This is a genomic window from Shewanella sairae (genome assembly GCF_023283535.1).
Classification (GTDB): domain Bacteria; phylum Pseudomonadota; class Gammaproteobacteria; order Enterobacterales; family Shewanellaceae; genus Shewanella; species Shewanella sairae.
Genome location: NZ_JAKILT010000046.1, coordinates 1 through 44,566, shown reverse-complemented (window position 1 = coordinate 44,566; position 44,566 = coordinate 1). Strand labels below are relative to the sequence as shown.

42 protein-coding genes and 1 pseudogene are annotated in these 44,566 nt (G+C 41.7%); 39 read left to right on the top strand and 4 right to left on the bottom strand.

Going from position 1 to position 44,566, the window contains the following annotated elements; genetic code table 11:
- On the bottom strand, window positions 1-298 hold a 298-nt coding region (locus tag L2748_RS17270; RefSeq protein ID WP_248957721.1), incomplete at its 3' end, for a helix-turn-helix domain-containing protein.
- A gap of 106 nt (window positions 299-404) precedes the next feature.
- Between L2748_RS17270 and fliN the strand changes: the two are divergent.
- The 19 genes and pseudogenes from fliN to L2748_RS17175 all read left to right on the top strand — a co-directional run.
- A pseudogene (gene fliN, locus L2748_RS17265) lies at window positions 405-647 on the top strand (flagellar motor switch protein FliN); the annotation flags it as partial.
- A gap of 12 nt (window positions 648-659) precedes the next feature.
- Entirely contained in the window at window positions 660-1,058 is a 399-nt protein-coding gene (gene fliO, locus L2748_RS17260) for a flagellar biosynthetic protein FliO (RefSeq protein ID WP_220782730.1), read from the top strand.
- Window positions 1,055-1,801 (top strand): flagellar type III secretion system pore protein FliP, encoded by a 747-nt coding sequence (gene fliP, locus L2748_RS17255; protein WP_220782731.1) that lies wholly within the window; start codon window positions 1,055-1,057, stop codon window positions 1,799-1,801. Before fliO ends, fliP begins: the two co-directional genes overlap by 4 nt.
- A 7-nt stretch (window positions 1,802-1,808) precedes the next feature.
- Entirely contained in the window at window positions 1,809-2,078 is a 270-nt protein-coding gene (gene fliQ, locus L2748_RS17250; RefSeq protein WP_028768696.1) for a flagellar biosynthesis protein FliQ, read from the top strand.
- A 23-nt stretch (window positions 2,079-2,101) separates the two neighbouring features.
- Window positions 2,102-2,902 (top strand): flagellar biosynthetic protein FliR, encoded by an 801-nt coding sequence (gene fliR, locus L2748_RS17245; RefSeq protein WP_220782732.1) that lies wholly within the window; start codon window positions 2,102-2,104, stop codon window positions 2,900-2,902.
- A gap of 74 nt (window positions 2,903-2,976) precedes the next feature.
- The gene (gene flhB, locus L2748_RS17240; protein ID WP_220782733.1) at window positions 2,977-4,110 is read left to right on the top strand and encodes a flagellar biosynthesis protein FlhB; all 1,134 of its coding nucleotides are present in this window, start codon (window positions 2,977-2,979) and stop codon (window positions 4,108-4,110) included.
- 153 nt (window positions 4,111-4,263) lie between these two features.
- Window positions 4,264-6,363, top strand: coding sequence for a flagellar biosynthesis protein FlhA (flhA, locus tag L2748_RS17235; RefSeq protein ID WP_220782734.1), 2,100 nt, complete (start codon window positions 4,264-4,266; stop codon window positions 6,361-6,363).
- Between the two features lie 11 nt (window positions 6,364-6,374).
- Complete coding sequence (gene flhF, locus L2748_RS17230) at window positions 6,375-7,775, top strand: flagellar biosynthesis GTPase FlhF (RefSeq protein ID WP_220782735.1); 1,401 nt, start codon at window positions 6,375-6,377, stop codon at window positions 7,773-7,775.
- A 4-nt stretch (window positions 7,776-7,779) separates the two neighbouring features.
- Window positions 7,780-8,661 (top strand): MinD/ParA family protein, encoded by an 882-nt coding sequence (locus L2748_RS17225; protein WP_246616246.1) that lies wholly within the window; start codon window positions 7,780-7,782, stop codon window positions 8,659-8,661.
- Entirely contained in the window at window positions 8,654-9,373 is a 720-nt protein-coding gene (locus L2748_RS17220) for an RNA polymerase sigma factor FliA (RefSeq protein WP_220782736.1), read from the top strand. The genes L2748_RS17225 and L2748_RS17220 overlap by 8 nt, the downstream gene beginning before the upstream one ends.
- Before the next feature lie 62 nt (window positions 9,374-9,435).
- On the top strand, window positions 9,436-9,819 hold the full coding sequence (gene cheY, locus L2748_RS17215) for a chemotaxis response regulator CheY (RefSeq protein WP_012276572.1): 384 nt from the start codon (window positions 9,436-9,438) through the stop codon (window positions 9,817-9,819).
- A 13-nt stretch (window positions 9,820-9,832) separates the two neighbouring features.
- Window positions 9,833-10,570 (top strand): protein phosphatase CheZ, encoded by a 738-nt coding sequence (locus L2748_RS17210; RefSeq protein WP_220782737.1) that lies wholly within the window; start codon window positions 9,833-9,835, stop codon window positions 10,568-10,570.
- 12 nt (window positions 10,571-10,582) lie between these two features.
- Window positions 10,583-12,826 carry a chemotaxis protein CheA gene (locus L2748_RS17205; RefSeq protein ID WP_220782738.1) on the top strand — a complete coding sequence of 748 codons (2,244 nt, stop codon included), beginning with the start codon at window positions 10,583-10,585 and terminating at the stop codon, window positions 12,824-12,826.
- Between the two features lie 90 nt (window positions 12,827-12,916).
- Window positions 12,917-14,062 carry a protein-glutamate methylesterase/protein-glutamine glutaminase gene (locus tag L2748_RS17200; protein WP_220782739.1) on the top strand — a complete coding sequence of 382 codons (1,146 nt, stop codon included), beginning with the start codon at window positions 12,917-12,919 and terminating at the stop codon, window positions 14,060-14,062.
- Window positions 14,055-14,627, top strand: a complete 573-nt coding sequence (locus L2748_RS17195) for a hypothetical protein (protein WP_220782740.1) — start codon at window positions 14,055-14,057, stop codon at window positions 14,625-14,627. Before L2748_RS17200 ends, L2748_RS17195 begins: the two co-directional genes overlap by 8 nt.
- Window positions 14,628-14,685: 58 nt before the next feature.
- A complete protein-coding gene (locus tag L2748_RS17190; protein WP_220782741.1) occupies window positions 14,686-15,477 on the top strand; it encodes a ParA family protein in 792 nt (263 codons plus the stop codon).
- Window positions 15,461-16,360, top strand: coding sequence for a chemotaxis protein CheW (locus tag L2748_RS17185; protein ID WP_220782742.1), 900 nt, complete (start codon window positions 15,461-15,463; stop codon window positions 16,358-16,360). The genes L2748_RS17190 and L2748_RS17185 overlap by 17 nt, the downstream gene beginning before the upstream one ends.
- Before the next feature lie 220 nt (window positions 16,361-16,580).
- Window positions 16,581-17,075: a chemotaxis protein CheW gene (locus L2748_RS17180; RefSeq protein WP_220782743.1), complete on the top strand. Its 495-nt coding sequence runs from the start codon at window positions 16,581-16,583 to the stop codon at window positions 17,073-17,075.
- 149 nt (window positions 17,076-17,224) lie between these two features.
- On the top strand, window positions 17,225-17,632 hold the full coding sequence (locus L2748_RS17175) for a DUF2802 domain-containing protein (RefSeq protein ID WP_220782744.1): 408 nt from the start codon (window positions 17,225-17,227) through the stop codon (window positions 17,630-17,632).
- Between the two features lie 40 nt (window positions 17,633-17,672).
- On the opposite strand, the gene L2748_RS17170 is transcribed toward L2748_RS17175, so the two are convergent.
- Window positions 17,673-17,978: an EscU/YscU/HrcU family type III secretion system export apparatus switch protein gene (locus tag L2748_RS17170; protein WP_220782745.1), complete on the bottom strand. Its 306-nt coding sequence runs from the start codon at window positions 17,976-17,978 to the stop codon at window positions 17,673-17,675.
- A gap of 12 nt (window positions 17,979-17,990) precedes the next feature.
- Window positions 17,991-19,607, bottom strand: coding sequence for a hypothetical protein (locus L2748_RS17165; RefSeq protein ID WP_248957720.1), 1,617 nt, complete (start codon window positions 19,605-19,607; stop codon window positions 17,991-17,993).
- A 327-nt stretch (window positions 19,608-19,934) separates the two neighbouring features.
- Between L2748_RS17165 and L2748_RS17160 the strand changes: the two genes are divergently transcribed.
- Together L2748_RS17160 and L2748_RS17155 are read left to right on the top strand one after the other, a co-directional pair.
- Window positions 19,935-20,702: an MlaA family lipoprotein gene (locus L2748_RS17160; protein ID WP_220782428.1), complete on the top strand. Its 768-nt coding sequence runs from the start codon at window positions 19,935-19,937 to the stop codon at window positions 20,700-20,702.
- Window positions 20,703-20,793: 91 nt separating this feature from the next.
- The gene (locus L2748_RS17155; RefSeq protein ID WP_220782427.1) at window positions 20,794-21,906 is read left to right on the top strand and encodes a response regulator; all 1,113 of its coding nucleotides are present in this window, start codon (window positions 20,794-20,796) and stop codon (window positions 21,904-21,906) included.
- Between the two features lie 164 nt (window positions 21,907-22,070).
- On the opposite strand, the gene L2748_RS17150 is transcribed toward L2748_RS17155, so the two are convergent.
- Window positions 22,071-23,543 carry a peptide MFS transporter gene (locus L2748_RS17150; RefSeq protein ID WP_220782425.1) on the bottom strand — a complete coding sequence of 491 codons (1,473 nt, stop codon included), beginning with the start codon at window positions 23,541-23,543 and terminating at the stop codon, window positions 22,071-22,073.
- 786 nt (window positions 23,544-24,329) lie between these two features.
- Between L2748_RS17150 and L2748_RS17145 the strand changes: the two genes are divergently transcribed.
- From L2748_RS17145 to L2748_RS17060, 18 genes are all read left to right on the top strand, one after another.
- Window positions 24,330-27,095: an SLBB domain-containing protein gene (locus tag L2748_RS17145; RefSeq protein ID WP_220782424.1), complete on the top strand. Its 2,766-nt coding sequence runs from the start codon at window positions 24,330-24,332 to the stop codon at window positions 27,093-27,095.
- A gap of 136 nt (window positions 27,096-27,231) precedes the next feature.
- A complete protein-coding gene (locus L2748_RS17140; RefSeq protein WP_373317227.1) occupies window positions 27,232-28,215 on the top strand; it encodes an exopolysaccharide biosynthesis polyprenyl glycosylphosphotransferase in 984 nt (327 codons plus the stop codon).
- A gap of 118 nt (window positions 28,216-28,333) precedes the next feature.
- On the top strand, window positions 28,334-29,242 hold the full coding sequence (locus L2748_RS17135) for a Wzz/FepE/Etk N-terminal domain-containing protein (protein WP_220782422.1): 909 nt from the start codon (window positions 28,334-28,336) through the stop codon (window positions 29,240-29,242).
- Window positions 29,243-30,589 (top strand): hypothetical protein, encoded by a 1,347-nt coding sequence (locus L2748_RS17130; RefSeq protein ID WP_220782420.1) that lies wholly within the window; start codon window positions 29,243-29,245, stop codon window positions 30,587-30,589.
- Window positions 30,586-31,464, top strand: a complete 879-nt coding sequence (locus L2748_RS17125; protein WP_220782419.1) for a glycosyltransferase — start codon at window positions 30,586-30,588, stop codon at window positions 31,462-31,464. The genes L2748_RS17130 and L2748_RS17125 overlap by 4 nt, the downstream gene beginning before the upstream one ends.
- Window positions 31,465-31,466: 2 nt before the next feature.
- Window positions 31,467-32,291 (top strand): glycosyltransferase family A protein, encoded by an 825-nt coding sequence (locus tag L2748_RS17120; protein WP_220782418.1) that lies wholly within the window; start codon window positions 31,467-31,469, stop codon window positions 32,289-32,291.
- Between the two features lie 9 nt (window positions 32,292-32,300).
- On the top strand, window positions 32,301-33,050 hold the full coding sequence (locus L2748_RS17115; RefSeq protein ID WP_220782416.1) for a glycosyltransferase family 2 protein: 750 nt from the start codon (window positions 32,301-32,303) through the stop codon (window positions 33,048-33,050).
- A 158-nt stretch (window positions 33,051-33,208) separates the two neighbouring features.
- Window positions 33,209-33,610, top strand: a complete 402-nt coding sequence (gene gspG / locus L2748_RS17110; RefSeq protein WP_220782414.1) for a type II secretion system major pseudopilin GspG — start codon at window positions 33,209-33,211, stop codon at window positions 33,608-33,610.
- On the top strand, window positions 33,607-35,274 hold the full coding sequence (locus tag L2748_RS17105; protein ID WP_220782413.1) for a GspE/PulE family protein: 1,668 nt from the start codon (window positions 33,607-33,609) through the stop codon (window positions 35,272-35,274). The genes gspG and L2748_RS17105 overlap by 4 nt, the downstream gene beginning before the upstream one ends.
- The gene (locus L2748_RS17100) at window positions 35,274-36,470 is read left to right on the top strand and encodes a type II secretion system F family protein (protein ID WP_220782412.1); all 1,197 of its coding nucleotides are present in this window, start codon (window positions 35,274-35,276) and stop codon (window positions 36,468-36,470) included. The genes L2748_RS17105 and L2748_RS17100 overlap by 1 nt, the downstream gene beginning before the upstream one ends.
- Window positions 36,471-37,103, top strand: a complete 633-nt coding sequence (locus L2748_RS17095; RefSeq protein WP_373317226.1) for a type II secretion system protein — start codon at window positions 36,471-36,473, stop codon at window positions 37,101-37,103.
- Complete coding sequence (locus tag L2748_RS17090) at window positions 37,100-37,522, top strand: PulJ/GspJ family protein (RefSeq protein WP_220782409.1); 423 nt, start codon at window positions 37,100-37,102, stop codon at window positions 37,520-37,522. The genes L2748_RS17095 and L2748_RS17090 overlap by 4 nt, the downstream gene beginning before the upstream one ends.
- Window positions 37,507-38,208, top strand: coding sequence for a pilus assembly FimT family protein (locus L2748_RS17085; protein WP_248957719.1), 702 nt, complete (start codon window positions 37,507-37,509; stop codon window positions 38,206-38,208). The genes L2748_RS17090 and L2748_RS17085 overlap by 16 nt, the downstream gene beginning before the upstream one ends.
- Before the next feature lie 41 nt (window positions 38,209-38,249).
- On the top strand, window positions 38,250-39,110 hold the full coding sequence (locus L2748_RS17080; protein ID WP_220782407.1) for a type II secretion system minor pseudopilin: 861 nt from the start codon (window positions 38,250-38,252) through the stop codon (window positions 39,108-39,110).
- A 290-nt stretch (window positions 39,111-39,400) separates the two neighbouring features.
- On the top strand, window positions 39,401-40,633 hold the full coding sequence (locus L2748_RS17075) for a hypothetical protein (protein ID WP_220782406.1): 1,233 nt from the start codon (window positions 39,401-39,403) through the stop codon (window positions 40,631-40,633).
- Window positions 40,633-41,199: a hypothetical protein gene (locus L2748_RS17070; protein ID WP_220782404.1), complete on the top strand. Its 567-nt coding sequence runs from the start codon at window positions 40,633-40,635 to the stop codon at window positions 41,197-41,199. The genes L2748_RS17075 and L2748_RS17070 overlap by 1 nt, the downstream gene beginning before the upstream one ends.
- Entirely contained in the window at window positions 41,199-41,900 is a 702-nt protein-coding gene (locus L2748_RS17065; RefSeq protein ID WP_220782403.1) for a hypothetical protein, read from the top strand. The genes L2748_RS17070 and L2748_RS17065 overlap by 1 nt, the downstream gene beginning before the upstream one ends.
- 203 nt (window positions 41,901-42,103) lie before the next feature.
- Window positions 42,104-44,275, top strand: a complete 2,172-nt coding sequence (locus L2748_RS17060) for a type II secretion system protein GspD (protein WP_220782402.1) — start codon at window positions 42,104-42,106, stop codon at window positions 44,273-44,275.
- Window positions 44,276-44,566 lie beyond the last annotated feature (291 nt).

The window sequence follows — 44,566 nt, the reverse complement described above, 5'->3', positions numbered from 1 at the left end:
TGCCAAGCTTACGTAGCTCATTGCTTGTTCTGTGTTGGCCATGTGCTGGATAGTCTGTGGCATATTTTATGACTGATTGTTCCGTTGCTTCATCGACTCTATTTTTTAGATTGGGCGTTCTTCGGGTCTTTTCGATTAACCCATCGAGTCCACCGTCCTCAACCAGTTCTTGATAACGGTAAAATGTATCTCTTGATACACCCATGACTTTACAAGCTCTAGAAACGTTACCGAGTTCTTCAGCTAAATTAAGTAAACCAGCTTTGTGTTTAATGATTGGATTGTTAGTATGCAACATGAGAGTTACCTTTTTTGTTTTGATTAAAGATTCGACACCTTCTATCAAAACGGGTAACTCTCAACTAATCAAGTTGAAATGTCAGATCTAGTCGGGACTAATACAGATTATGGATATACCGGTCACCATTTCAATGGAAGTTGGCCGTAGTTTTATCAATATCCGAAATTTACTGCAACTAAATCAGGGCTCTGTCGTAGAGCTTGATCGTGTTGCTGGTGAGCCTTTAGATGTAATGGTTAATGGCACCTTGATTGCCCATGGTGAAGTGGTTGTGGTTAACGATAAATTTGGTATCCGTTTAACTGATGTCATTAGCCAAACTGAGCGAATTAAAAAGCTAAAATAATAGGGATTGTTGATGAGCGTTAATTGGGTTTTGGCCAGCATTGCTGGCACGCAGGCGCAAGTTGATACTGCGACCAATGTCACTAGTACTGCGGGAAGTTCGGCATCTAGCATAGCAACACTTTCTAGTATGGTCGGCGGACTTATTGTTGTTTTGGTGCTTATTTTTTTCCTCGCGTACTTGGTAAAGCGTTTTAATTTAGTGCCGAGTAGTCAAGGCGTATTAAAAACAATAGCAGTAACACCACTTGGGCAAAAAGAGAAACTAGTGCTAATTGAAGTCGACGGGCAGCAGTATTTGCTTGGCGTGACACCACAACAAATTAGCTTAGTCGATAAACTCGCTCAACCGGTTGAGATTGCAACAGAATCTTTTGCAACCCGCCTACGTCAAGCCAAGGCATCACAATGATAAAATGGATGTTTATTCTTGCAGGACTGTCACTGTTTTTTGTTGCTCCTGCATTTGCTGAAAATGGAATTTTACCTGCGGTAACGGTTTCAACCGGTGCCGATGGCTCGACACAATATTCGGTGACGATGCAAATTTTGCTGTTAATGACAGCACTGAGTTTCATTCCGGCGATGGTTATTATGTTAACCTCGTTTACACGGATTATCGTTGTATTGTCTATTTTGCGCCAAGCCATTGGCCTACAGCAAACGCCGTCAAACCAAGTGTTGATCGGCATTAGCATGTTTTTGACATTTTTTATTATGTCGCCAGTGTTCGACAAAATTTATGACCAAGCGGTACAGCCCTATATTGAACAGGGGATGCCGTTGCAAGACGCCTTTACCTCAGGTCAAGGGCCATTAAAAGAATTTATGTTGGCTCAAACGCGATTAACAGATCTAAATACCTTCATTGAAATTTCGGGCTATCAAGGTATTAATGAGCCAGAAGATGCACCTATGACGGTGATTATTCCAGCGTTTATTACCAGCGAGCTAAAAACAGCCTTTCAAATCGGCTTTATGTTATTTGTGCCATTTTTAGTACTCGATCTAGTGGTAGCCAGTATTTTGATGGCGATGGGTATGATGATGCTGTCACCGATGATTGTCTCGCTACCCTTTAAGATCATGCTTTTTGTTCTCGTTGACGGCTGGAGTTTAGTCATGGGTACATTAGCCAACAGTTTCGGATTGTAGGTAAGTTATGAGTCCAGAGGCCTTAATTGATATTTTCCGTGAAGCGCTCGCTGTTATCGTTATCATTGTATCGATGATTATTGTGCCAGGTCTTATCATTGGTCTTATTGTGGCAGTGTTTCAAGCTGCGACATCAATTAACGAGCAGACGTTGAGCTTTCTACCACGCCTGTTAACGACACTATTAGCATTAATGTTGATGGGGCACATGTTGGTACAAATGATGATGGACTTCTTTTATCAAATGGTAGACATGATCCCACAGGTTATCGGTTAACTTATGATAAAACTGGGCTAATCATGGAGATTTTGCTTGGTACCATTATGGATGGTATCGCGGGTTATCTTTGGCCGTTAACTCGGATCTCCAGCATGTTTATGGTGATGGCTGTTTTTGGCGCCAACACCACGCCAACCCGCGTCCGCCTATTGTTATCTGTAACGGTCACCGCAGCCGTCGCACCAGTATTACCGGCTATGCCTAGCCTTGATTTGTTCTCTCTTACCGCCGCATTTGTCACTGCGCAGCAAATTGTTATCGGTGCTGCAATGGGGTTTGCTACCCTGTTGTTGATGCAGACATTTGTGTTAACCGGTCAAATTATTGGTATGCAGACCAGTTTAGGTTTTGCTTCTATGGTAGATCCAAGTTCTGGTCAACAAACACCGGTAATTAGTAACTTCTTCTTATTATTAACCACAATGATTTTTTTAGCAGTAGATGGTCACTTGCTGATGATTAAAATGGTTATTTCTAGCTTTGACTCTATACCCGTTTCAATACAGGGGTTGAGTTTAACGAGCTACCGTCTCTTTACAGAATTTGTTGGTTATATGTTTACCGCTGCATTAACCATGTCATTATCGGCAATTGTTGCACTTCTTACTATAAACCTGGCATTTGGGGTAATGACGCGAGCTTCTCCTCAGCTGAACATTTTTGCTGTTGGTTTTCCAGTGACCATGGTTGCAGGTTTATTTATTTTGTGGCTCACTCTATCGCCGATTATGGCGCACTTTGATGAGGTTTGGCGCGAAGTGCAGATCTTGCTTTGCGATGTGTTAGCACTCCAATGCAAAATTGATGGTGGTTTGGATTAATGTTCAATTATATCAAACAGTATCAGCTAACTAAGCTCACATTGTCGCTCTCAACCATGGGAGGCTCAGTATAAATGTCTGAGAATGATAGTAGCCAAGAAAAAACAGAGGAAGCCACCTCCAGAAAGTTGCAACAGGCCAAAGACAAAGGGCAGGTTGCACGCTCGAAAGAACTTGGCACTTCTGCTGTATTGATTGCAGCGTCAGTCGGGATCTTAATGACAGGTCCAAATATCGCTCAAGCATTGCATAACATTATGAGCAAAATGTTTATTTTGAGTCGTGATGAGATTTTCGATAGCAACCAAATGATGAATGTTTGGGGTATGGTAGGAACTGAGCTTGCTGTGCCTTTAATGGGATTTATTCTGTTTCTAGCGATGATTGCTTTTGCTGGTAATGTTGCCTTAGGAGGCATGTCGTTTTCGGTAAAGGCCTTTATGCCTAAAGCCAGTAAAATGAGTCCAATGGCTGGTTTTAAACGAATGTTCGGGGTGCAAGCACTTGTTGAACTGACCAAAGGTATCGCTAAGTTTTCAGTGGTTGCTATTAGTGCTTACTTATTGCTAACCCTATATTTGAACGACATTTTACTGCTATCTCAAGAGCATTTTCCGGGCAATGTTTATCATGCGCTTGATATTATCGTATGGATTTTCATTTTGTTATGTGCGTCGACATTTTTGATTGTGGTGATCGATGTGCCATTTCAAATTTGGAATCACGCCAAGCAGCTAAAGATGACCAAACAGGAAGTCAAAGACGAATATAAAGACACTGAAGGTAAGCCTGAGGTGAAAGGACGTATTCGTCAGTTGCAGCATGAGATGTCTCAAAGGCGCATGATGGGAGAGGTGCCCAATGCCGATGTTATCGTGGTCAACCCAGAGCATTACGCAGTCGCGGTTAAATATGATGCAGCCCGTTCTACTGCACCTTTTGTCGTTGCTAAAGGCGTGGATGAAGTCGCCTTTAAAATCCGAGAAATAGCCAGAGAACATGATGTGGCTATCGTATCGGCTCCACCTTTAGCGAGAGCCATTTTTCATACCACTAAGATAGATCAAGAGATCCCCGAAGGCTTATTTACAGCTGTAGCCCAAGTGCTGGCTTATGTTTTTCAGTTGAGGCAATTCCAAAAAGGCAAAGGTCGACGCCCTAATCCCATCCCTGTTAAGCAACCTATTCCAGACGATCTGAAGCATTAATAGCTACAAGTAAAGACCAAAAATTCACCACTTAGATGATTGCATATTCTTTGCAGGTGACTTTCGGGGTATAGTCCTGAAATTGCGATAAAAATAATTGGTACAGTATTTGCTGTAATAGACGCTAGACGTCAAATATCGGACACAGGGTGAATGGAATTTAAAGCAAGTCTAGGCCAATTAAAACAGATTAAGCCTGCACATTTAAAAGGTATTGGTACGCCGTTATTGGTTTTAGCCGCTCTGGCTATGATCATCTTGCCTATGCCTGCATTTCTGCTTGATATCCTATTTACATTCAATATCGCGTTAGCATTGGTTGTTCTATTGGTCGCTATTTATAGCGATAGACCGCTTGATTTTGCGGCATTTCCAACAGTGTTATTGGTGGCAACCTTATTACGGCTTGCGCTAAACGTTGCCTCTACTCGAGTGGTATTACTTGAGGGGCATAATGGCGGTGATGCGGCTGGTAAAGTGATTGAAGCCTTTGGCTCTGTGGTTATTGGCGGCAATTACGCCGTGGGTTTGGTGGTGTTCCTAATCCTTATCATTATTAACTTTGCTGTTGTAACCAAAGGTGCTGGTCGTATTTCAGAGGTAAGTGCTCGCTTTACACTTGACGCCATGCCTGGTAAGCAAATGGCGATTGACGCCGACCTTAATGCTGGGTTGTTAACCCAAGAAGAAGCTCGCTCTCGCCGTGCGGAAGTGACCCGTGAAGCAGACTTTTATGGTGCGATGGACGGTGCGTCAAAGTTTGTAAAAGGTGATGCTATCGCCGGTATATTAATTCTAGTGATCAACATTGTTGGTGGCTTTATTATTGGTATTGCTCAGCATGATTTAGACTTCGCTTCAGCTGTTGAAATTTATACCTTACTGACCATTGGTGATGGTTTGGTTGCACAAATCCCAGGCCTGTTATTATCTATTGCTGCAGCTTTAATGGTGACTCGTCAAAATGAATCGGGTGACATGGGTGAGATGGTGATGGGGCAGATGTTTGATAGCCCTAAAGCATTAACCATTGCTGCTGGGGTTATGTTTGTAATGGGTATCGTGCCTGGTATGCCGCACTTTGTATTTCTTTCATGTGCACTTATGGCGGGGGCTGGAGCTTATTTCATTAAGAAAAAACAACAAGCAGATCGTGAAAGAGCGCTGGAAGTGGCGAAAGCTGGCCCAACAGAGCCAAGAGATACACAACCAAAAGAGCTTAGCTGGGACGACGTACAACATGTTGACACTATTGGACTCGAGGTTGGTTATCGCCTCATTCCACTGGTCGATAAAGGTCAAGGTGGCGAACTGCTTGGACGTATCAAAGGTGTACGTAAAAAGTTGTCACAGGAACTGGGTTTTTTAATTCCTGCTGTGCATATTCGCGATAACTTAGACTTGTCTCCAAATGCCTACCGTATATCGTTAATGGGCGTTGCTTCTGGTGAAGCGGATATCCGTCATGACTGTGAGCTGGCGATTAATCCCGGCCAGGTTTATGGCAAGCTTGATGGTATTGAAACTAAAGATCCTGCTTTTGGGCTTGATGCCGTTTGGATCGCGCCAGAAATGCGTGAGCACGCGCAAACGCTGGGTTATACCGTGGTTGATGCCTCAACTGTAGTGGCGACTCATATTAGTCAACTACTCAGTAATAATGCCGCTAAATTATTAGGTTATGAAGAAGTTCAACAGCTACTGGAAATGCTAGGTAAGCACTCGCCAAAGTTGGTTGATGGATTTATTCCTGATGTGATGCCACTGGGTACCGTTGTTAAAGTGATGCAAAACTTGCTTAATGAAGGCGTGTCTATTCGTGATATGAAGACGATAGTACAGACCTTACTTGAATATGGTCCAAAGAGTGGTGATACCGAAGTGCTAACTGCTGCGGTGCGTATCGCGTTAAAACGCATGATAGTGCAAGAGATCAGTGGACCAGAACTTGAAATACCTGTCATAACTTTGGCGCCAGAGTTGGAACAAATGTTGCATCAGTCTATGCAGTCGACGGGAGGCGAAGGGCCAAATATTGAACCAAGCCTTGCAGAACGTATGCAGAAGTCATTGGTAGACGCCACACAGCGTCAAGAAATGGTTGGACAGCCGGCAATTTTATTGACGTCAGGCATGTTACGCTCAACGTTATCCCGCTTTGTTAAGCACACGATTCCTAATTTACGGGTAATTTCGTACCAAGAAATTCCTGATGAGAAGCAAATACGCATCGTTTCGGCAGTGGGTCAGTAGAGGTCGAATAATTGAAGATTAAAAGATTTTTAGCAAAAGACATGCGCTCGGCCTTAGCCCAGGTTAAAGAGACCTTGGGCTCAGATGCCGTTATTATGTCTAATAAGAAAGTGACTGGTGGCATTGAAATTGTTGCCGCTGTGGATTATGACGAGCCCAAGCCTCAAATTGCTGCAGCTAAGCCACAAGCGGGAATGTTTACTGATCTTGCTGAAGAGAGAGTCACTTTAGGTGTAAAACCAAATGTAAAGGCACAAAGCCAAGCCAAGCCCGCTCCTGCACCTGATTCATTGCAAGCTTTGCTTGAACGTCAGCATAGCCGGATGGCCCAGCAAACACAAAGTACGAAAAGTGAAGAGCTTGATATGCCTGAGTGGGCAAAGGGGCTACAGGCACAAATACCGCAGCGCAACGAGCCTAAAAAAGCTGAATTTACACCCAATCGCACACCTGATAGTTACCCAAATAATAAGGTAAATAGCAGTGCGGAAATGGATGCAATGAAAGAGGAATTGGCTTCTATTCGTAGTTTATTGACCCATCAAGTGAGTAGCTTGATGGTTGAACAGAAAAAAAGAGTCGATCCTGTAGGAGCGATGCTAGAAAGTAAGTTACTTGAAGCTGAATTTTCACCTTCAATTGCCAAAAAACTATCCAGTTTAAGTGAGCATTACACCCCTGCAGAATTAGTTGCATCTTTGCCTCGCAGCTTAGCAAACTTACTTGATAATCAAGGCGATGATATTGTTCGTCAAGGCGGTGTTGTCGCTTTTGTTGGACCGACTGGAGTTGGGAAAACGACAACCGTCGCAAAACTAGCGGCTCGGTTTGCCGCTTACCATGGTTCAGATCAAGTTGCGCTAATTACAACTGATCATTATCGCATTGGAGCCTATGAGCAGCTTGCTACTTATGGCAAAATAATGGGATGTCCTGTAAAACAGGCTCATGATTTTAATGAGTTAGAACAAATCTTGTATCAATTTAGAAATCGTAAGCTGGTTCTTATTGATACAGCAGGCATGGGACAAAGAGATCAACGTTTATTCCAGCAGCTTGATAGTTTGGCTGCAAATAGCAGATTACCTATCCGTAGTTATCTGGTAATGTCTGCAACAGGTCAGCGTCGGGTTTTAGAAGATGCTGTAAAACAGTTTACGCGTATTCCGCTTTCGGGTGCAGTACTAACGAAATTAGACGAATCGATATCATTAGCGCCAGCGTTAAGTGTATTGATTCAAAGTGGGCTACCTTTAAGTTATGTTACTGATGGACAAAGAGTTCCTGAAGATATGCAGGTAGCTGACACTTTATCTTTAGCTAAGCGAGCATTAGCTGCATTAGATAATGAACCCATAGAACCATTAGAAAACAATGAAGGGTCGCAAGAGATGACCTTCGCATTTGAGTGAAACCATGACTTCAGATCAAGCAAGCGGTTTACGTATGATGAATCAGCCAAATAATGAAAAAGTAAAAGTTATCGCCGTATCAGGTGGTAAAGGTGGCGTTGGTAAAACCAGCGTATCAATTAATACCGCTGTAGCGTTAGCCGAAAAAGGTAAGCGTGTATTGGTATTAGATGCTGACTTAGGTCTTGCTAACGTTGATGTGATGCTAGGTTTACGCGCTGAGCGAAATTTATCTCATGTTTTATCGGGCGATGCCGAATTAGATGATGTGATTCTTAGAGGCCCTAAAGGGATCGGTATTATACCCGCTACGTCTGGTACACAGGCGATGGTTGAGTTGACTCAAGCGCAACATGCAGGTCTCATTCGTGCGTTTAGTGAGATGAGAACCCAGTTTGATATTTTGATTGTCGACACCGCGGCTGGTATATCGGATATGGTGCTGAGTTTTTCTCGTGCTTCACAAGATGTATTGATTGTTGTGTGCGACGAACCGACCTCAATTACAGACGCTTATGCGCTGATTAAGATCCTAAGTCGTGAACATGGTGTGTTTCGCTTCAAAATTGTAGCAAATATGGTGCGCAGTTTGCGCGAAGGTATGGAACTTTTTGCAAAGTTGAGTAAAGTGACGGATAGATTCTTGGATGTTGCTTTAGAACTTGTTGCAACAGTGCCATTTGATGAAAACCTGCGCAAATCAGTACGTAAGCAGAAGTTGATTGTTGAAGCGTTTCCAAAATCACCAGCAGCGATTGCTTACCAAGGTCTAGCCAATAAAATTATGAGTTGGCCAGTTCCTTCTCAGCCTGGCGGTCATTTGGAGTTTTTTGTTGAACGCCTTGTGCAACGTCCTAATTATCAAGAGGACAAATCGGGTGAATAAAGCGGCTGCGTATACTCGTTTTGATAATAAGACGTCTATCGTTGAACAGTATGCACCGCTTGTAAAAAGAATAGCCCATCATCTGTTGGCTCGTTTACCTGCATCTGTTCAGCTAGATGATCTACTGCAGGCTGGGATGATGGGGTTGCTTGAAGCGTCATCAAACTTTGATGGCAGTAAAGGCGCTAAGTTCGAAACTTTTGCCGGGATTCGAATTCGAGGCTCGATGTTAGATGAGATAAGACGTGGTGATTGGGTACCTCGTTCAGTGCATCGAAACCAGCGTAGAGTCGCTCAAGTGATTGATGAACTTGAGCAAGAGCTAGGGCGTGATGCTAAAGACGTTGAAATAGCTGAACGTTTGGATGTACCGCTCGAAGAGTATTATACAATTCTGAACGATGTTTCCGTTGGAAAGGTTGTTGGGATTGAAGATTTAGTTGTTGCAGTCGAAGGCGTGAGTTCTGATGACGGCTACACCGACGATGCATTTGAATCACTTGCAGAAGTAGAGTTTCAAAGTGCACTCGTTACAGCGATAAAATTATTACCAGAGCGTGACGCTTTGGTATTGTCGCTCTATTATGATGAAGCATTAAATTTAAAAGAAATTGGGGCCATTCTTGAGGTCAGTGAGTCTAGAGTTAGCCAGATCCTTAGTCAGGCAATGTTAAGACTTAAAGGTAAGCTCAAGCATTGGACGCAAGAATAAAATCAATAATATTTGATAGCACTTTTACACGCGCATGTTAAGCGCGCTCCGCGGAGGAAACCTTGGACAAGAATATGAAAATTCTTGTTGTTGATGACTTTTCAACAATGAGACGTATCATTAAGAACTTGTTACGTGACTTGGGATTTAACAATACCCAAGAAGCTGATGACGGTTCAACAGCCTTACCTATGCTACAAAAAGGTGATTTTGATTTTGTCGTAACTGATTGGAACATGCCTGGTATGCAAGGCATTGACCTATTGAAAGCCATTCGTGCTGATGACAATCTTAAACACCTTCCTGTGCTTATGGTTACAGCTGAAGCAAAGCGCGAACAGATTATCGCAGCGGCTCAAGCTGGTGTGAACGGCTATGTTGTTAAGCCTTTTACTGCCGCAACCTTAAAAGAGAAGTTAGATAAAATATTCGAGAGACTCGGCTAAGTAAGGATGAGCAATGCAGCAAGAATCTTTATCGCTGATATCTCTCGAACAAGCAGAGAGGCTAGTTGCACTTCTAATTAAGGGAGAGCAAGAAAAAGCCGATGAGTTGTTTAGAGAAATCGCCGCACCGCTTCAAAAAGATTTATTCGACGAAGTGGGGCGGTTGACACGCCAGCTTCATAGCGCTATTTCCGATTTTCAATTCGATACTCGTTTAGTTGAACTCGCCAATACTGAAATTCCTGATGCCAAGGAACGTTTGACTTATGTTATTGATATGACTGAGCAAGCGGCGAATAAGACGATGGATGCCGTTGAGGAATGCTTACCTCTAGCGAGTGAATTAAACGATAATATCCAAGCGATTAAGCCTGCTTGGGACAAACTGATGCGTCGTGAATTACCGCTGACAGAATTCAAAGCGCTATGTCATGATATTCAAGAGTTTGTTGACAGAAGCGAGTCCGACGCAAGTCGTGTAAAAGAGCTTTTGAATCAAATTTTATTGGCACAAGACTTTCAAGACTTAACCGGACAAATGATCCGTCGAGTTATTGAGCTCGTCAGAGAAGTTGAAAGCAGTTTAGTGTCAATGCTAACAGTATTTGGTGAGCAGCCTGCATCTAGTGCTGATGATAAGCCAAAAGTAAACGTTGAAGCTGAAGGTCCTATTATGAATGCAGAGCACCGCCAGGACGTGGTGACGGGTCAAGACGAAGTTGACGATCTGCTTTCTAGCTTAGGTTTTTAAGGGAGTCAAATTATGTCCTTTGATGTTGATGAAGAGATACTGCAGGACTTTTTGATTGAAGCTGGTGAAATTTTAGAGCTTCTACAGGAACAATTAGTCGCGTTAGAAAATAACCCTGATGATACGGATTTATTAAACGCTATTTTCAGGGGGTTCCATACCGTCAAAGGTGGAGCTGGTTTCCTTGGTTTATCACCAATGGTTGATGTTTGCCATGAAGCTGAAAATACCTTTGATTTGTTGCGTACAGGTAAGCGTAGCGTTTCCGCAAATTTGATGGACGTCATTTTACAAGCGGTCGACTCTATCAACTCAATGTTTGCTGAAACGCAAGCAGGACAGCCTCAATCTCCAGCAGAAGAAGCATTATTAGCGCAGCTTAAAACTCTCAGCGCTGGTGAGCTCTTAGCATCAGAAATGTCTCAGGTTGTCGACAACTCAGCTTCAATACCGGTTTCAGAACCTGTTCAGGAACAGGTTCCTCCTGAGCCTACAGTGGCTATTATTGATAGTGCTGCGACAAATGCAGCTTCTTCAAACGACGAGGCTTCTGCTAGTATCGACGATATTGATGATGCCGAGTTTGAAGCGTTACTTGATGCTCTGCATGGCACCAATAACGGACCTGGTAGTCAAGTTGGCGCGTCTGTTAACGATGTTGCTGCTTCTGCTCCATCATCGGAGGATATAACTGATGATGAGTTTGAATCCTTATTAGATGAATTGCATGGTTCGGGTCAGTTCAAAGTGCAATCAGCGGTGCCTGCCGTCGTTGAATCGAATACTTGTGATGTTGACTCTGATGAAATAACCGATGACGAATTTGAACGTTTACTTGATGAATTACATGGCTCAGGCAGTGGTCCAGGTAAACCTGGTTCTGATGGCGTTATTGCGCCTGCGCCTGCACAGCCTCAACCAGCAGCGGTTAATACGCCAGTTGCCCAAGCGATAACAACATCTCAGCAGGTTCAAGTAGAACCTCAAGTAGCTGTTACCCCACAAGTACAACCTAAAGTCGAAGCAAAACCTGTCGCAAAACCAGCAGCGAAGCCTGCAGGTAATAATATGCCTCAGGCAGAAACGACTGTACGTGTTGATACATCAAGACTTGATCAAATCATGAATATGGTTGGTGAGTTAGTGCTGGTTCGAAATCGTTTGCTTAGTTTAGGTGTCGCCCGTGAAGATGAAGAAATGTCAAAAGCATTGGCAAATCTTGATTTAGTCACGGCAGATCTCCAAGGCGCGGTCATGAAAACCCGTATGCAACCTATCAAGAAAGTGTTTGGTCGCTTCCCACGGGTTGTTCGAGATCTCGCACGTACGCTTAATAAAGAGATAGATCTGGTGATGGTAGGTGAAGATACCGACCTAGATAAAAATCTTGTTGAAGCACTGGCCGATCCACTGGTTCACTTAGTGAGAAACTCTGTCGACCATGGTATTGAAATGCCTGATATACGTGAGTCAAACGGCAAGCAACGTACAGGAACTATCACGTTATCAGCTAGCCAAGAAGGCGATCATATCTTACTTAAGATTGAAGATGATGGCGCTGGAATGGATCCTGAAAAGCTAAAATCGATTGCAATTACCCGTGGTGTTCTTGATGAAGACGCTGCGGCACGTATGACTGATGAGGAAGCTTATAACCTTATTTTTGCGCCAGGCTTCTCTACCAAAGTTGAAATTTCTGATATTTCAGGACGTGGTGTGGGTATGGATGTGGTTAAGACCCGCATTACTCAGCTTAATGGTTCTGTTTATATTGACTCACAACAAGGTAAGGGCACCCGCCTTGAAATTAAGGTGCCGCTGACCTTAGCCATTATGCCAACGCTAATGGTAGAAGTAACAGAGCAGGTCTTTGCACTACCGTTATCGAGTGTGAATGAGATTTTCCACCTTGATTTGACGAAAACCAATGTTGTTGATGGTCAGTTGACTGTTATCGTACGCGATAAAGCGGTACCGCTGTTTTATCTTGAGCAATGGTTATCTCGTAAAGCACTTGATTTTAATCATGGTGATAAACAACACGGTCATGTGGTTATTGTGCAGTTAGGCACAATTCAAATTGGCTTTGTGGTTGATTCATTAATTGGTCAAGAAGAAGTGGTGATTAAGCCTTTAGGTACTTTACTACACGGTACACCAGGTATGGCAGGTGCGACTATCACATCAGATGGTGGTATTGCACTTATTTTAGACGTACCAGGCTTGCTAAAGTACTACGCTCGCAATAAAAGCTAATGAAACAATTGAGGAATAACAATGCTGGGGCATTGTTATTCCTTTTACGTAAAGCCAAGCACTATTTTGAGATGCCGTATAGGAAAATTAATGGGCATAAAAGTTTTAGTCGTTGATGATTCAAGTTTTTTTAGACGACGCGTAAGTGAAATTGTTAATCAAGATCCAGAACTAGAAGTGATTGGAACAGCTAACAATGGTGCTGAAGCCATCAAAATGGCTGCAGAACTTAACCCACAAGTGATCACCATGGACATTGAAATGCCTGTGATGAACGGGATCACTGCGGTTAAAGAGATCATGGCGAGTAAGCCGATCCCAATCTTAATGTTTTCATCGCTGACTCATGACGGCGCCACTGCGACGTTAGAGGCGTTAGAAGCTGGCGCTTTAGATTTTCTGCCTAAACGCTTTGAAGATATTGCCAGTAATAAAGATGACGCAGTGGCATTACTTCAACAAAGGATCCGTGCATTAGGGCGTCGACGTTTATTTAGGCCTATTAGCAGGCCGGTGCTAGGCAGTGATAGAGCGAAAACGCCGACAGAGCGGACTCGCGCGAGTGCTGGCTTATCAAGAGTAAATGCGCAGGTCACTCATGCACCAGCAACGGATAAACCAGTAACTCGAAGTGGTGCAATCACTCGTGGGAGCGGCAAGAAATATAAAGCCTTGTTAATCGGCACCTCAACAGGTGGTCCAGTGGCATTGCAAAAAGTGTTGACTCAATTACCAGCCAACTACCCGCACCCTATTTTGTTGGTCCAGCATATGCCGGCAGCTTTTACGCCTACCTTTGCCACAAGGCTTAACAGTCTTTGCAAGATTGAAGTTAAAGAAGCACAAACCGGTGATTTACTAAAACCAGGTTGTGCTTACTTAGCGCCAGGTGGTATGCAAATGATGCTAGAGCGCACAGGTGCGCTGGGGCGGATAAAAGTGATAGCTGGTAATGCTGATATGAATTACAAGCCAAGTGTTGATATTACCTTTGCTTCAGCGTCTAAGGTATTAGGCGGCGATGTACTTGCGGTTGTATTAACGGGCATGGGGGCTGATGGGCGTGAAGGAGCGAGAATGCTGAAAAGTGTTGGCGCGACGATTTGGGCCCAAGATGAAGCGAGTTGTGTTGTGTATGGTATGCCACAAGCTGTGACGTCAGCAGGTATTGCGACCAAATCTTTGTCTTTAGACCATATCGCAGAGTCGATACTTAAAGAAACTAGCCATGGCTGATGCTGTCAGCCTTCAAGGTAAGCAGCAAGGGGCAATGAGTACCTTGTCTTTGTTGTTACTGTTTTTATTAAGCATTACCAGTTTTGCTTTTGGTTCCTTGTATTTTGAAGCTCAGCATAAAGTTAAATTATTATCGGCTGAGGTCAAACAGCTTCAAAGCTCACAAGTTCTACTTATGGTGGCAGATGAGCAAGCTGAAGTTGTAGCTAAGTGGATGCAAAATAATCCGCATTTCGTACAACCCGCTATCGATAAAGCAAAACAAGGGGGATCACAGGCTTTAGCTATAGGTCCAGGGGTTACTGAACGACCCCCAATAATACCTAATACAGTTAGTATAGCTCAGGGAGGTGATAACCCTAAAGTTGCCCCTGTGCCAGTGAAAGCTATAGCACGTGAAGCTGATGTTGTGGAAAATCACAAAAAACGCCCCTTAAAAGAAAAGCCTGTTAACCAAGCGCCAGTTCGTCCTAAAAGCGCGGTGACATTAGAGGAAACGGATGATGGCGTTAAGCTGATTAGTTTGCCTCATGGTGGTGTTAGGGTAACAACACGGGATCCGTAGTTAATATAAATAAACGTTATTAGGTGTTTTCTTGGGTGAGTAAATCAAGGGGTATGCTTTGAAAATTTGGACCATTGCAAACCAAAAAGGTGGGGTCGGCAAAACCACTACCGTTGCAAGTCTTGCAGGCTCGCTGGTTAAACGTGGCTTTCGGGTGCTCATGGTAGATACTGACCCGCATGCATCGCTAGGATATTACCTTGGCATTGATAGTGAGCAGTTGCCTTGTTCTTTATATAATTTATTTCTAAATAATAAAACGTTAACTCAAGATGGCGTGCAAATGCACATAGTGCCAACCAATGTAGAAAAGTTGGATTTACTTCCCTCAACAATGGCGCTTGCTACATTAGATCGCAGTTTAGGTCATCAAGAAGGCATGGGGCTGATATTAAAAAAGGCATTGCACCTAGTTGAAGACAGGTATGATTTTGTACTGGTCGATTGCCCGCCTGTTTTGGGTGTTTTGATGGTTAATGCGCTAGCGGCAAGTGAACATATTATAGTGCCAGTACAGACAGAATTTTTAGCACTGAAAGGCTTAGACAGGATGGTGAAAACCATGCTGCTAATGGGGCGGTCAAAGAATATTCAATACAGCTATACAATTGTGCCTACCATGTACGATAAACGAACTCGAGCGAGTTCCGCGGCCTTAGTGCAACTAAAGCAAGATTATAATGATGAATTGTGGAACGATGTGATCGCAGTAGATACTAAATTTAGAGATGCGAGTTTAAGCCACCTCCCCGCATCTCATTATGCGCCACGTAGTCGTGGTGTACTCGCTTACAATCGGCTTCTGGATTACTTGACCGCAAGGGAACTGTCTCATGTCAAAATTAGTTGATGATGCAGTTTGTGATTACTTTTCTTTGTTGCTTAGTGAACCCGTAAATCAGCAGAGTGCTAGCAAAAATAGCTTAACCCTAGCAACACTGAATATTGATGAGCTGACTCGTAAAACTGATGAAAAGTTGACTCGACAGTCGTTAGAAGAATTGTTTGCAAATTCAGCTCGAAACAAACAACAACCTGAATATGAGGTTGTGCAAGCAATCAAGTCTGACATCGTAGTGGCAAGTGATAGCCAAATCCCGAGTGAGGCTGACGTTGATACGAGTCAGATAAATACAAGTCACTCTGCTAGCACTTCCATAAATGAACAAGCAATGATTGTTGCTGAAGTGACTTCTGAGAAGCAATCGCACACTAGCGTAAGCCAAGAGGGGGACTTAGTGTCCACCCAAACGCTTTTGGAACGTTTAGATGAAGAATTCCAAGTATTGTTTTTTAAAGTCGCAGGATTAACTTTAGCTGTACCGTTAGTTAGCCTAGGGGGGATTATCAACCTAGAGAAGCTTACGCCATTAATCGGTCGCCCGAAATGGTACATGGGCGCCCAACAGCACCGTGGAAGCCAGTTAAATGTTGTTGACACATGTGCCTGGGTAATGCCTGAAAAGTACACGAATGCGTTAGCTGAGCAAGTTACATATCAATATGTGGTTGCACTGGAAAATAGCCAATGGGGGTTAAGCTGCGAAGCGCTTGTCGATACCATCACGGTTAAGAAGTCTGAAGTAAACTGGCGAAATCATGCAGGAAAACGCCCTTGGCTAGCAGGCGTAGTGAAAAAGCAGATGTGTGGGATCCTTAACGTCGACGCGTTAATCCAAATGTTGAGTGCAGGTTTGGGTTATCAAGATACGATTCCAGAGCAACCTAGATAGGCTTTTTAAGTCATTAGATGTGATGCAGTTTATAAAGAAAGCATCAAACTGGTCGTTATAACTAATAGTAAACAAAAGAGTATTGGCTGTAAGGCGATACAGAGCTATCCTTACTAGCAATAGAATAAAGTGCATTGGAATTTAACCTGCACATAGATACAGGTTAAGTTTCGGAACAATGGTTTGCCAGATAGCCGCAGAGCTATTGATTGAGGGATTTATGACAAGTTCAAACAGTGTGGCCGCTGCGGCGGGTAATAATGAAGACGTCGTTTTACAATGGGTAACGTTCAAGCTAGATAATGAAACTTATGGTATTAACGTTATGCAGGTACAAGAAGTATTGCGTTATACTGAAATTGCACCTGTGCCAGGCGCGCCGCATTATGTGCTAGGTATCATTAACCTTCGCGGTAATGTTGTAACCGTTATTGATACCCGTTCACGCTTTGGTTTGGCTTCGGCTGATGTTAATGATTCTACCCGTATCGTGATTATCGAAGCAGAAAAGCAGGTTATCGGTATTTTAGTCGATAGCGTTGCAGAAGTGGTTTACCTTCGTCGCTCCGAAATCGATAATGCGCCTAATGTGGGTACAGAAGAAAGCGCTAAGTTTATTCAAGGGGTCAGTAACCGCGATAATGAACTTCTTATCTTAGTTGATCTTGATAAACTACTTTCAGATGAAGAGTGGATGGAGTTAACTCAAATATAAGCAATGAGTACTAACTAAAATAAATGATGAGGTTATATTGAACATGTGTCTATATAGCCTCTTGTTAGCTTAGTATATAGTTGTTTTTTCTTAGCGACATTCCCCCTAAGTATCAATGTTACTTACTGAAATTAATTAATGAGTTAATCATGATTGTTGAAGAAATTTTTATCGCCGCTGCACTGATATTTGTAGTCGCCTGTCTTGCTTTGGTATTTTACTTACAAAAGCAAATGGTTAAGTTGCGCTTAAAAGTTGATGCATTAACTTTATTAGTCAAAGAAAACGATAAGCATAGAGAGACCATAAAACGAGAGCTACATGAACTAAGAAGTGGCACTATTGGTGTTGGTCGTCGTATGTTAGAGCTTGAGAAAAAGCTCATCCAACAAGATGCGAAACTGGAAGAGGGCAGTCAACAAGATCCGCAGGCAAGGTTATACACTCGAGCGATGAAGATGGTTGCGCTAGGGGCAGGGGTTCAAGAGTTGATCGAAGAGTGTGAACTGCCTAAAGCCGAAGCTGAGTTGCTTATTCGCTTGCATGGTAAAGGTTAAGCTAGCAACAACATCTCATTTTTAATGCCTTACCTTTATTTTAAACTTGCTCCATTATCTTTTGGTGCATATTGTCCCATTTTTCTGGAAACCTCCCGTCTAGCACGTAAACAAAAGCAATGAGCTCAGCGACCAGTAGATAAAGTTCCTGAGGTATTTCATCACCGACTTCTAGCTTTTGTAAAAAATCACATAAATACTCATCACTGTGTATATGAACCCCAGCTTGCTCTGCGATAGCGATCATTTCTTTTGCAATTAGATCTTCACCTTTGGCGATAACCACAGGTGCGTTACTGTTTTTATAACTGAGTGCAACAGCCTGCTTTACTTGATTATTTGGCATTGTTCGACCTTATTATATTTTTACCTTAACCAGATAGTGCTCTCCGGGCAAAATGCTAGCCGCAACCGCTTCACATTGCGTTTTAATATTAACCTGCCCAAATCCTAATGCTTTGAGCTTGTGCCTTAGAGCCGGTGCTAATAGCTGCATCTTATTGATGAGGGCATCATTGCTCGTGACCAAGCTAAGGCTAAGTGGTGAACTTGGCTCTGGTAAGCCAGAGAGGGGCATTTTAGCTCTAATTAGCAAGGGGCCTACAGAAAGGTTGAATTTAAGTTGTAAATTCCAATATCGCTCTGCTTGCTTATCCTCTACTTTCTCTTTGAAGATATGTCCTTCAAGTTGCTCCTGATAATGATTGATTGAATAAGGCAGTGCAAAGTAATAATGAATGGAGTCAGGAGTTTTAGTAGAAGCTTGCTGATATAGAGCAAGGTTATTTAATAGTGCTTCAAAACTATCAATTTTTATGGCTGACTCAATTAATGCAAACAATGGCTCAGGTAAGCCTAAGTGCAGTTGTAGGCGAGATAGTCTTTCGGTTAAAGCTGGGGAAATCTCATGGGGTGTTTGCCGTGCTAGTAGCAGTTGCATCAACAACCCAAGAGTCTGGATATGATTTGTTACCGGGGCGTCCCAGTCATTGGGTGACGGCCATAAAGCGCTGGTGGCGGCAAGCGAGCCTTTTAGTTGTTGCGGTTGACTGAGTTCTGTTAATTGTTCCGGTCTAACAGACGGAATGGCATTCAGCAATGCACCAAAGAGACTTTGTTTTGGGTCGACTATCGCTGTTTTTTTTGCCGGCAATCCACCTGCTTTTTCAATAGCGCCAATAAGCATCTTGTTTGCTTTGCGACTTTGGGGGATCACCGTGTTCGCTGTTACTTCGATTGCTGATTGGCTATGTAGAAGTTCACTTGAAAGAGGCTTTACAAGCGTAGTGCTTTCTAATTGTTTAAATAAACTTTTATAAATAAAACTGATATCAGATTTTGCAATGGCTAGATCACTTAGTTTATTGGTCGAATCCGTTTCCTTTGGAGTAATATCATTGTTGCTGACTAATTCATCAAGTGCTTGCGGTGCAGTGGACTGGCTAAGCAATGTAACGGGCTCACTAAATATAATTGGAGTTAAGGTCAGGTTGAGTTGCCCATGATTACTGGTAATAGAAGCCGTATAATCACCATTGGATACAGACGCGAGTGCAGCTAACTTTATGCTGGGACCGCTTTCAAAATTTAACTCACTATTCTTGATATGAACATTGGGCAGTCGATAACCTTGTTTTCGTTTGGCTAAAACCTGAAGCTTTTTAGCTTGTTCAGTCCCTTGAGTCATAACCGATAACAAAGCAGGTGGCAATGTGAGCCTAAGAGATTGTCCTAAACCTATCAGGTTAGTTTGACTATGCACTATATTTAATAAAAAGCTTTGACTAAGTTTTATTTGTTGTAGGGCTAATTTTTGCTGGGGTTTTACTAGGTAGGGCTGACCTAATAGGTTGCCATGTATCATGTTTTCTATCAGGCGAAGTGAAATAGGAAGTAGTGAGTTTCCTGACGAGCTAGGTGATTTACTTGAGGTTGGAACTTGTGTTGGGAGAATGTTGCTATCTGCTCTAATCATCAAGGCTAACCCGCGTTGTAATAAAATGCTTCAAGTGACTTTTAGATATGTTTATTAACAAATTAATATTTGCTCTATAAGCCCAAATAAGTATCCTTAGCCGTCATTTGTCGATAAAAGCTATATTCCTCTGTGGATAGTCACAGTTATGGTTCAATAATGGCTAATATAGCTTATATCGACAGATAAGCTGTAAGACTTTAGCGAAAATTTAGTGATAAAGGGATGCTTAAACGAAAGCAAAAGCTTAAATTCTGATTTACCTGGTTTTATCCAATTTTTTGTAAGCGTTTGACTTGATGTTAGGATTTTCATAAAGAGACAATGATGAAGTTTAAATGGATTGTGCTTTCTCTAACGATATTTGCTTTACCTTCGGTAAATGCCGCTGAAGATGCGGTGGATGAAGATAAACAAATTACTGTAACTTACAATGACCCACGCGACCCCATTGAAGGGTTTAACCGCACCATGTGGGATTTTAACTATCTGTTTATGGATAGGTATTTCTATCGCCCAGTCGCTCATGGTTATAATGATTATGTGCCTCGCCCTGTTAAAACAGGTATCAACAATTTTGTGCTTAATTTGGAAGAGCCCTCTAGCCTAGTAAATAATACGTTGCAGGGAAAGTGGGTTTGGGCCGCAAATGCAGGTGGCCGCTTCACCGTCAATACAACCCTCGGTTTGCTTGGAGTTATTGATGTCGCTGAAATGATGGGGATGACGCGTAAGCAAGATGCTTTTAATGAGGTGCTTGGTTATTATGGCGTCCCTAATGGCCCTTATTTTATGGCGCCTTTTATCGGTCCTTATGTCACTAGAGAGCTAGCGACCGATTGGGTAGATGATCTATACTTCCCTCTATCAGAGCTGACATTTTGGCAGTCAGCATTAAAGTGGGGGCTTAAAAGTCTGCATACTCGTGCATCCGCAATTGATCAGGAGCGATTAGTTGATAATGCACTTGATCCATATACTTTTGTAAAAGATGCATATTTTCAACATATGGATTACAAAGTTTATGATGGTGATATTCCGCAAAGTGACGATGATGATGAGTTACTCGATGAGTATATGCAGGAGTTAGAATAAAAAATTGAGTAGTGGTCCAGGATAAGGAGCTACTTAATACGTAAACTAAAACAAGGATGTGTGTTTACGATATTGTCATTTAAGGACAGTTATGGCGCTATCTAAGTTAACGATTCTATTGGTGGAAGACGACCCTGTTTTTCGCAAGCTCGTAGCCTCTTTTCTGGAGCGCAGGGGCGCAAAAGTTTTTGAGGCTGAAAATGGAGAGCAAGGACTCGAAGCCTATAAGTCACATTCTTTCGATATTGTGATTGCAGATTTAAGCATGCCTAAACTAGGTGGTTTAGGCATGCTTAAAGCGCTACGACATTACAATCCGAATATTCCTGTTATTATTGTCTCTGGTAATCAAGGCATGTCTGATGTGGTAGAGTCATTAAGAAATGGCGCTAGCGATTACCTAGTAAAGCCGATAGCCGATTTATACCTGATTGAAAATGCGATTCATGAGAGTTTAAACCATACCCTCGAAGACGCGTTGACCATTGATGAGCGAGAGTCGCTCTCCTACCAAGAATTGACACAAAATTTAGCCCTGCTTGAGCAAAATAGTGCAGCAGCTAAAGGTGTTCAACAGCAGTTGTTTCCGCCTAGTCGCGTCGAATATAGTAATGTCACTATCGATTATAGCTTGTTTAATAATAACGAGGTAAGTGCTCACTTCATCGATACTGCGATGATAGGTGATAAACATATTATTGTGTATATGGCGCACTTTCAGCCCCATGATAACCGCGCCGCCTTTGCATCTGTGCTACTAAAAAGCTTTGTTAATCAAAAAATATCTGACTTTCAAAGTGAGATCTCAAGTTCGATTATTGAACCATTCAACATGTTGGTTTATTTGAATGACCGCATGAGTCACTCAGGATTAGAGATCCTCGTTGATATGACTTATATCGTATTGGAGTTAAATCACTATAGAGCGGCAATCGCCCAATCAGGCAGTGAGTTTCGTTGTTATCTAAAAAGTGGAGAAAGCCATCAGCTATCTCCGTTAGCGTTACCGGAATCCCTACAGCTAGGCATAAGCAGTTGGTGTAAGCCAAGTGTGCAGTTTAGGACGCTTTTGTTAGGCGAGAAACTGTGTATTGCAACCCATACTGAAGAGCATAAGCAGCAGTTGATTGCTAATCAGTTTCATGGATTGATCCACAACCAAACTATTACGCCAGGCGGCTTCATACAGCTTTCAATTCATTAGTGTTATGTAAAATTGAGCATCAAGCCGTTTATTGAGCGAGTGTAGGGGGGAGGACTACCTTGAACATTGTTTGGCTATTAGCAACAAAAAATGCTTCGTATTTCTACGAAGCATTTTACTTTTTAGAGCTTAGAGCTTAGAGCTTAGAGCTTAGAGCTTAGAGCTTATCTTTTGATCGCTTCGTGCTCAGCAGTAACTGCAATCTCTTCTTCTAAGGCTTGCTCTTCAGTATGGTGAGTACTGTCTTCTGCACCATGCATCCAGTCAACAAGCTTGTCAGCCATGAAGTAAAGGATAATACCTGAAACAGCTGCTGTAATAGCAATACCCGCAAAGATAGACATTGCGTTAGCAAGTTGTTCTTCTTTGCCGCCACCGTGGCCGATCAACGAACCAACGATACCACCAATCTTGTTTGCTGCAGCAATAAATAGGAACCATGCGCCCATCATTAACGAAGCAATACGCAGTGGAGCAAGCTTAGTTACCATTGATAGACCAATAGGTGATAAACATAATTCACCCATAGTATGGAAGAAGTATGCACCGACTAACCACCACATGCTTGACTTAGCATTAGCGTCACCGCCCATCTCTAAAACAGCACCAATCATGAATAGGAAACCAATACCAAGCAGGATTAGGCCTAATGCAAATTTCACTGGTGAATTCGGCTCATTTTTACCTAAGCGGATCCAAATAGAGGCAATTACAGGAGCAAAAATAACGATAAACATAGCGTTTAGAGACTGGAACCAAGTGGTAGGTACTTCCCAGCCGCCAATCATACGGTCAGTAAAATCATTAGTGAAAATATTCATCAAACCACCGGCCTGCTCGAAACCAGCCCAGAAGATGATAGTGAATAGACCCATGATCATAATAACTTTAATACGGTCACGTTCGATCTTAGTCAGTGGTTCTTTACGCACTTCACCGCTAGCAGCAGCTTTTTCTTTTTCAAGCTGAGCAGCTGGAACACGACCAATATCACCAAGTAATTTTTGCGCATATACGAACTGGATGATAAGAGACAGTACCATACCGATACCGGCACAGATAAAGCCTGCTTGGAAGTTACCGTCATAATAGGCAACAACTGAACCTACGATAATACCTGATAAGAAAGCACCAACGTTGATACCCATATAGAAGATAGTAAACGCGCCGTCACGACGGTGATCGCCTTCTTCATATAAGTCACCAACCATAGTAGAGATATTTGGCTTGAATAAACCATTACCAAGGATCAATACACCTAAACCGACATAAAAGACTTCGACTTCCATGCCCGGAACCCAAGCATGAGGGGTACCGAGAATAAATTGACCTGCGGCCATCAATGCGCCACCGATCATAATTGCACGGCGTTGACCTAGGTAAGTGTCAGCTAACCAACCACCAATAAGTGGTGTTAAATAAACTAAACCAGTAAATGTACCGTAAAGAGAAAGTGCATCAGCTTGGGTCCAACCCAGACCGTGACCACCCTGAGATTGTACTGCGTCAACTAGGTATAAAACCAAAATTGCGCGCATCGCGTAATAACTAAAACGTTCCCATAACTCTGTTGTAAACAACAGGAACAGTCCCTTAGGATGCCCGAGCATCGTCCCCTGGGGTTTTGCTGCGTTCATGTATTCTTCCACCTTCGCTTGTGATTGCCTGTAGCTCAATTTTTGCTACAGAAATTTATTTGCTTAAATTATTTCAACTAAACGTGAATCTAACTCACTCCGACTTGTTAAGGTCGAGGTGTTTTTGTTACGCGTTTTGCTGTTTTATTGTGGGTTTGTATTCTAATTTTTTTAATTCGGCGCTAAAAATAGCGTCAAATGCGATAAAGCCCACCTTATATACACTTTATGGGCGGTTAAAGTCAATTTTGGCAGGTTAAGCGGTTGCAATTTGAGCAGTGAGAAGAGGCTTGATTTTTACGATGTTAGTTTTTATTTAATCCATATAGTTCGTCAATAAGGCTGACGTAGTATTAGTCTATTCTAATCATTAACTTTAGTTTTTACTGTATAGCCATTGATATAGAATTAAAATTGCGACAGCTGTTAACTTTTAACCAAGTTAAATATGTATATCTTTGTATCGGGGTAATGTTAATGCTTGGTTGATTATGTGTGTCTAGTTAGAGTTGTAAATTCAACATCAATCATCATGAGATGATAGTTCTAATGTTCTACTGTACTGGATCTTATAATGCAGTATAATCTAGCCCAAAATTTTAATTGTTATTCTTCTGCTTTGTTATTTAGAAAGTGTTCTGATTAGGCAAAAAGAAAGCAATGATTCAGTCACTATAGCCTTTGATTATTATCTATATTAAAAATTGGTAATCAGGTTTATGTCTTTGTCTTTATTACAATAAAAGAGTTAATGTCGGCTCTTGATATGGAATCTCGGAGAGTGTGGTGCTTTTAAAAGTTAAAAAGTTTTTTATCGCCAGCATGGGTTTAGTGTGCTTAATAAGTGGTTCAGCACATGCTGTTACGCCATCACCGCAAATGATTGAACAATTCAAGACATTACCGCAGGCTGAGCAGGAAAGACTGGCAAAGCAGTATGGTTTTGATCCTGAACTGCTGAATGCTGGTGCTACGAGTTCTCAACAGCCGTTTGAAAATCAAGCCATCATAAATCCGAGAGCGGTAGAAGACGAAGAACTAAAAGAACTAAAAGAACAACAGATTATTGTTGATGAAGTGACACAGTTTCTAAAAGACCAGAAAGATAAAGATACTAAAAAGCTTCAACCATATGGCTACAATTTGTTTGAAGGTGAACCCATTACTTTCGCTCCTGTTACTGATATTCCTGTACCTGGCGAGTATCTCGTAGGCCCAGGAGATAACATCAAGGTTCAGCTGTATGGTAAGGAAAACAAAGAGTACGATTTAGTCATTAGCCGCGATGGTAACATTCAATTCCCTGAGCTAGGACCAATATCTGTTTCAGGTCTTAAATTTGAAGATCTGCGCAAAACAGTTTCAGCTCGAATCAAGCAACAAATGATTGGTGTTGAGTCTAATATCACCATGGGTGAACTACGCTCAATTCGTATTTTTATTGCCGGTGATGCTTATAAGCCAGGTTCATATACGGTTTCGAGCTTATCTACCATCACTCAAGCCCTATTTGTAGCCGGCGGTATTGCTGAAATTGGTTCATTACGTAACATTCAGTTAAAGCGTAAAGGTAAGTTGATTGGTACCTTAGATTTATATGATTTATTAATGCGCGGAGACGCCTCGAATGACCTACGTCTACGATCTGGAGATGTGGTATTTATTCCTTCAGTCGGTGGATTAGTTTCAGTAGACGGGGAAGTTCGTCGCCCAGCGATTTATGAGCTTAAAGGCCGTGAAACCATGGGTGATGTAATGGTGATGGCTGGCGGATTAAAAGGTGGAGCCTACCCAAGAAGTAGCAGCATTGAGAGATACAATAAGCAAGGTTTAAAGACAATTAAAAATGTCGATTTAACAACAGCGGAAGGTCGTGCCGCAGAAGCTAAGCCAGGTGATATTGTACAGATAAAGACGGCCACTTCGCAGTTTGAAGACGCTATTACTGTTGTTGGCGCTGTAGTGCGCCCTGGTAAATATCAATGGTACCAAGGTCAAAAAGTTAATGATCTACTTCCTTCAATATGGGGAGACTTTCAGCCATCAGCAGATCTAAACTATGCCATTATTGTAAGAGAAACGAATAAGCAAGGTGATATAGAAGTACATCAGTTTTCACCATCAAAAGCCATCTTAGAAACAACTCACGTTGATAATCTCTCGCTGCAACCTAGAGATACTATTATGGTATTTAACTTTAGCGATGACGCTCAAAACCGATTTGAGCTGAACAAACTCGTTAGAGAAAGGGTTGAAAAAGTTGTTCAGCTTGTAGGCGATAGCTCGTTATCTAAGGATTTATTTAAAGCAGGCTTCTCTCAATTAGAAAATCAAAAGTTAAGCAATAGAAGTCAGTTAGGCGGAGTCGTTGTTGCAAAAGAGCAGCTTGAGGATGATGAAGCGCTAGCCATTAAAGGCGAAGTTAATCGTATGATGGCGAACCTGTTTGAGGACCCTGAGTTAATAGCTTTAAGTGGTTTAATGAACAGAAGCGAGTTGCTTTATCCAATCATTATGAAGTTGAATCACCAGAGTCGTTCGGGCACTGGAGTTAAAGTTGTAGCGGTTAAAGGGCAAGTTTATAACGAAGGTATTTACCCATTAGCCGTTAATGCGCGCGTTGCAGACATTGTTAGCGCCGCGGGTGGGTTAAAAGAAGGCGCGTATACTGCTAGAGCTGAGTTAACTCGAACCGTCACAGTTGCAGATGGCTCAAGTATTAGTCATCAGAATATCGATTTATTATCTGCACTTGAAGGAATGGCAGATGCTAACATCGTTTTAAAGGGCAGGGATATTCTGACTGTGATGACAACGCCAGAGTGGCAAGAGAATAAATCAGTCGAAATTCGTGGTGAGGTTCGCTTCCCTGGTGTTTACAACATCCGCCGTGGCGAAACTTTAGAAAGTGTTATTCAAAGAGCGGGCGGGTTCACTCAATTTGCTTACCTGCCATCTTCAGTTTTTGTACGAGAGTCAGTTCGCTTACAAGAACAGCTTGAAATTAAAAAACTGGCTGATCAGCTTCGACGCGACATCGCTACCCGTGGTGTATCTAAAGACGGGGACGTTGTTAATTATACTGATGCACAAATGATGTTAACTGATTTGGAAAACATCGAAGCAGTAGGGCGTCTAGTGGTAGATCTTTCAGCTATCTCTGTCGGTATTAAGCAGGCTGATTTGCAGCTCGAAGATGAAGATGTTTTGTACGTTCCATCAACAAAACAAACCATTGCTGTTATGGGCGAAGTGCAACATGCAGCAACCCATCGATATAAAGAAGGTCTTACGGTCGAAGAATATTTGAATATGTCGGGCGGCGTGCGAGAGCGTGCGGATGACGATCGTACTTATGTTATTAAAGCTAACGGTTCTGTAATGTTACCAAGTAAATCATTTTGGTTTTCAACCCAGGACAAACTGCAACCAGGTGATACGATCATCGTACCGCTTGATACAGAGTATAAAGACAACTTAACTCTTTGGACCCAGGTTACAAGTATTATCTACAATACTGCGGTGGCGTTTGCTACGGTAGCGAAACTTTAGTGAACTGATAATCTTCAGTTTTAATTAGTTTACGAATAAGAGTGGCGGTCACAAGCCTTCACTCTTTATTAAGTTATTTTTTTAAAAGTAGATATTTGAATTAAGAATTAATGAGTGCGGTGATTGAATGGATTTTATGGTAGATAGAAAAATCGAGAGTGGTGAGCCTGGCGAGGCCTTACAGAAGCCCGTCACGCGTATTATATCCAAAGGGAGCGCACTTACTCAAAAAGTAATCTATGTCTATTGTCCAAGTGAGCGTGAAAGTGAAATAAAGCAGATAGTAGAAAGCTACCCGTTTGAAACTATAGTTAATGATTATGCGCTTAATACTTATGAAAAAAAGGTTATTTGTCATTTTGAAAGCGCAAGCTTAACTAAGGAGCAAAGACAATATTTAGTTAAAGCGACTGAGTTAGGAGCTTGGGTTGAGCCTTTAGTGAGTTACTTAGATCATCGACTTGGATATACAGAAGTTAAGTTACTTCACAGCGGTTACTTTTTGCATCAAAAAGCATTTTCAATTTTGTCGACAAAAAGAACACAGTTATCGAAAAGATTCGTCGATATTACAGCTGCAGTCTGTTTAGCAATTATTTCATTGCCTGTATGTATTGTAACCGCATTGGCAATAAAATTAGAAAGTAAAGGTCCTATTTTATATAGGCAAAAGCGAGTAGGACAATATAACGAAGAATTTGAAGTTATTAAGTTTCGTTCAATGGGTACCGATGCTGAAAAGTCCGGCGCACAATGGGCTATTCAGAATGATTCTAGAGTAACTAAAGTCGGTAAATTTATTCGTAAAACTCGAATCGATGAATTACCGCAAATTTTGAATATTCTTAAGGGAGAAATGTCCATTGTCGGACCGCGTCCAGAACGTGAGGTTTTCATTTCGGAGCTTGAGAAAACAATCCCTTACTACCGTTTTAGACATGCAGTAAAGCCAGGAGTAACCGGTCTTGCTCAAGTAAGCTATCCATATGGTGCATCAGTTGAGGATGCAGTTTGGAAGCATAAGTATGATATTTACTATATAAAACATCACAGTACGTTATTAGATATTAAAGTGCTTTTAAAAACCGTAAAGGTAGTGTTGTTCGGTGCAGGGCGTTAGTTGTTCCAGCTAAACACTATGCTGAGTTAGTTTTAAGGTATGATAGAGCTTACTTTTTGACAAAAGTAAGCTGTCTTTTCTGAGCGATTACGCTCACAGTTCAGTAGAAAATATAAAGATGCAAAAGCAAGAAATTGAAATCGATATTAAAGAGTTATTCTCTTCTTTATTGCAGCAAAAGTGGTTGATTATTATCGTAACAGGGATATTTGCTATCGCTTCAATTTTGTTTGCAATATCTCAGCCTAATATTTACCAAGCAGAGGTGCTTTTAGCCCCAGTGGCAGAAGAGTCTCAGATGTCCGGCGCAGCAAGCCAACTTGGCGGCATTGCGGCTATCGCGGGTATTAATATTGGTGGTGGACAAGGAGCTACGCGAGTAGACCTTGCATTAGAAACATTGAAGTCTCGTACTTTTACAAACCATTTTATTGAAGAAAGAAACATCTTGGTTCCATTGATGGCGACCGAAGAGTGGAACAAAACAAGTGGTAAAGTAATTATTGACCCTACGTTATATGACGAAGCGACAAGTACATGGGTTCGTACTGTTGAAGAAGGAAAGTCAATCGTTCCGACAGCTTGGGAAGCGTATAAAGAGTTTACTTTGATTGTTGATTTTGAACAGGACAAAACCAATGGTTTCATTCGTTTAACTGTTCAATCTCAATCGCCTATACTTGCGCAAGAATGGGCTAGTTGGTTAGTTGACGATATTAACTTATGGATTAAGAAAGAAGATATTAGAGAGTTTAAAGCCAATATCTCTTATATTCAGAAGAAATTGATTGAGACTAATATTTCAGAAATGCAAAAAGTTTTCTATCAGCTTATTGAAGAACAAACAAAGAAGCTGATGTTAGCTGAAGTGCAAGAAGAGTACGTTTTTAAAACAATAGATCCAGCAGTAATACCTGAAGAAAAAAGCGAACCAAGCCGAGCTCTTATTTGTATTTTGGGTACATTCTTGGGTGGTTTCTTCGCGTTATTTATAGCTCTAATTCGTCATATTTTGCTTAGAAAGTAAATGAGCGCATTAGGTTATTTATCACAGAGAAGTCTGCTCTCTGGCTTTGTGATTTTTTTCCTCATCATGGGGCCATTTTCGATTACTGCGATGAACAAAATCAATGTTTTGATTTTGTTCGTTTTTTCTTCTTGCACCCTTTTTTTGAGTTTTCTTATAGGCAAAAAAATACGTTTTTGGCGTATATCTTCTATCCCTAGCTCACTCTATATTTCGAGTTTTATTATTTCCTTGTTCGCCATATTACTAACACGTGACTCTCTCACTGGAGAGTTCGTCAGTTCAGTCATATTTGGACGATTGTTTACTTTTTTAACTGTGGTTTTCATTGTCATTCTAGTCAATATGTGGCTTTCACAAGTGGCATTAAGTGAATTACAACGAGCACTCAAAATAGCCTTTGGCGTGGCCTTGTTCTTCGTGTTGTTAGGACATTGGCAATTTATAGGCAACCTTGTCGGTATTCCATTTTTTATAGAAACACGCGATTGGATGCATGGTGTCCCTAGTGCAATAAGATCCGTTGTACCTAGACGGTTAACTTCTATTGCTGAAGAACCCAACTTTTTGTCCCCCCTACTAATTGAGTACATTATTCTGGCAAGTTTGGTTATTGCGGGTAAAAAAACTAAATTGATTGCTTACGGGTTAGGCATATTTGTCATCATATTTTCATTTTCTGGCGGTGTGTACATAAATGCTCTCTTACTGGTGACATGCTTCGGGTTTCTGTCGTTATACCGGAGCCTGGTGAGTGGTCGTTTAAAAGGACAAGATTTAGTCTTTTTATTTTTAGTACTACTCGGTCTGAGCATTCTGTTATCTATTGGAGATATTTTGCTCGACTTCTTGTACTACAAGTTCCAAGGAGAGGCAGCAGGGCAGTCAGCAAGAAGTCAATTCCTGTCATCACTGGCGATGCTGATATCACAGAGCAAAGCGATGGAGCTCACTTTTGGGCATGGCATGGCAACAATGTCCGTTCTTACCGATTTTGGTTTGGCAAAAGAAGAGTTTTTATTCAGAATTACCAATAATTTTTACCTTGATATGATTTGGGAAGGTGGTTTTTTAGGCTTGACATGCGTGCTGCTATTTTTTGGTTATTTATTGTTTATAGGCTTTAGGCACTATTTAGACAATAAGTATTTTGAAGCTGGTCTGTTGTTAACCATTCATATGATGATTACATGTCTATATCGCTCAGAATACTTAAGTTCACACTTTCTGTGGGTAGTGACGCTTATATTTATATGCTACAAGCTGGGCTCTATGGCTGACTCTAACAATAGGGTCCAACGCTCCAACTTAGATACTCCTATTTCAAATTTGAAGGTACATTCATGAAGTTAGTCAGTGTATATTTGATTACACAAAACAGAAGCGCGTTATTAAAAAGAGCCTTAAAGTCGCTTTTTGTACAAGATTACCCAGAAATTGAAGTGATAGTTGTTGATGATGCCTCTAGCGATGATACAAGCGAAGTCGTGTCTGCATTACAACAGGAGTATGATTTTACCTATCTAAGAAACGACACCGTTTCAGGAGCGTGTTTCTCTCGAAACAGAGCTATCAATAGCGCCAAGGGCTATTATGTTACCGGTCTTGATGATGATGATTACTTTTGCGTTAGCAGAGTTTCAGAGTTAGTTGCAGCCTACGATGACCGGTATGCCTTTGTTTGCGCAAATGTACAAGAACTGATGGGCAATGGGGACCTTATTGGTCGCAACTTTGGTTTTCAGTCCGGTGAGTTTGGCCTTGAACAAATGCTAAATCATAACCTCGCAGGTAATCAAATTCTTACTACAAAAGCAAAGCTTCTCGCGATTGGAGGTTTTGACGTAGACATGCCAGCCTTTCAAGACTATGACACATGGGTTCGATTATTGCGGGTCACTCCATTAGCATTAAAGATTTCATCAAGAAGTTATGTACTTGAAACTGACCATGGCGGCGTGCGGATCTCATCGAGTAATAATAAAAAGCTGGCAGGTTACGAAAGGTTTATCAGTAAAAACATGGATATTATTTCGCCAAGCCAGCTTAAGTCAATGCATATAATGAAGTGTAAAGTATCAGGCGAAAAGTTCAGTTTTTCTGACTTGCTCAGTTATACACACAAGCAAAACTATAAATCTGCAATTAATTTATACATAGTACGTAATATGCCTTGGTTGAAACGCAGCTTAGATAGCTTAAAAAAAATGATAAGAAGTTGAGTATGAAAAGTAAAACGCTAACGGTTTTAATCGCGACTTATAATGAGCGAATTAAGCTATTGCATCGCGTTTTTGTCGAGGCGCATCCGTATATACGCTATATCGTAGTTCATCAAGTCGATGATGCACAAAACTATGACGATGTAGCTGAACAAATGTGCCAAGGTCGCAATGACATTGACTATGTACAATCTAAAACGACAGGCGTCACTAAAAGCCGTAACATAGCTTTGTCTTTGGTATGTAGTGATTACGCGGTTTTTATGGATGATGATGTGCGACTTGCTGATAATTTTTACGATACTATTATTGCAAGCTTTCAGTCATCGCCGGAATCGAGCGTATTAACTTTCCAAGCTGCCGATATTGAAGAGGGTGATTTACTGAAAAATTACCTGACAAAACAAAAGACTCATAATCGGATTTCAATTTTAAAGGTAGGGACTATTGAGGTCGCTTTTGACGTTAAAGCGGTCAAAAGTAGTGGTGCGACTTTCCCTGAGTATTTAGGCGCGGGAACCCCTTTACCTGCATGTGATGAGCCGGTTTTTCTTGCTCGAGTTATGTCAAAGGGACATGTTCTGACCTACGTTCCAGAAGTGATCGTTTTTCACCCTAAGCTATCATCAGGTAAAGAGTTTACAACAGCAAACTCATTGATATGTCGAGGGGTTGCTTTTAAAGATATTTTTGGAAGTGTTGTTTCAATTCCAATGATAGTTCTTTTTTACCTTAAAAATCGTTCTAAGTTTAAGTTAACAAACCAGTCTGCATTTTTAGCATTGTTTAAAGGATACTTTAAGTCTCAATTTAATGAGACTTTGTAATTAGTTAATATGAATAGTCCTCTCGTTTCAATTATAACGCCAGCTTATAATTGCAGTAACTCTATCGCGAAAACAATAGATTCAGTTCTAAATCAGACTTACCAAAATTGGGAAATGTTGATTTCGGACGACTGTTCTAGCGACGACTCTAGCAACAAAATTCAACAGTTTGCTGAGCTCGATAGTCGAATTAAGCTTATTCGTCGGAGTTGGAATGCCGGCCCTGCGGTCACACGTAATAGAGCGATCAGCGAAGCCAAAGGTCGTTATATCGCTTTTTTAGATGCAGATGACACTTGGTATCCTTCTAAGCTAGAGAAGCAAATCGCGTTTATGCAATCGAAGAAGATTGCCTTATCTTATACAGGTTATCGTCGCGTACATGAAGATGGTCGTGAACTCGGATTTGTTAATGTTCCTTCCAGTGTCAACTATACCGATATTCTTAAAACGAACAGTATAGGTTGCCTAACAGCATGTTATGACAGCGATATGCTTGGCAAGGTATATATGCCAAATATTGCGAAACGCCAAGATTTGGGCCTTTGGTTAAGAATTCTTAAGAAGGTTGAGGCAGCTTACGCACTAGAAGAGTGTTTAGCGGACTATTATGTTGGCGTATCAAGCGTTTCTGCAAATAAAGTTGTTGCGGCAAAATATCAGTGGCGGATATATAGAGATATTGAACGTTTATCTGTAGATAAATCGCTGTTTTATTTTATTGCTTACGCAACTAACGCGATACGTAACCGTATGTAATGTGTTTAAATTTGGTGTCTCGTAGACCAAATTGTATACCGATAATTAATATCCTATCTACTTTAGTAATAGTTGAGAGCCAAATCTTTACCTTAGAGTTGCTGTAAGGCCGTCAACATTGCTAATATCGGCATCAAAATTTTTTTAGGTAGTTACAAATGAAGCAAACTAAAAAGAACGGTTTCACACTTATTGAATTACTGATTGTTATTGTGATTTTGGGCTTACTCATGTCACTTGTTGCGCCAACAATGTTTTCTAAAGTGGGTTCAACTAAGACAAAAACCGCTGCTGTGCAGATGGAGATGATTGCGACTGCATTAGATACATACCGATTAGACATGGGGGATTACCCAAGCACTTTAAGTGAATTAAGAAGATCGGATAAGCCGCAGTGGGATGGTCCATACTTACCTAAAGATGTACCAATGGATCCTTGGAGCAACCCATATATTTATGCGGTCCCAGGTGAAAATGGCAACCCTTATACTATGAAGTCATACGGTAAAAATGGTGTCGCAGGTGGCGAAGGCGAAGATGCGGACGTAATTCACCAATGATAGACGTTAGACAGCTATTTCTAGAAGAGTTTAATGTCTCGTTAATTGACTTAGACAAAGCGGTCATATTCCAGAAAAAGTATGGCGGTCGGCTTGAACATATTTTAGTGAATATGGGCGCGCTGTCAGAAGACATGCTACCTGAATATTACGCTAAAGTATTAGGTGTTCAGTTACTCAGTAATGAACGTCTGCAAAGCATAGATATCGCGGAGTTAAAAAAGCTTAACGTTAATGAGGCTTTTATAAACTTCAACTGGTTTGCTATAGCCCAAACAAACAATGAGCAAGATTACTTGGTCATTGCTAGCGATCCTTTTTCTGCTGAAGCAAATGAATACATAAGTCAAAATGAACTTAACATCGAGTTGTTGGTTGCTTCTGAAGAACAAATTCAAGCGTTAAAGCAACAATACGTGCAACTCGGTACAGAATCGCTAGTATCTAGCGAAGAGCTGTCAGATGTCGAAGAAGATAGACTGAGAGAGTTAGCGGGAGAAGCACCTACGGTGAATCTACTTAACTCCCTTATATCTAGAGCGCTGAAGGCGCGCGCATCAGATATGCACCTTGAACCTATCGGTAATCGTTATAGAGTTCGCTTTCGTATTGACGGCGTCTTAAAAGAAGCCGACTGGATCCCGCCAAGAATGCGCTTACCCGTAGCCTCTAGACTGAAAATTCTATCGGGTATGGATATTGCCGAAAAACGACGTCCTCAAGATGGTAAAATCGGAATGAAAATTTCGAATGAAGATCTTGATATTCGTGTTTCAGTTTTGCCGCTACACGATGGCGAAAGTATTGTAATGCGTTTTCTAAGACAAGACGCAATCAGTTACAGTATGGAGATGCTCGGGCTATCTAAAGATATTGAAAAAAATATTCGAGAAGATATCGAGAAAACAGCCGGCGTGATTTTATTAACGGGTCCAACAGGTTCAGGTAAAACCACCAGTCTTTACACTTTCTTAAATGCTATCAATGATGAAACCGTTAAGATTATTACGCTAGAAGATCCTGTTGAATATCAGTTAGAGGGAATTAACCAGGTTCAAATTCAATCTAGCATTGGTTTCGACTTCTCTGCGGGTCTACGTAGTATCGTTCGTCAAGATCCAGACGTCATCATGCTCGGTGAAATTCGAGACAAAGAGACCGCCCAGATCGCCATGCAATCAGCATTAACCGGTCACCTAGTATTCTCAACAGTGCATACTAATGATGCATCCAGTGCCTATACGCGATTACTGGATTTAGGGGCTGAAGAGTATTTGCTTAATGCGGCAATTGTGTCAATTATTGCCCAGCGTTTGGTGCGCAAACTCTGTCCACATTGCAGTCAACCAGATGAAAACCAACAGCAATCTATCGCCAAATATGGATTACAAGCGTTAGCAGACGCCTATGGTACAGATATCCAGCTACATAAAGCGGTAGGTTGTGACCAGTGCTCAAATACAGGTTACCGTGGCCGCGTTGGTATCATTGAATACTTACGATGTGATGATGCCATTAAAGCGTTACCCAAGGATGAAAACTTTCCAAGTCATGCTGTACGCTTAAATCAACAGCGAGGCGGGCGCACACTGATGCAAGATGGATTTATAAAAGCAATCAATGGGCAAACCACTGTTGAAGAAGTGATACGGGTTGCAGGCTAATGGGGTTGTTTGAGTATAAGGCTTACGATAATACCGGAGCCGCAGTGAATAGCGAATTGAGTAGTCAATCTTTAGATTCAGCTAAAAAAGAATTGGCAGCCGAAGGTTTGCACGTTATCTCGATTAAAGAGAAAAGTGCGCAAGCGTCGCTGTCGTTATTTCAGTCTCAAAAGCTGAGCTTAGATGAACTTGAATTTATTACTTCTGAGCTATCATTACTTTTGCGCAGTGGTGTAAAAATTGATAAAAGTTTGCACATACTTAGCAAAGGTAAAGCCAATACGCCTTCTGGAAAGTTGCTCAACGAGTTATCGCAATCGGTTAAACGCGGTGAGTCGCTAGCAGAGGCGTTATCCAAGCACCCAGATTTTGACACGCTTTATGTTAACTTAGTCAAAATGGGCGAAGAAAGTGGCGAATTAAGTAAAGTGTTTGCTGGGCTCGCTCAAGATTTAATTTTTCGTAAAGAGCTAAAAAGCAAAATCTTACAAGCACTCACCTATCCGAGTGTTATTTTAGTGGTGTGTATATTAGCAATTGTGTTTGTATTTAACTTTATCGTGCCACAAATGGGCGGTTTATTTGAAGGCAATGACAATTTACCGATTTATACCCAGATATTGATTGATGCAAGTAAGTGGATGCAGGCATATCAGTGGTATCTTTTTGGTGGCATCATCGCTTTTATTATCGCTGTTAAAGTCGCCATTCAAAAAGGGCTTATTAACGACCTGTTAGATGAAACGTTAATTAAGCTGCCACTGTTTAAGTCAGCTATTCAGCAAATTGAGCGAATTCGATTTAATACCAGCATGGCATTAATGTTAGATGCGGGAGTTCAGCTTGATAAAGCGATTGAACTGGCTGCAGGTACAGTAAAAAATAAGTATCTTCGTGACGGCTTATTGTCAGCGAAAGCTAAAATTAAGCGCGGCGTTAGCCTCACTGAAGCCTTGAGTGCCAGCCCAATTTATCCTGATTTCTTTGTTTCTTTGCTTGAAGTGGGTGAAGAAAGTGGTCAGCTTACGCCGGTATTTGAAGAGATTGCTAATCGAAGTCGCAATGACTTTGGTAGCTGGACAACCAAAGTCACCAGCCTGTTAGAACCGTTAATGATATTAATGATGGGGGGGGTTGTCGGCTCTGTGGTCGTAGTCATGCTACTCAGTATTATGTCTGTCAATGATGGGTTTTAGATGGTAATTCGGTATAGGCGTTGTAATGCTATTTGTGTAAAACCAAAAGCTCAATCAGGGGTCACTTTGATTGAGCTTTTGGTCGCTATAGTCTTATTAGGTGTGGCAATCGCCTTAGTGGGTCCGTTTACGGTTAAACAGGTCGATAGTGCCAAAGCGCGTAACGAGCAGTTACAGCTACAACGCTGGATTCAGAAACAAAGCTCAAATGCTTTTACCAGTGAAAGCCCTATATTTCTTAGGTTTGACGGCAAAGCTGTTTTTCGCACGCTGTTGCCTGGCTCATCACTTTATAACCAAGAGGTTTTAGGTCAAGGCTCTGAGGTTGAAGGTTATGCAACTGACAGTGCCGATTACGGTACCGGCTATGGTGTGCAGTATGTGGCTGACGACAATAACGGTCGGCCAGCATTTGCTAATTTTGAGGAATTTTTAAATTACCAAGAAGGCGCAAATACAGGGTCTCACGTGACAGTGCCGCCAACGCTACTATTTAATCACCTCTTTTTTGAGCCACAAACACTAACCGTTAATAGTCATGGTTACATTGATGTGCAGTTTATCGAATATAACTATCGCGGTGTTCACAGAATAATCGATATTAATCAGCTTTTAGCCGGAGGGGAAAAGTGAGTCGTCGGCAAACGGGCTTTACCTTGATCGAAGTGCTGATCGCCGCAACGATTCTATTTGCGGTGATAGGCGTTGTCAGTCAAACCTATCGTGGAGCAACAATTTCCAGCGCTAAAGCGACTCGAAGCGCGGAGTTATTAGGTATCACGCCTTTGCTGCTGGATACCATTCGTTTTCGATTAAAGATGGAACCCAAGCTGCGAGCGGTTGAAGACGAAGGCGTCTTAAATGAGTTCGTATTTAACTGGCGAGCGCAAGTGACTCAAAATGGTGCGCCACCATCGCGTTTAAGCCCCGAAGATGGCGGGATGGTTTCCTTTGATAACAAGTTTTATTTATGGGATGTCGAATTAACCATAAGCAAAGATGATTACAGCCAAACTTTTCAGTTCCAAGAGCTGACATGGGGTACACAGTGAACCGTCTAAATGCTCACACTAAAGGTTTTACCTTAATCGAAATCCTAATTGCCATGTTGCTATTAAGCATGGTGATGTTTATTGGTAGCTTGAGCTTTTCGACTTTTAGTCAGCAATGGCAAAAAGATATGGGCACCTTCACAGAAGAAGTTGCCAATGCTAAAAACCTAGTGTTATTACAAAAAGCCATTAACGGTATCGCGAACTACATTGTTAAAGATACCGACGATGACCCAGCCTATTTCTTTAAAGGTAATGATAAGTACCTTGTGTTTATCACTAATAAGCCAGTATTTAGTGTGGGCCAACAAGCGCTAGTTAGATTAAGTGTCGCGGTTAATCAAGACGGCTCACAGCAACTTGTCTATGAAGAGTCGCCATTTGACCGCAACCCTTTGCTACGTATCGATGAGCTACCTCAATCAAGATTTATGCAAGTGTTGTTAACCGATGAACAGATCCGTTTTAACTATTATGGCTGGCAGGATCAACAACAACGATCTGCTTATTACGAAGGGGAGCCCACTTCACCTAAATGGATTAGCGAATACTTTGGTGAGAATAGCGGCATGCTACCTTATGCAATAAATATAACTTGGGGCAATAATGAACCCATTATTTTCCCCGTGCCAAACGATAATGCATACCAAATCATGTACACCAGTGAAAAAAGCACCGATGCCTAAATTTTTAAGCCTTCAAGACCACAGTTTGCAGAGAGTTCAGCATGTTGAATAGATATTGTCAGCACGGTGTTGCATTAATCCAAGTGTTACTCTTGACCGCTATTCTATCCATGATGGCTTTGCAGTTCACCTTATCGAGTCGTCAACAAGTCACCACAGCGACTGACTTGCAAAACAAGATGCAAGCCGAGGTTAAGCTACGCACGCTTGAGAGTAAGCTATTGTTTAAGCTATTAACGTTATCACGTAATGATGTCGATGATATTAGTAAACAGGACGAAATAGGCAAACTGTGGAATTTTTATGGTAAACCTTTTAGCGTAGGCTCAGGTGAAACCGTTACCATACAAGACGTCAATGGCTTGTTATCTGTGTACGGCGGCAGTAATGCTGCAGAGTTAGAAGCTTATTTAGTTTTGGTTGGGGCATCACCACAGCAAGCTAAGTCAATAGTGTCCAATATCAAATATTGGCAAGGCTTAGATCGCGACCAATACACCACTCAAACCGGTAATACCGTCAGGGGTAATTACCTATTAAACGTGGCTGAGTTAAACAGCATTACGGGTATTGATGATGCGCTTTACCAAAAGCTTGCCCCTGTGGTTACAACGTTACAAAATATTTTGTTTAACCCAATTACTGCCCCCTTACCTGTATTGCAAGTGCAATTAGCGCCGAATGTATATGAAGAGGTCGCGAGTTTAAGAAGCCAAGGATTGCTAACCAAACAAAGGTTTACAGAATTAACTCAAATTGAAGAAAACGACAGCATTACCTTTGTACCAGGAAGACGACTCAATATAGAAATTACCGCAAGTGTTGGCTCATCAGTGGCTAAGCGGGAGTTTACCGTTTATTTACGTCCTGAAAATCAGTTCCCCGTAGTTTGGTTCCAATAGCGAAACTAATTTGTAATCTGGGTCAATAAGCGAGTTGAATTTGCTGATCTTGGCTCACGAATCATGGATTTAATCTTCCTTTAACCGCATTTTGTTTTAATGCATGCTCTGTTGCTGGTAGTATGTGCCGTTATGTCAAAAAAATGCTATTAACCGAAAGCTAATTTAGCATTTGTTGCCAGCTTATGTGGCAATAAAGTTGATTTATTGGGCTGGGGTGGCGTTGCAATATTTAAATTAACTCGTTTGTCTAAATGATTTTTACTCGATACTTATAAAAAGAATTAATGATGCAAAGCGCAGCACAAAAACTGATTAGTAAGATTAAAACAACGGCCTTAAAGCAAGTCGTTTATGTTGATAACGCACACTATCATTTTCAAGTAAATGATAGTGTGCATGCTGATGATGCTGGTTTTTCACTTGTCACAGCAACCAGCAAGGCTGGTGAGCATCAACAGCGCAGTGAGACTGAGCAAGTAAGTAAGGCTAAGGTTGCCATTTTAAGCCGCAATTGTTACCGCGAAAAAATCGAATGGTATCCGATAACCAAAAAAATCGATTTGTTAAAGCTAGTAAAATTACAGGTTGAAAACGCACCAGCCAAAGTGCTGTTTATTATTGGAAAGTCGCAAAATGGCAAAACGCCAGTGACTTACTATCAACTTAATCAACTTTGTGATGGCATTAAAAGCTGGCTTTTATTACCTGAAACTTACTTAATTGCCCAGCAAAGTGGCACCGAAACCTTATGGAGCTATCAGACCCCATTTGCTCAAAATACTGTTTTTGTGGCTAAAGGCTTAGCGACTCCCGTGTCTGCAATAAAAGGCGGCATGATCCAAACGGTACAACAGTTCGCTTTGTCACAAGGGCTCGCCGCTGAACAAGTGCTGTCATTAAGCGCAGAACAACATGCAACAGCTCTGTATCAACAGCTGTCAAAGCTTTATCAAATGCCATTTATTGGCTTAATTAATAAAGCTAACTTTAAAGCTCAAAATAACAGCGCGCGATTAAAAAAGTTTGTATTGCCATCACTGGTGGTGGTCAGTGGCTATTTATTGTTAGCGGTGCAAATATCAGCTTACGAAGCACAAAGCGCCAAGCAAGCACTACAGCTGGCAACCAAAGAAGCGAACGTAGTGTTAAATCAATATAAAGATATCAATCAAATGATTGAGCGTTATCAACAGCTTGAGGGAAATACACCGCAAAGTACCGAGCTACTGGCAGTGTGGCAAGTGTTAGCGCCTATGTATGATCAGGGCGTTATTTTTAATGACGTGCAGCAAACCCAAAACCAAGTGACGATAAGGATCTCGGCAGAGTCGGCATCGCAAACATTGCAAATGTTATTAGGGCAGCCTGGAGTCGGCAGCGCTGAGTTTATTGGTTCTGTGCGTCGTCAAAGGGGGCTTGATGCTGCCACTATTCAATTTGCTATTTCACCTTTGGTATTGACGGATAACAATATTGATATCGCACAAACTCCCGCTAATGCCAACAAGGAGGTTTTATAATGCAAGATTTACTTAAGTATAAGCATTATTTAATCATGATTGGCATTCTGGTATTGGCTAAATTTGTCTGGGTGCCACTTTGGGACACCAAAGAGCAAAATTGGCAGCAGCAAGCGAGCACGCAACAAAACCTCAATAAAACACTGGCTTTATTATCGCTTAAAGATGAAATGGCGAAAAAACAGCGACAAATGGCTAACAGCTTACAATTAACAGAATCCAAGTTTGCCGATACCACAGATGTCACCAGTTATAAGCTGACGGCGCAATCAGAACTGGAGTCTTTGTTTAAGCACAATCAACTGGTGATTAGCTCGTCTAATTGGCGCGATGGTATTGCAAACGATGACATTCAAACTTTGCTATTAGACATTCGCTTCACCGGTGAGTTGAAAGCATACTTGCAGTTTTTACAGCAACTAAAAGCCAAACCTGAATTAAGCAACGTTAGCCTTGAGTCAAATCAATTGACTATTCGTGGCCAAACTAAACATAAATTGGGCTCTGTTAACGGTCAGATTTCATTAAAGCTAGCTGTCAAATTGTTAACTGAGGAGGCTGCATAATGTCAACGACAACGATTAGCCCTAACAGCAAATTAACCTCACTATTGGCAGGTAAGTTTACACTCTTTAGCTATTGTTTGATTTTTCTTCTGTTAATGGTTATCAGTGACTATTTATTTTATAAGTCTTCCGGTCAGTTAAAAGAGTCCAACCTGCTGCCACAGTTACCACAGGTTAATCAGTCTGTATCAACTGCCCACAGCGGTTTAGACGTACTTAGCTTGTACAGTCAATTTGACCAGCCTAAAGCGGAAGTCGTTGAAGTGGTGGACGATAAGTCCAATCAAATTGAAGAGCAGAGCATGTCGCTTGAACTGCAAAACCAGCAAAGCGGTCTGCTTGATAAACTCTATATCGGCGATGCCATATATCGATTAAGTGGTATTGTGCAGACAGATAAATATAAAGCAGCACTGAGCGTTCGTTATCTGCAACAAGCTGGCGAAGCATCTGCTAATCCGATTGGAAAGCTCGATGTAGCGGAGTTAGATTCAACTGGCGCCAATGTGGCTAAAGGTAGCCAGCATATGAGCTTATATGTAGGAGGCAAGCTTGCCCACTACCAGGTTGAATCGATTGATAGTAAACGCTTAGTGTTAAACGATAATGGCCGCCGACTATGGTTACAGCTGTTTGTGCCAACTCGCATCAACAAAGAAGCCGAGCCAAAGGCAGGAGGGGTGCTGAGTGACAGTCAGTAATACTCAATATATCAGCTAAAGCTGCTTAAGCTGCAATTTGCTAACAGCATATTAAGTTAGCTCTATATATAAACTAGCGCTCGATAAATTAATCTAAGTTGATAGCGCTAGTCATCAACATATAACAATCGACAGTTAACAGCAGGTGCTTAACGAGTCACCGCTGGTGATGAAAAGTCGAAAATCGATAGTTGGAAATTTGAATGATTCAGCAAAAACAAATGCCGCAAAATAAAATGCCGCAAAATAAACAATTTAGTGGCGGACTTAGCCCGATAATTACCGGTATTGAAAAGTCGACTGCAGTAATTCAGTCGTCAAAGTTAACTAGGCTGTCTATTACGACTGCCGCATGTGTCGGCATGATGCTGTTGAGTGGTTGTGCAAGCTTAGAGTCAAGGCAAGATAAAAACCGCAAAAATATTGAGCCATCCTACTTAATCAATACTAGTGTCACAGAGCAAACTGCTGACAACACACTGGCTGAAGCCGATAACGGTATGCCAGTCATGCCTGGACAAACATCGCTGACTCGGGTGCCATCACTGGCTAAAGCGCAAGTGGGCTTTAATAATGATGATGCCATCGCAGATGGATTTTCAGCTACGCCAAGTTTGACCATTGCCGCCGACAACATGCCGTTAACGGATTTTCTGCACTACACTTTTGGTGATTTATTACAATCGAGTTACGTGCTTGGCGGCGAACTTTCAGATTTATCAAGTACTGTAACCTTAAATATTCAAAATGAGATTAGCCCTAAAAAACTCTATAGTTTAACTGAAAAGCTACTTTTAGAGCGCGGTGTTGGCATTATGCGTCAAAACGATGTGCTCTATATCAGTTTAATAACTAAAGAGGGAAGCGATTCAATTGCTGTTGGCTATGGTCGTAAACCCAGCACTGTACCTAACGCACTAAATGTACAGCAAATTGTTCCACTTCGGTATACGATTAACAACACGACAATTAAAACCTTACGTGATATTGCTGGTGTTAAAGCGACAGCAGATATCAGACAAGGTGTTATGTTTATTTCTGGGCGTAGAGAACAAGTTATTCGAGCTTTAGATCTGCTGTCAATTTTAGATGCACCCGGCAGCCGAAGCGGCAATATTGGGTTTTTGAAATTAACATTTATTGATACCGATACTTTTATCGACTCTATTACAAATATTTTAGTTAATGAAGGGATCATGACGGGGGCTAATACCGCGGACAATCGTGTGTCTTTGGTGCCTATATCGCAACTTGGTGCAGTGGCAGTATTTGCCAGTGAGCCTGATTTTATTCAGCGCATTGAGTTTTGGGCGAAACAGTTAGACCAGCCTGCAAAAGGTAATGAAAAGCAGTACTTTGTTTATACACCTAAGTTTGCTCGGGCTTCAGATCTGGGCGAAAGTGTTTCAGCGTTAATTTCAGGGCGCAGTGCATCGACGCAAAAAGCAGAGAGGGCCAGTACCGATAAAGCGGCGGCAATTGAGAACCGTGCACCTAGTACAACGGGCACATCTAGCGCCAGCAATGAAAATATTAATATGGTGGTTGATGAGCGCTCAAATGCATTGATTTTTTACTCATCAGGCCCAGAGTATCAGGCGATATTGCCATTGGTTGCAAGACTTGATGTGATGCCAAAGCAGGTGATTTTAGAAGTGTCTATTGCCGAAGTCACCTTGACCGATGAATTCAAGTTTGGCGTGGATATGGCGTTTAGCTCAGGCAAGTTTAGCTTTAGTAATACCCATGGCGCCGCAGATATTGGTGGCAGCGTATTAAGCTGGGCATCAGGCGGTAACAAAATCGACGCCCAGGCATTTGAAAGTAATAAGTGGGTTAACGTGTTATCTAAGCCAAGCTTATTAGTCCGTGATGGTGTTGCGGCCAGTATTCAGGTCGGCACCGATATTCCGGTAGTGGGTAAAACAACAACTGATCCGGTAAACGGTGTCACTAAATCGATTGATTACCGTAAAACCGGTATCGATGTCACTGTGACACCGACGATTAACGCCCAGGGCGTAGTGATTATGACGATTCAGCAAAATAACTCGAATCAAGTTGATGGCGGCGCAGATGTTGAAGGTAACCCACAAATTTTTGAGCGCAGCATCGACACCGAAGTGGTGGCAGAAAGCGGGCAAACCGTGATTTTAGGCGGTTTAATCAGTGAAAACGCCACCGATAATCAAGCCGGTTTACCATGGGTAAGCAAGTTACCATTAATTGGCGCACTGTTTGGTACCACAACCCAAAACACCGTTAGAACCGAATTGGTTATTATGGTAACGCCGAAAGTCATTACCCGCACCGACGAGTGGGATGATATAAAAAGCAGCTTAACCCAAGGCCTTAAATACTTAGAGCTTAACTAAGCCGCGGTAAAGTTAGGTTAAGTTAGCTGAAGCTCAGCCTATTCAATTTGCAAAGCCCAACCTGTATATAACATTATGTAGGTTGGGCTTTAGCCCGACAACAGCCACACTAATCTAAATCCCACGTTCATCAACGCTGCATATTGTCGGTATAAATGCCGACCTGCGAATAACCCATATACCAATAACGCGCATATCCTTGTAGGTCGGGCTTTAGCCCGACACCCATATTAAATCGAACAGTGTAGGTCGGGCTTTAGCCCGTCAATAGCTACGCAAATCTAAATTAAT

Excerpts from the sequence above, each read along its gene's own strand:
- fliO (WP_220782730.1), top strand. The coding sequence starts at position 660 with ATGAGCGTTAATTGGGTTTTGGCCAGCATTGCTGGCACGCAGGCGCAA.
- fliP (WP_220782731.1), top strand. The coding sequence starts at position 1,055 with ATGATAAAATGGATGTTTATTCTTGCAGGACTGTCACTGTTTTTTGTT.
- fliQ (WP_028768696.1), top strand. The coding sequence starts at position 1,809 with ATGAGTCCAGAGGCCTTAATTGATATTTTCCGTGAAGCGCTCGCTGTT.
- fliR (WP_220782732.1), top strand. The coding sequence starts at position 2,102 with ATGGAGATTTTGCTTGGTACCATTATGGATGGTATCGCGGGTTATCTT.
- flhB (WP_220782733.1), top strand. The coding sequence starts at position 2,977 with ATGTCTGAGAATGATAGTAGCCAAGAAAAAACAGAGGAAGCCACCTCC.
- flhA (WP_220782734.1), top strand. The coding sequence starts at position 4,264 with ATGGAATTTAAAGCAAGTCTAGGCCAATTAAAACAGATTAAGCCTGCA.
- L2748_RS17225 (WP_246616246.1), top strand. The coding sequence starts at position 7,780 with ATGACTTCAGATCAAGCAAGCGGTTTACGTATGATGAATCAGCCAAAT.
- L2748_RS17210 (WP_220782737.1), top strand. The coding sequence starts at position 9,833 with ATGCAGCAAGAATCTTTATCGCTGATATCTCTCGAACAAGCAGAGAGG.
- L2748_RS17205 (WP_220782738.1), top strand. The coding sequence starts at position 10,583 with ATGTCCTTTGATGTTGATGAAGAGATACTGCAGGACTTTTTGATTGAA.
- L2748_RS17200 (WP_220782739.1), top strand. The coding sequence starts at position 12,917 with ATGGGCATAAAAGTTTTAGTCGTTGATGATTCAAGTTTTTTTAGACGA.
- L2748_RS17195 (WP_220782740.1), top strand. The coding sequence starts at position 14,055 with ATGGCTGATGCTGTCAGCCTTCAAGGTAAGCAGCAAGGGGCAATGAGT.
- L2748_RS17185 (WP_220782742.1), top strand. The coding sequence starts at position 15,461 with ATGTCAAAATTAGTTGATGATGCAGTTTGTGATTACTTTTCTTTGTTG.
- L2748_RS17180 (WP_220782743.1), top strand. The coding sequence starts at position 16,581 with ATGACAAGTTCAAACAGTGTGGCCGCTGCGGCGGGTAATAATGAAGAC.
- L2748_RS17175 (WP_220782744.1), top strand. The coding sequence starts at position 17,225 with ATGATTGTTGAAGAAATTTTTATCGCCGCTGCACTGATATTTGTAGTC.
- L2748_RS17170 (WP_220782745.1), bottom strand. The coding sequence starts at position 17,978 with ATGCCAAATAATCAAGTAAAGCAGGCTGTTGCACTCAGTTATAAAAAC.
- L2748_RS17165 (WP_248957720.1), bottom strand. The coding sequence starts at position 19,607 with ATGATTAGAGCAGATAGCAACATTCTCCCAACACAAGTTCCAACCTCA.
- L2748_RS17160 (WP_220782428.1), top strand. The coding sequence starts at position 19,935 with ATGAAGTTTAAATGGATTGTGCTTTCTCTAACGATATTTGCTTTACCT.
- L2748_RS17155 (WP_220782427.1), top strand. The coding sequence starts at position 20,794 with ATGGCGCTATCTAAGTTAACGATTCTATTGGTGGAAGACGACCCTGTT.
- L2748_RS17150 (WP_220782425.1), bottom strand. The coding sequence starts at position 23,543 with ATGAACGCAGCAAAACCCCAGGGGACGATGCTCGGGCATCCTAAGGGA.
- L2748_RS17140 (WP_373317227.1), top strand. The coding sequence starts at position 27,232 with ATGGTAGATAGAAAAATCGAGAGTGGTGAGCCTGGCGAGGCCTTACAG.
- L2748_RS17135 (WP_220782422.1), top strand. The coding sequence starts at position 28,334 with ATGCAAAAGCAAGAAATTGAAATCGATATTAAAGAGTTATTCTCTTCT.
- L2748_RS17130 (WP_220782420.1), top strand. The coding sequence starts at position 29,243 with ATGAGCGCATTAGGTTATTTATCACAGAGAAGTCTGCTCTCTGGCTTT.
- L2748_RS17125 (WP_220782419.1), top strand. The coding sequence starts at position 30,586 with ATGAAGTTAGTCAGTGTATATTTGATTACACAAAACAGAAGCGCGTTA.
- L2748_RS17120 (WP_220782418.1), top strand. The coding sequence starts at position 31,467 with ATGAAAAGTAAAACGCTAACGGTTTTAATCGCGACTTATAATGAGCGA.
- L2748_RS17115 (WP_220782416.1), top strand. The coding sequence starts at position 32,301 with ATGAATAGTCCTCTCGTTTCAATTATAACGCCAGCTTATAATTGCAGT.
- gspG (WP_220782414.1), top strand. The coding sequence starts at position 33,209 with ATGAAGCAAACTAAAAAGAACGGTTTCACACTTATTGAATTACTGATT.
- L2748_RS17105 (WP_220782413.1), top strand. The coding sequence starts at position 33,607 with ATGATAGACGTTAGACAGCTATTTCTAGAAGAGTTTAATGTCTCGTTA.
- L2748_RS17100 (WP_220782412.1), top strand. The coding sequence starts at position 35,274 with ATGGGGTTGTTTGAGTATAAGGCTTACGATAATACCGGAGCCGCAGTG.
- L2748_RS17095 (WP_373317226.1), top strand. The coding sequence starts at position 36,471 with ATGGTAATTCGGTATAGGCGTTGTAATGCTATTTGTGTAAAACCAAAA.
- L2748_RS17085 (WP_248957719.1), top strand. The coding sequence starts at position 37,507 with ATGGGGTACACAGTGAACCGTCTAAATGCTCACACTAAAGGTTTTACC.
- L2748_RS17080 (WP_220782407.1), top strand. The coding sequence starts at position 38,250 with ATGTTGAATAGATATTGTCAGCACGGTGTTGCATTAATCCAAGTGTTA.
- L2748_RS17075 (WP_220782406.1), top strand. The coding sequence starts at position 39,401 with ATGCAAAGCGCAGCACAAAAACTGATTAGTAAGATTAAAACAACGGCC.
- L2748_RS17070 (WP_220782404.1), top strand. The coding sequence starts at position 40,633 with ATGCAAGATTTACTTAAGTATAAGCATTATTTAATCATGATTGGCATT.
- L2748_RS17065 (WP_220782403.1), top strand. The coding sequence starts at position 41,199 with ATGTCAACGACAACGATTAGCCCTAACAGCAAATTAACCTCACTATTG.
- L2748_RS17060 (WP_220782402.1), top strand. The coding sequence starts at position 42,104 with ATGATTCAGCAAAAACAAATGCCGCAAAATAAAATGCCGCAAAATAAA.